Source organism: Microbispora sp. H10885 (assembly GCF_014161415.1).
Lineage (GTDB): Bacteria > Actinomycetota > Actinomycetes > Streptosporangiales > Streptosporangiaceae > Microbispora > Microbispora triticiradicis.
Genome location: NZ_JABBWY010000005.1, coordinates 1 through 56917, shown reverse-complemented (window position 1 = coordinate 56917; position 56917 = coordinate 1). Strand labels below are relative to the sequence as shown.

At 71.7% G+C, this 56917-nt stretch carries 52 protein-coding genes, 2 tRNA genes and 1 riboswitch (1 of these 55 cut by a window edge); of the genes, 27 read left to right on the top strand and 27 right to left on the bottom strand.

All coding sequences use genetic code 11. The features are described from left to right. The 6 genes from HHX37_RS14385 to HHX37_RS14360 all read left to right on the top strand — a co-directional run. A protein-coding gene (locus HHX37_RS14385) for a GTPase (protein ID WP_310740372.1) crosses the window boundary here: on the top strand, positions 1-857 show its 3' portion. Its footprint begins 1465 nt before the window's first position; 857 of the gene's 2322 nt are visible here — the last part of the coding sequence; the start codon falls outside the window, past its left edge; the stop codon is at positions 855-857. Positions 858-906: 49 nt separating this feature from the next. Then, positions 907-2538, top strand: a complete 1632-nt coding sequence (locus HHX37_RS14380) for a GTPase (protein ID WP_182885718.1) — start codon at positions 907-909, stop codon at positions 2536-2538. 125 nt (positions 2539-2663) lie between these two features. Continuing rightward, complete coding sequence (locus HHX37_RS14375; RefSeq protein ID WP_182885717.1) at positions 2664-3374, top strand: single-stranded DNA-binding protein; 711 nt, start codon at positions 2664-2666, stop codon at positions 3372-3374. Positions 3375-3650: 276 nt separating this feature from the next. Further along, positions 3651-4952: a GGDEF domain-containing protein gene (locus HHX37_RS14370; RefSeq protein WP_182885716.1), complete on the top strand. Its 1302-nt coding sequence runs from the start codon at positions 3651-3653 to the stop codon at positions 4950-4952. A 10-nt stretch (positions 4953-4962) separates the two neighbouring features. Next, the gene (gene ettA / locus HHX37_RS14365) at positions 4963-6627 is read left to right on the top strand and encodes an energy-dependent translational throttle protein EttA (protein WP_182881618.1); all 1665 of its coding nucleotides are present in this window, start codon (positions 4963-4965) and stop codon (positions 6625-6627) included. A gap of 112 nt (positions 6628-6739) precedes the next feature. Beyond that, on the top strand, positions 6740-7180 hold the full coding sequence (locus HHX37_RS14360; RefSeq protein WP_310738179.1) for a thioesterase family protein: 441 nt from the start codon (positions 6740-6742) through the stop codon (positions 7178-7180). A gap of 164 nt (positions 7181-7344) precedes the next feature. Here HHX37_RS14360 and HHX37_RS14355 read toward each other — a convergent pair whose 3' ends face one another. The 4 genes from HHX37_RS14355 to HHX37_RS14340 all read right to left on the bottom strand — a co-directional run bounded on the left by HHX37_RS14355 (position 7345) and on the right by HHX37_RS14340 (position 10882). After that, entirely contained in the window at positions 7345-8895 is a 1551-nt protein-coding gene (locus HHX37_RS14355) for a glycoside hydrolase family 13 protein (protein WP_182881619.1), read from the bottom strand. A 30-nt stretch (positions 8896-8925) separates the two neighbouring features. Further along, positions 8926-9309 carry a globin gene (locus HHX37_RS14350; RefSeq protein WP_310738180.1) on the bottom strand — a complete coding sequence of 128 codons (384 nt, stop codon included), beginning with the start codon at positions 9307-9309 and terminating at the stop codon, positions 8926-8928. 34 nt (positions 9310-9343) lie between these two features. Next, a complete protein-coding gene (locus HHX37_RS14345) occupies positions 9344-10360 on the bottom strand; it encodes a mechanosensitive ion channel family protein (protein WP_310740371.1) in 1017 nt (338 codons plus the stop codon). Between the two features lie 261 nt (positions 10361-10621). Then, on the bottom strand, positions 10622-10882 hold the full coding sequence (locus HHX37_RS14340; RefSeq protein ID WP_182885715.1) for a hypothetical protein: 261 nt from the start codon (positions 10880-10882) through the stop codon (positions 10622-10624). A 332-nt stretch (positions 10883-11214) separates the two neighbouring features. Here HHX37_RS14340 and HHX37_RS14335 point away from each other — a divergent pair, with 332 nt between their 5' ends. From HHX37_RS14335 to HHX37_RS14325, 3 genes are all read left to right on the top strand, one after another. Continuing rightward, positions 11215-12810: a helix-turn-helix transcriptional regulator gene (locus tag HHX37_RS14335; protein ID WP_182885714.1), complete on the top strand. Its 1596-nt coding sequence runs from the start codon at positions 11215-11217 to the stop codon at positions 12808-12810. A 9-nt stretch (positions 12811-12819) separates the two neighbouring features. Further along, a complete protein-coding gene (locus HHX37_RS14330; RefSeq protein WP_310740370.1) occupies positions 12820-13386 on the top strand; it encodes a GNAT family N-acetyltransferase in 567 nt (188 codons plus the stop codon). Positions 13387-13537: 151 nt separating this feature from the next. Further along, positions 13538-15541, top strand: coding sequence for a tetratricopeptide repeat protein (locus HHX37_RS14325; RefSeq protein ID WP_182885713.1), 2004 nt, complete (start codon positions 13538-13540; stop codon positions 15539-15541). 4 nt (positions 15542-15545) lie between these two features. Here the strand turns inward: HHX37_RS14325 and HHX37_RS14320 are convergent, their stop codons facing one another. Beyond that, entirely contained in the window at positions 15546-16007 is a 462-nt protein-coding gene (locus HHX37_RS14320) for an NUDIX hydrolase (RefSeq protein ID WP_310738183.1), read from the bottom strand. Positions 16008-16081: 74 nt separating this feature from the next. Here HHX37_RS14320 and purU point away from each other — a divergent pair, with 74 nt between their 5' ends. After that, positions 16082-16930, top strand: a complete 849-nt coding sequence (gene purU, locus HHX37_RS14315; protein WP_182885712.1) for a formyltetrahydrofolate deformylase — start codon at positions 16082-16084, stop codon at positions 16928-16930. Here purU and HHX37_RS14310 read toward each other — a convergent pair. Further along, a complete protein-coding gene (locus HHX37_RS14310; RefSeq protein ID WP_182885711.1) occupies positions 16927-18990 on the bottom strand; it encodes a prolyl oligopeptidase family serine peptidase in 2064 nt (687 codons plus the stop codon). The two genes, purU and HHX37_RS14310, sit on opposite strands and share 4 nt — an antisense overlap. Before the next feature lie 301 nt (positions 18991-19291). Between HHX37_RS14310 and HHX37_RS14305 the strand changes: the two genes are divergently transcribed. From HHX37_RS14305 to HHX37_RS14290, 4 genes are all read left to right on the top strand, one after another. Further along, positions 19292-19801, top strand: a complete 510-nt coding sequence (locus HHX37_RS14305; protein WP_111700845.1) for an HNH endonuclease — start codon at positions 19292-19294, stop codon at positions 19799-19801. Positions 19802-19808: 7 nt separating this feature from the next. Then, positions 19809-20627, top strand: coding sequence for a GNAT family N-acetyltransferase (locus tag HHX37_RS14300; protein WP_182885710.1), 819 nt, complete (start codon positions 19809-19811; stop codon positions 20625-20627). Between the two features lie 37 nt (positions 20628-20664). Beyond that, a complete protein-coding gene (locus tag HHX37_RS14295; protein ID WP_111700843.1) occupies positions 20665-20880 on the top strand; it encodes an FmdB family zinc ribbon protein in 216 nt (71 codons plus the stop codon). Positions 20881-21167: 287 nt separating this feature from the next. After that, positions 21168-22937, top strand: a complete 1770-nt coding sequence (locus tag HHX37_RS14290; protein WP_182885709.1) for an alpha/beta hydrolase domain-containing protein — start codon at positions 21168-21170, stop codon at positions 22935-22937. Positions 22938-23087: 150 nt separating this feature from the next. On the opposite strand, the gene HHX37_RS14285 is transcribed toward HHX37_RS14290, so the two are convergent. After that, positions 23088-23582 (bottom strand): helix-turn-helix transcriptional regulator, encoded by a 495-nt coding sequence (locus HHX37_RS14285; RefSeq protein ID WP_182873708.1) that lies wholly within the window; start codon positions 23580-23582, stop codon positions 23088-23090. A 163-nt stretch (positions 23583-23745) separates the two neighbouring features. Between HHX37_RS14285 and pip the strand changes: the two genes are divergently transcribed. Beyond that, entirely contained in the window at positions 23746-24705 is a 960-nt protein-coding gene (gene pip / locus HHX37_RS14280) for a prolyl aminopeptidase (RefSeq protein WP_182885708.1), read from the top strand. A gap of 38 nt (positions 24706-24743) precedes the next feature. Here the strand turns inward: pip and HHX37_RS14275 are convergent, their stop codons facing one another. Continuing rightward, positions 24744-24977, bottom strand: a complete 234-nt coding sequence (locus HHX37_RS14275) for a hypothetical protein (RefSeq protein WP_220502882.1) — start codon at positions 24975-24977, stop codon at positions 24744-24746. 9 nt (positions 24978-24986) lie between these two features. Between HHX37_RS14275 and HHX37_RS14270 the strand changes: the two genes are divergently transcribed. Next, positions 24987-25274 carry a hypothetical protein gene (locus HHX37_RS14270; RefSeq protein WP_182885707.1) on the top strand — a complete coding sequence of 96 codons (288 nt, stop codon included), beginning with the start codon at positions 24987-24989 and terminating at the stop codon, positions 25272-25274. Between the two features lie 81 nt (positions 25275-25355). Here HHX37_RS14270 and ilvD read toward each other — a convergent pair whose 3' ends face one another. Together ilvD and HHX37_RS14260 are read right to left on the bottom strand one after the other, a co-directional pair. Beyond that, positions 25356-27194, bottom strand: coding sequence for a dihydroxy-acid dehydratase (ilvD, locus tag HHX37_RS14265; protein WP_182881628.1), 1839 nt, complete (start codon positions 27192-27194; stop codon positions 25356-25358). 98 nt (positions 27195-27292) lie between these two features. After that, positions 27293-27994: a nuclease-related domain-containing protein gene (locus HHX37_RS14260; RefSeq protein ID WP_244302161.1), complete on the bottom strand. Its 702-nt coding sequence runs from the start codon at positions 27992-27994 to the stop codon at positions 27293-27295. A gap of 273 nt (positions 27995-28267) precedes the next feature. Between HHX37_RS14260 and HHX37_RS14255 the strand changes: the two genes are divergently transcribed. Further along, positions 28268-29695 (top strand): amidase, encoded by a 1428-nt coding sequence (locus tag HHX37_RS14255; RefSeq protein WP_182885706.1) that lies wholly within the window; start codon positions 28268-28270, stop codon positions 29693-29695. A 4-nt stretch (positions 29696-29699) separates the two neighbouring features. Here HHX37_RS14255 and HHX37_RS14250 read toward each other — a convergent pair whose 3' ends face one another. The 4 genes from HHX37_RS14250 to pepN all read right to left on the bottom strand — a co-directional run bounded on the left by HHX37_RS14250 (position 29700) and on the right by pepN (position 35525). Beyond that, positions 29700-30668 carry a hypothetical protein gene (locus HHX37_RS14250; RefSeq protein WP_182885705.1) on the bottom strand — a complete coding sequence of 323 codons (969 nt, stop codon included), beginning with the start codon at positions 30666-30668 and terminating at the stop codon, positions 29700-29702. 9 nt (positions 30669-30677) lie between these two features. Further along, on the bottom strand, positions 30678-32147 hold the full coding sequence (locus tag HHX37_RS14245; protein WP_182885704.1) for a DUF2207 family protein: 1470 nt from the start codon (positions 32145-32147) through the stop codon (positions 30678-30680). Positions 32148-32149: 2 nt separating this feature from the next. After that, the gene (locus tag HHX37_RS14240; RefSeq protein ID WP_182885966.1) at positions 32150-32692 is read right to left on the bottom strand and encodes a LemA family protein; all 543 of its coding nucleotides are present in this window, start codon (positions 32690-32692) and stop codon (positions 32150-32152) included. 268 nt (positions 32693-32960) lie between these two features. Then, positions 32961-35525 (bottom strand): aminopeptidase N, encoded by a 2565-nt coding sequence (gene pepN, locus HHX37_RS14235; RefSeq protein ID WP_182881631.1) that lies wholly within the window; start codon positions 35523-35525, stop codon positions 32961-32963. A gap of 203 nt (positions 35526-35728) precedes the next feature. Here pepN and HHX37_RS14230 point away from each other — a divergent pair, with 203 nt between their 5' ends. Then, a complete protein-coding gene (locus HHX37_RS14230) occupies positions 35729-37135 on the top strand; it encodes an aldehyde dehydrogenase family protein (RefSeq protein ID WP_182881632.1) in 1407 nt (468 codons plus the stop codon). Between the two features lie 12 nt (positions 37136-37147). Here HHX37_RS14230 and def read toward each other — a convergent pair whose 3' ends face one another. Beyond that, positions 37148-37636: a peptide deformylase gene (def, locus tag HHX37_RS14225; RefSeq protein WP_117409540.1), complete on the bottom strand. Its 489-nt coding sequence runs from the start codon at positions 37634-37636 to the stop codon at positions 37148-37150. A gap of 111 nt (positions 37637-37747) precedes the next feature. On the opposite strand from def, the gene HHX37_RS14220 reads away from it, so the two are divergent. Continuing rightward, complete coding sequence (locus HHX37_RS14220) at positions 37748-38218, top strand: ribose-5-phosphate isomerase (RefSeq protein ID WP_117409541.1); 471 nt, start codon at positions 37748-37750, stop codon at positions 38216-38218. A 95-nt stretch (positions 38219-38313) separates the two neighbouring features. Here the strand turns inward: HHX37_RS14220 and HHX37_RS14215 are convergent, their stop codons facing one another. Further along, a complete protein-coding gene (locus HHX37_RS14215; protein WP_165900879.1) occupies positions 38314-38478 on the bottom strand; it encodes a hypothetical protein in 165 nt (54 codons plus the stop codon). Between the two features lie 195 nt (positions 38479-38673). Here HHX37_RS14215 and HHX37_RS14210 point away from each other — a divergent pair, with 195 nt between their 5' ends. Continuing rightward, the gene (locus tag HHX37_RS14210) at positions 38674-39786 is read left to right on the top strand and encodes a PP2C family protein-serine/threonine phosphatase (RefSeq protein ID WP_182885703.1); all 1113 of its coding nucleotides are present in this window, start codon (positions 38674-38676) and stop codon (positions 39784-39786) included. 19 nt (positions 39787-39805) lie between these two features. On the opposite strand, the gene HHX37_RS14205 is transcribed toward HHX37_RS14210, so the two are convergent. Next, positions 39806-40411 carry a LuxR C-terminal-related transcriptional regulator gene (locus HHX37_RS14205; RefSeq protein ID WP_182873698.1) on the bottom strand — a complete coding sequence of 202 codons (606 nt, stop codon included), beginning with the start codon at positions 40409-40411 and terminating at the stop codon, positions 39806-39808. Positions 40412-40602: 191 nt separating this feature from the next. Between HHX37_RS14205 and HHX37_RS14200 the strand changes: the two genes are divergently transcribed. Beyond that, positions 40603-41907: a M50 family metallopeptidase gene (locus HHX37_RS14200; RefSeq protein WP_182881635.1), complete on the top strand. Its 1305-nt coding sequence runs from the start codon at positions 40603-40605 to the stop codon at positions 41905-41907. Between the two features lie 73 nt (positions 41908-41980). Here the strand turns inward: HHX37_RS14200 and HHX37_RS14195 are convergent, their stop codons facing one another. Then, entirely contained in the window at positions 41981-42490 is a 510-nt protein-coding gene (locus HHX37_RS14195; protein WP_117409724.1) for a DinB family protein, read from the bottom strand. A gap of 222 nt (positions 42491-42712) precedes the next feature. Between HHX37_RS14195 and HHX37_RS14190 the strand changes: the two genes are divergently transcribed. After that, a complete protein-coding gene (locus HHX37_RS14190) occupies positions 42713-43141 on the top strand; it encodes a hypothetical protein (RefSeq protein WP_182881636.1) in 429 nt (142 codons plus the stop codon). 56 nt (positions 43142-43197) lie between these two features. On the opposite strand, the gene HHX37_RS14185 is transcribed toward HHX37_RS14190, so the two are convergent. The 3 genes from HHX37_RS14185 to HHX37_RS14175 all read right to left on the bottom strand — a co-directional run bounded on the left by HHX37_RS14185 (position 43198) and on the right by HHX37_RS14175 (position 46268). After that, positions 43198-44109: a hypothetical protein gene (locus HHX37_RS14185; protein WP_310740369.1), complete on the bottom strand. Its 912-nt coding sequence runs from the start codon at positions 44107-44109 to the stop codon at positions 43198-43200. Positions 44110-44143: 34 nt separating this feature from the next. After that, positions 44144-44281, bottom strand: a riboswitch (cyclic di-AMP (ydaO/yuaA leader). Positions 44282-44354: 73 nt separating this feature from the next. Then, on the bottom strand, positions 44355-45413 hold the full coding sequence (gene galT, locus HHX37_RS14180) for a galactose-1-phosphate uridylyltransferase (RefSeq protein WP_138461979.1): 1059 nt from the start codon (positions 45411-45413) through the stop codon (positions 44355-44357). 48 nt (positions 45414-45461) lie between these two features. Continuing rightward, on the bottom strand, positions 45462-46268 hold the full coding sequence (locus tag HHX37_RS14175) for a DeoR/GlpR family DNA-binding transcription regulator (protein WP_117409720.1): 807 nt from the start codon (positions 46266-46268) through the stop codon (positions 45462-45464). Positions 46269-46406: 138 nt separating this feature from the next. Between HHX37_RS14175 and HHX37_RS38195 the strand changes: the two genes are divergently transcribed. Beyond that, a complete protein-coding gene (locus HHX37_RS38195) occupies positions 46407-46484 on the top strand; it encodes a 50S ribosomal protein bL37 (RefSeq protein WP_396697758.1) in 78 nt (25 codons plus the stop codon). Positions 46485-46502: 18 nt separating this feature from the next. Here HHX37_RS38195 and HHX37_RS14170 read toward each other — a convergent pair whose 3' ends face one another. From HHX37_RS14170 to HHX37_RS14155, 4 genes are all read right to left on the bottom strand, one after another. After that, positions 46503-47069 (bottom strand): TIGR03086 family metal-binding protein, encoded by a 567-nt coding sequence (locus tag HHX37_RS14170; protein ID WP_182881638.1) that lies wholly within the window; start codon positions 47067-47069, stop codon positions 46503-46505. An 87-nt stretch (positions 47070-47156) separates the two neighbouring features. Beyond that, the gene (locus tag HHX37_RS14165; protein ID WP_182881639.1) at positions 47157-48875 is read right to left on the bottom strand and encodes an ATP-binding SpoIIE family protein phosphatase; all 1719 of its coding nucleotides are present in this window, start codon (positions 48873-48875) and stop codon (positions 47157-47159) included. 194 nt (positions 48876-49069) lie between these two features. Then, positions 49070-50428: a TrpB-like pyridoxal phosphate-dependent enzyme gene (locus HHX37_RS14160; protein ID WP_182885702.1), complete on the bottom strand. Its 1359-nt coding sequence runs from the start codon at positions 50426-50428 to the stop codon at positions 49070-49072. Positions 50429-50492: 64 nt separating this feature from the next. After that, complete coding sequence (locus tag HHX37_RS14155; protein WP_182881641.1) at positions 50493-50990, bottom strand: DUF2087 domain-containing protein; 498 nt, start codon at positions 50988-50990, stop codon at positions 50493-50495. 50 nt (positions 50991-51040) lie between these two features. Here HHX37_RS14155 and HHX37_RS14150 point away from each other — a divergent pair, with 50 nt between their 5' ends. Beyond that, positions 51041-51433, top strand: a complete 393-nt coding sequence (locus tag HHX37_RS14150) for a VOC family protein (protein ID WP_182885701.1) — start codon at positions 51041-51043, stop codon at positions 51431-51433. 5 nt (positions 51434-51438) lie between these two features. On the opposite strand, the gene HHX37_RS14145 is transcribed toward HHX37_RS14150, so the two are convergent. After that, complete coding sequence (locus HHX37_RS14145) at positions 51439-51852, bottom strand: SRPBCC family protein (RefSeq protein WP_182881642.1); 414 nt, start codon at positions 51850-51852, stop codon at positions 51439-51441. Between the two features lie 71 nt (positions 51853-51923). Between HHX37_RS14145 and HHX37_RS14140 the strand changes: the two genes are divergently transcribed. Together HHX37_RS14140 and HHX37_RS14135 are read left to right on the top strand one after the other, a co-directional pair. After that, entirely contained in the window at positions 51924-54989 is a 3066-nt protein-coding gene (locus tag HHX37_RS14140) for an ATP-binding protein (RefSeq protein ID WP_182885700.1), read from the top strand. A gap of 149 nt (positions 54990-55138) precedes the next feature. Then, positions 55139-56302, top strand: coding sequence for an FAD-dependent monooxygenase (locus HHX37_RS14135; protein ID WP_182885699.1), 1164 nt, complete (start codon positions 55139-55141; stop codon positions 56300-56302). A gap of 52 nt (positions 56303-56354) precedes the next feature. On the opposite strand, the gene HHX37_RS14130 is transcribed toward HHX37_RS14135, so the two are convergent. Continuing rightward, positions 56355-56431 (bottom strand) — tRNA-Pro (locus tag HHX37_RS14130). Positions 56432-56521: 90 nt separating this feature from the next. On the opposite strand from HHX37_RS14130, the gene HHX37_RS14125 reads away from it, so the two are divergent. Next, a tRNA-Gly gene (locus HHX37_RS14125) sits at positions 56522-56592 on the top strand. Positions 56593-56917: the final 325 nt, after the last annotated feature.

The following is a 56917-nucleotide window of genomic DNA, read 5'->3' as shown; positions in this document are numbered from 1 at the left end:
AGGAGGCCGTACGGGCGACCCTGAACGGCGTGTTCAACAGCTTCCGCACCCGCCTGCCCGCGCTCGCCCGGCACCTGGAGACCCAGGTCGCGCTGCGCGCCGACCTGCGCTCGGACGTGGACGCGGCGTACATGGGGGCGCTCGCGGAGATCGACGAGGCGACCCGGGACGGCTCGCTGCTGCGGGGCGAGGTGCTCGCGCGGTGGCAGGACTTCGCCGGCTCCGGCGACCTCATGCGCACGCTGCACCTGCGCCGCGGCGCCAAGGGCCACCACCAGGGTCCCGAGCGGGTCCGCGGGCTGAAGGCGGCGATCCGCGCCGGCCTCGAATCCCTGGTCACCTCGGCCGTCGAGCGGGCCGCCGAGGAGGTCGTGACCCGGTGGCGGCAGCGCGCGGGCGCGGGCGACCGGCTCGCCGCCACTCCGGGGCTCGGCCGTCCGCCGGAGGACATCGCCCGCAGGACCGCGAGGACGGTCGCCGCCTGGCAGGAGCACGTCACCGAACTGATCCGCACCGAGGGCGTGACCAAGCGCTCGGTGGCCAAGCTGGTCTCGTTCGACGTGGAGTCGCTGTCGCTGATCTTCATGATCGGCCTGCTCGGCTACGGCGCCACGGATCCGCAGGCCGCCACCGGCGCCGGGGCGCTGCCCCAGCGGCTGCTGCGCGGCCTGCTCGGGGCCGAGTCGCTGCGCAGCATCAGCGCCAAGGCCCGCAGCGACCTGCGGGCCAGAATCGGCCTGCTCTTCGACGAGGAGACCCTCAGGTACGTCGACGCCCTCGACAGCGCGGGCATACCGGACGAGGCCGCGGCGACGCGGCTGTACCAGGCGACGTACAACCTCGAGGTCGCACGATGACGGAGCCCATCCGGCCCGGGACGCCCCGGGCACCGACGGTGAGGGATCGATGACGACTGTCAGCACCGCCGAAACGCAGCACGGGCTGGGGTCCAGGCTCGCCGCCCTGGCCAAGATCGTCGAGTTGGGTCAGGGACGGGTCGACCCCGCGCTGATCACGGAGGCGGCCCAGCTCCTGCTGCGCGCGGGCGACCGGCTCAAGCTGTCGTCCGCCCACACCGTCGTCGCGCTCGCCGGGGGCACCGGAAGCGGCAAGTCCTCCCTCTTCAACGCCATCTCCGGGCTGGAGCTCTCACCCACCGGGGCGCGCCGGCCGACCACCGCGCGCACGCACGCCTGCGTGTGGGGCATCGACGGGGCGAGCCCGCTGCTCGACTGGCTGCAGATCCAGTGGCGGCACAGGTTCGCCCGCGCCAGCGCCCTGGACCGGGGCGAGAGCCAGTTGCACGGGCTGATCCTGCTGGACCTGCCCGACCACGACTCGATCCGCGCGCTCACCGATCCCGAGGCCCATCGGCTCATCCAGCTGGCCGACCTCGTCGTGTGGGTGCTCGACCCGCAGAAGTACGCCGACGCCTCCGTCCATCGGCGTTACGTCGCCGAGCTGACCGGGCACGACGCGGTGACGGTGTTCGTGCTGAACCAGGCCGACCGGCTCACCTCCGAGGAGCGGGCCGAGTGCGCGGGCGATCTGGAGGACCTCCTCCGGCGTGAGGGGGTCGCCCACCCCCGGGTGGTGACCACCTCCGCCACCACCGGCGAGGGCGTCGACGGCCTGAAGGCCGTCCTGGCCGAGTCCGTCGCCGCCCGGCGAGCGGCCTACCAGCGGCTCGAAGCCGACCTCGACCGCCTGGTGGTGCGTCTGGTGAAGGACCTCCCCGAGATGCTGCGGGTCGAACCGGCGGTGGACGCCGCGCGGCGTGCCGCGCTCGTCGACGCCCTGTGCGACGCGATCGGCGTCTCCGCGCTCGGCGAGGCCATGGAGAACGTGTACGGCGTCCGCTCCATCTCCTGGGTCGGATGGCCGTACGCGCGCTGGGCCGCCCGCGTGCGGCCCGATCCGATCAAGAGCCTCCGCCTCGGGGCCGTGAAGGACGACATCCGCGGCCTGGTCGGCAGCTCGGTCACGGCGCAGCCCGCCGAGGTGGACAACGCCGTGACGGCGCTCTCCGACGGGCTCACCGCCGGCATGCCGGAACAGTGGCGGGACGGCGTGCGCCAGGCCGCCCGGTCCCGGTCCGGTGAGCTGCCCGGGGCGCTGTCCGCCGAACTGTCGGAGGTGGCCCCGCCGCTCGACCGGGTGCCCGGCTGGTGGTGGCTGCTGAAGATCTGGCAGTACCTCCTGGTGATCATGTTGGCCGCGGGCCTGGCCTGGGCCGGGGCGATCCTGGCGTACGGCGTGTTCAAAGCGGGCCGGCCGCCGGCCGAGGCCCTCGGCGACGTGGCCCTGCTGCCCTGGGTGGGGCTGATGGTGATCAGCGTCCTCGGGCTCGGCCTCTTCTCCGCCATGGCGAGCAGGAACTTCGTGGTCCTGGGCGCGGGCAGGGAACGCGACCGCCTGGAACGCGACATGAGGCGCCGCGTGGACCTCCTCGCGCAGGACATGGTCATCCAGCCGGTCGAACGCGAACTGAATCGCTACAACGAGTTCTTCGGCGCGATGGCGGCCACCCGCCGCTGACCCCACCGGGTTGTCCACAGGTGCCCGGCCGTCCACAGAACGCGTTTCCGGCCCGTGCGGGGACGGCCGCCCCGGCGAGGGTGGCATCCGAGCCCGGCGGGTGACCGGGCCGGAGAGGCACTTCCATGAGCGACATCTACGTCACGCTGAGCGGGAACGTCACCGACGACCCCAGGCAGTACCGGTTCCGCGACGGCTCTCACGTCACGTCGATGCGGATGGCCGTCAACCGGCGCGTGCTCGACCAGCAGACGAACACCTGGCAGACCAGGGACACCACCTACTACGTGGTCCGCTGCTACCGGGGACTGGCCGACAACGTCCAGCAGTCGATCCGCAAGGGCCATCCGGTCGTCGTGTACGGCAGGCTGCGCATCAAGCAGTTCGAGCGGGAGGGCGAGCAGCGGTTCTGGGCCGAGATCGAGGCGAGTTCCGTGGGACACGACCTCAAGTGGGGCATCACCACCTACGAGAAGCCGATCCGCGCCTACTCCGCCGGAGCGGTCAGCGACGACGACCGCCAGGCGATGGAGGACGCCACGAGGGAGTGGGAACTGACCGGACGCACCGCCGCCGGCGCCCGTCCCGCCGACGGCGGTGAGACCGACGAGGCCTTCGACGCCCTCGTCGGCGGCCGGAGCGCGACCGCGGCGGAGCGCCCCGCCCTCGGCGCCCCCGACGGGGAGCGCGGCGGCGCCACGGCGGACGCGGATCCTGTCGCCGAGCCCGATGCCGACCCGGATGCCGAGGGGGACGCGGGCGTGGTCACGGGCATGGAGCCCGGCGCACAGGAGAACGCGGACCACTCCCTACTCCCACGCGCTCTGGCGGCCTGAACCCGCCGGTCGCGGGCGTGGGCGGGGGGCACGGCGTGGAGGCACGGGGCGCTGGAGGGCAACGGGCTCCCACGCGCTCTGGCGGCCTGAAACCGCCGGTCGCGGGAGTGCAGCGTCGCCGGGCTCGGGCCCCGGGCAAATCGCCGCAGACACCCCCGCAGCCCATCGGATGCAGATGCCCCGCGTGAAGGGAGCGGTTCCCGTCGCGCGTCGCACACTCCGCAACTATTGTGTTACACATCGTGAGATGCTGATTTGGCGTCGTTGGGGGGCGGGATGACGGCAACCGGTCAGACCTCGGCGAGGACGCGCGGCACGATCTGCTCCCGGAGCCGCTGGCCGTTGCTGACCCAGCCGCCCGCCCTCGTGTCCTACGTCTGCGCGATCCTGGCGTTCTACACCGTCCTGGTCGCGGTGCTGGCCAGGGCGACCGTCTTCCACACCTGCGACCTCGCCATGTTCGGCGCGCTCACGCTGTGCGGCGCCGTCTGCATCGAGGCCACCCGCCGCCTCGGCATGCCCGCCGGCGTGTCCCGCGACCTGCTGTCGGCCTGGTGGCTCCCGGCGGCGTTCCTGCTGCCGCCGGTCTACGCCCTGCTGGCGCCCGTCCCGATGCAGATCCTGCTCCAGCTCAGGGTGCGGGCGACCGTGCTCTACCGGCGGGTGTTCAGCGCGGCGGCGATCGGGCTCGCGGCGGGCGCCGCGTCCACCGCCTTCCATCACTGGGTGGCCGGACCGGCGCGGCTGTCCTCGGGGCAGGGCGGGCCGATCGTGGTCGCCGCGGCCTGCGCGGTGCTGTTCACCGTGCTCAACACGGCGCTGATCGCGGTCGCGGCGCACGCGTCCGATCCCGAGGGCCGCTGGGGCGAGGTTCTCTGGGACCGCGAGCGCGTCCTTCTCGACGCGGTCGAGCTCTGCCTCGGTGTGCTCGTCGCCGTCGTCTGCGGGATCAACCTCACGCTGCTGCTGCTCGTGCTGCCGCCCGTCGTGCTGCTCCAGCGGAGCCTGATGCACGCGCAGCTCCAGGCTGCCGCCCGGACGGACGCGAAGACCGGCCTGCTGAACGCCGCCGCCTGGCAGCGGGAGGCGGACACCGAGATCGTCAGGGCGCAGCGGACCGGAAACCCCCTCGCGCTGGTGCTGGTCGACATCGACCACTTCAAGAAGGTCAACGACACGTACGGTCATCTGGTCGGCGACCAGGTGCTCGCCGAGGTGGCCGCCACCCTCCGCACGCAGTTGCGTGAGTACGACGTGGTGGGCCGGTTCGGCGGCGAGGAGTTCGTCGTGCTGCTCCCGGGCGCCGATGTGCACGAGGCGCGGCGGGTGGCCGAGCGGCTGCGCGTCCGGGTGGGCCGCATGGCGGTGCCCACCGAGCAGGCGGCGGTCACTGTCACGGTCTCCGCCGGGGTCGCGATCCTCAACATCCACGGCGAGGATCTGCTGGAGCTGCTCGCCGCGGCGGACCTCGCCCTCTACCGCGCCAAGGAACTCGGCAGGGACAGAATCTGCCTCCCCGCCGCCCCACTGGCCCCTCCTCCCCGCAGCGCGGACGGCGCTGCCGGTGCGATCCCCTAGGCTTGAAGGCATGCCGGAGTACATCTACACGTTGCAGCGCGTGCGCAAGGCGCACGGCGACAAAGTGGTCCTCGACGACGTCACGCTGTCGTTCCTGCCGGGGGCCAAGATCGGCGTCCTGGGCCCGAACGGCACGGGCAAGTCCACGCTGCTCAAGATGATGGCGGGGCTGGAGCAGCCGTCCAACGGCGAGGCCCGGCTGATGCCCGGCTTCACGGTCGGCATCCTCCAGCAGGAGCCGCCGCTCAACGACGCCAAGACGGTGCTCGGCAACGTCGAGGAGGGCGTGGCCGAGACCAAGGCGATGCTCGACCGGTTCAACGAGATCGCCGAGCAGATGGCCACCGACTACAGCGACGCGTTGCTGGAGGAGATGGGCCGCCTGCAGGACGCCCTCGACCACCGGAACGCGTGGGACCTCGACAGCCAGCTCGAACAGGCCATGGACGCGCTGCGCTGCCCGCCGCCCGACGCCGACGTCACCCAGCTCAGCGGTGGCGAGCGCCGCCGGGTCGCGCTGTGCAAGCTGCTGCTCGAACAACCCGACCTGCTGCTGCTCGACGAGCCCACCAACCACCTCGACGCCGAGAGCGTGCAGTGGCTGGAGCAGCACCTGGAGAAGTACCCCGGCACCGTCCTGGCCGTCACCCACGACCGCTACTTCCTCGACAACGTCGCGAACTGGATCCTGGAGCTGGACCGCGGCCGCTGCTTCCCCTACGAGGGCAACTACTCCACCTACCTGGAGGCCAAGGCCGCGCGTCTGAAGGTCGAGGGGCAGAAGGACGTCAAGCGCAAGAAGCGTCTGGAGGAGGAGCTGCAGTGGGTGCGGTCGAACGCCCGCGCCCGGCAGACCAAGAGCCGCGCCCGTCTCCAGCGCTACGAGGAGATGGCCGCCGAGGCCGACAAGTACCGCAAGCTCGACTTCGAGGAGATCCAGATCCCGCCGGGCCCGCGCCTCGGTACGACGGTCATCCGGTCCGAGAAGCTGAGCAAGGGCTTCGCCGACCGGCTGCTCATGGACGAGCTCTCCTTCGACCTGCCCCGCAACGGCATCGTCGGCATCATCGGCCCGAACGGCGTCGGCAAGACCACGCTTTTCCGGATGATCACCGGCGCCGAGACCCCCGACAGCGGCGCGATCACCATCGGTGAGACCGTCAAAATCTCCTACGTGGACCAGAGCAGGGCCGGCATCGACCCCGCCAAGAACGTCTGGCAGGTCGTCTCCGACGGGCTCGACCACATCAAGGTCGGCAACGTCGAGATGCCGTCCCGGGCGTACGTCGCGGCGTTCGGGTTCAAGGGTCCCGACCAGCAGAAGCTCGCGGGCATCCTGTCCGGCGGCGAGCGCAACCGGCTCAACCTCGCGCTCACGCTCAAGCAGGGCGGCAACGTGCTGCTGCTCGACGAGCCCACCAACGACCTCGACACCGAGACCCTCTCCAGCCTGGAGAACGCGCTGCTCGACTTCCCGGGCTGCGCCGTCATCACCTCGCACGACCGGTGGTTCCTCGACCGGATCGCGACCCACATCCTCGCGTGGGAAGAGGGCTCGAACTGGTTCTGGTTCGAGGGCAACTACGCCGACTACGAGAAGAACAAGATCGAGCGGCTGGGCGCGGAGGCGGCCCGCCCGCACCGCGTCACCTACCGCAAGCTCACCCGCGACTGATCAGGACTCTCGTCCCGTCCCCCGCCGTGCCCGGCGGGGGACCTCGCAGCCACCTTCGCGGACACCGCCCCGTCCGGGCGAACCTCGGTGGTCGCGGCACTAGGTTGGAGCGGTGACCGAGCCGATCCTCGCCGGCCCTGCCGAGCACGCCCACCGTTACGTCTTCGAGCGCAAGGTGCGCTTCGCCGACATCGACAGCTACGGCCACGTCAACAACGTCAGATTCTTCGACTACCTCGAAGACGCGCGGGTGTCCATGCTGTGGGAGCGCCCGCGTGACAGCGATGGAAACCGGCTCGACCTGGTGGTGGCCCGGCAGGAGATCGACTACCGGCGGCCGCTGAACTTCCGCCCCGACCCCGTGCGCGTCGAGGTGTGGGTGACCGAGATCTCCAGGTCGCGGTTCACCCTGGCGTACGAGATCCGTGACGACGCGACCCTCTACGCCGAGGCGCGCACGATCCTGGTCGCCTACGACTCCGCCGCGGGGTGGCCACGCAGGCTCGGCGAGGATGAGGTCGCCTTCCTCCGCCGGTTCTCCGCCCCCGCCTGAGCCCACCCTGGGTCGCCCACCCTGAGTCGCCCCGCCCGGCGGCCCTCCGACGACCACCGAGCCCCGCCTGCGACCGGCCGCGGAGGAACGGCGGCCGGTCGCACGTGGCGGGGGAGCGAGGGCGATCGGGGAGCGGGACGGCGGGGACGCGCGCCGCCCTCAGGTCAGGCGGTGAGCAACCAGGCCGCGGTGTCGCGCGGGAGGTCGGTGCCGTCGAGCGGGCTGCTGGTGATCAGCACCTGGTCGTGCGGCGGCAGCGGGACCGCGCCCTCGCCGCAGTTGACGACGCAGAGCAGCCGTCCCCGCTGGAAGAACAGCGTCTCCTCGGGCGAGTCCAGCCACGTGATCGCGTCCGGCAGCGTGCCGCGCAGTTCCCGCCGCGTCCGCAGCGCCTGCCGGTAGAACCACAGCGTCGACGCCGGGTCGGCGGCCTGCCGTTCGGCCGTGAGGCCGGCCCAGTCCGCGGGCTGCGGCAGCCACGACCCGCCCGGCCCGAAGCCGTACGGCGGCTCGGTGCCCGACCACGGCAGCGGCACCCGGCAGCCGTCCCGGCCCGGCACCTCGCCGTTCGAGCGCGCGAAGATCGGGTCCTGGCGCGACTCCGGCGGCAGGTCGGTCACCTCGGGGAGCCCGAGTTCCTCACCCTGGTACAGGTACGCGGAGCCGGGGAGGGCGAGCATGGCCAGCAGGGCCGCACGCCCCCGCGCGAGGCCGGCCCCGGGGTCGAGCGACCCCTGCCCGTACCGGGTGACGTGCCGTACGACGTCGTGGTTGGACAGCACCCAGGTCGGCGAGGCGACCGCGACGAGGGTGTCGTCGATGACCTTGCGGAACGCCGTGGCCGACCAGGGGGCCTCCAGCCAGGCGAAGTTGAAGCTCTGGTGCAGTTCGTCCGGCCGCACGTACAGCGCGAGGTCCTCGGCGGAGTCGGTCCAGACCTCGCCGACGGCGACGCGGGTGCCGGGATAGGAGTCGAGCACCCGGCGCCAGTCGCGGTAGACGTCGTGCACCTCCGGCCGGCTCCAGATGGGCGACTTGGCGGTGAACCCCGGATCGGTGTCGGGCAGTCCCTCCGCCTTGATGAGCCCCATCGCCACGTCGATGCGGAAGCCGTCCACGCCGCGGTCCAGCCAGAACCGCAGGATGTCGAGGAACTCCTCGCGCACCTCGGGGTTGCGCCAGTTGAAGTCGGGCTGCTCCGGCGCGAAGAGGTGGAGGTACCACTGCCCGTCGGGCACCTGTGTCCAGGCCGGGCCGCCGAAGGTGGACATCCAGTTGTTCGGCTCGCCGTGGCCGCCGCCGGTGCCCTCGGGGCCGCCCTCCCGGAACATGTACCGCTCGCGCTCCTGCGAGCCCCTGGGCGCCGCCAGCGCCTTCTGGAACCACGGGTGGGCCGAGGAGCTGTGGTTGGGCACGATGTCCACCATCAGCCGCAGGCCGTGCGCGTGCGCGTCGGCGACCAGGTCGTCGAAGTCGGCCAGCGTCCCGAACAACGCGTCGACGTCGCGGTAGTCGGCCACGTCGTAGCCGCCGTCGGCCATGGGGGAGGGGTAGAAGGGGGTCAGCCAGATCGCGTCGACGCCGAGTTCGGCGAGGTACGGCAGGCGGTCCCGGATTCCCGCCAGGTCGCCCGTACCGTCGCCGGAGGCGTCGGCGAAGCTGCGGACGTAGATCTCGTAGACAACGGCATCACGCCACCAGGGGGTTTTTTCCATGAGAGATGGGCTGCCCGCTGCTCGCGTTACTTATGCGTTGACCAGGCTGTGGGCGGCGTAGACGAGATAGTCCCACAACTGACTCTCCCGCTCCGGCGGCAGTTCCAGGGAGCGTACGGCGTCGCCCATGTGGCGCAGCCAGGCGTCCCGCTCGGCCTCGCCGATCACGAACGGCATGTGCCGCATCCGCAGCCGGGGATGGCCGCGCTGCTCGCTGTAGGTCTTCGGACCTCCCCAGTACTGGATGAGGAACAGGCGCAGCCGCTCCTCGGCCCCGGTGAGGTCCTCCTCGGGGTAGAGCGGACGCAGCAGGGGGTCCTCGGCCACACCCTCGTAGAACCGGTGCACGAGCCGCCGGAAGGCGTCCTCGCCGCCGACCACCTCGTAGAAGGACAGGGTCTGCTCGCTGGTCACGCTTTCAGCCTAAGCCAGTTACCGATCGGTAAGGTCAGGCGGCGAAGGCGATGCCCTTCTCGTCGAAGGCCTTCTTCACCCGCAGCCGCAGCTCACGGGCGATCTCCAGGTGCCGGGCCGGTACCGTCTTCACGCTGACCCGGAAGATGACGGACGTGCCGGACACCGACTCCAGCCCGAAGACCTGCGGTTCCTCGACGATCACCAGATCCCGGTACTCCGGGTCGTCCCACATGTCGTCGGCGAGCTTCTTGAGCAGGTCGCGCACCGTCGCGATGTCGGCCGCGTACGGGACGGGCACGTCCACCAGGGCCCTCGACCAGCCCTGCGACTCGTTGCCGACCCGGGTGATCGTGCCGTTGCGGACGTACCAGACCTTGCCGTCGGCGTCGCGCAGCCGGGTGATGCGGAGCGTCACGGCTTCGACGGTGCCGGTGGCCACGCCGGTGTCGATCACGTCGCCCACGCCGTACTGGTCCTCCAGGAGCATGAACATGCCGGCGATGAAGTCCTTGACCAGCTCCTGCGCGCCGAAGCCGAGCGCCACACCGATGATCCCGACGCTGGTGAGCAGTGGCGTGATCGGTATCCCGAGCTTCGCGAAGATCATCAGCGCCCCGGTGCCGAGGATCACGACGGACGCGAGGCTTCGCAGCACCGAGCCCATGGTCTCGGCGCGCGCCCTGCGGCGCTCGGTCATGATCGCCGCCGCGGCGTCCACGCTCGTCAGCACCGTCTTGCCGCGCAGCCGCTCCGGCAGGACGCCGACGCTCGCCCGCACGGTGAGCCGGGTGATCAGCCGGAGCGCCACGTTCCGGACGATCAGCGTACCGACGAGGATCAGGGCGATCATCAGGAACACGTCCACGACGCCCGCCACCAGCTGCACCCAGGCGGGGAAGTCCCGGTCCGGGAAGGCGCTGTTGAGCACCGTGCAGAAGACGCCCTCGCTCTTCTCGCACGCCGCCGACACCTTGGCCGCGATCACGTCCGGGTCGGGCAGGCTCGGGCTCGGCTCTGGGCTGGGTGTCGCGGGCGACAGCGGCAACACGAGGTGGATCCCCCCACGGATCAGATCGACGACAGCTTCTCGAACGTAGTCAATACTGCCGACAGATCCGGCCTCCGTCACATCGCCGGGGAGACGGGAACGCGTCCGGCGCCGCGAGGGCGGACGGCACGCTCCGGTGACGGCACGGCAGGGCGCGGGCGCGCACCCGGAAGCGCGTCCGGCGCCGTTCTCCAGGAGGGGATCCCCTCGATGACCGTCCGGTCCCGCCCGCTCGGCGGAACCGGACGGTGGTCGGTGCGGCTACTCGCTCACGGCGGCGAGCACGCGGGCGACCTTCGACGCCGCTCCGGCGGGGTCGTCCGCCCGGTGCATCCGCTCGCCCCAGGACCACCAGTAGTCCGCCGCCTGGCAGACGACGTTCTCCGTGAGGCTCGTCGCGGCGGGGTTGATGACCCGCACGTAGGCGCGGCCCGAAGGGGTGTGTACGACTCGCGCGAGCAGGCCCCGCGCGTCGAGTTCGGCCACCAGACGCTCCAGGCGCAGGAAATCCTCGTTCCCCACCGCCGGTCCTCCTTCATTTCCGTTCCCGGCTGATTGTGTACTTTGCGTTTTCGCTCGATCACTCTGGTGCGCCCAAGATGGCTCACTGACACGTTCGGGTCAACGCCGGGTCAAGATGACCGGTGGAGGAAAACCCCTGCCGGGTGAAAGAAAACCCTCACCGGGAGACGATCCTTAGTCAATCTCCTCAAGTTGGGGACTTGGCCTCGCAAAGGGTGTTCCATCATTATGGTGTGGGCGGAGTGCGACGGGCGAGTCACCCTCCGTGACTGATTCCGTGATCGGTCAAACACGCGGCTGCGAGTGCGGCCGGCCACGAGAGAGGGGCCGGGATGTCCGGCAGGCAACACAGGGAGACGGAGATCGCGCGCCAGGTCCGGGCGCGCGGCCTGGCCGCGGGGTACACCCTGGCCCAGATCGCCGCGCAGATCTACGAGGCCTGCGCGCAGCGCTTCGGCACCACGCGGATCAAGGCTCACCGCCTCTCGCACGGCGTCGCGCTGGCCGACGTCATCGAACAGGTACGCGCTCTCTTCGAGCGGGACGGCAAGCCGGTGCCCGGCATCGGCGAGACGCTACTGTCCGCGTACGAGTCGGGCATGAAGCGGCCCGGCCCGGAATACCTCCACTATCTGTGCTCGGTCTACCGCGTCGAACCCCTCGCTCTGGGCTACGACGGCCCGTGCATCTGCGGACACGGACACGAGGTCCTCGTGGACGCCGCGTTCGAAGACGCCAGACCACACATTTCACCCGCTCCGTGGGCAGGGCCGGCGTCGCCGGCCTCGCCGGACAACTGCACCCCTTCGTTGGACGGGGGCGAGGAGGACGAGAACGTGCTTAGGAGGACGCTGTTGAGGCTCCTTGCCGGCGGCACCGTGAGCGCGGCCGGCCTGAACGAGCTCAACGAGGAGGTGCTCGGCGCCGTGGAGAACCTCAGGCGGCGGATGGACGAGACCATGGTGAGGGCCACCGTCTCCCCGGCGATGCTCGACCAGTGGGAGCAGGCCACCTCGGGGTTCGGCCGGCAGTACATGAACACGCCGCCGGTGCGGCTGCTCTGCGACGTGATGCTGGAGTTCGCCGCCGTGCGCAAGGCGCTGAACCACCGCCAGCCCGTCGACGTGCAGGAGCGGCTGTGCCGGATGTCCGCCCAGCTCGCCGGACTGTCCGGAATGCTCATGATCGATCTGGGTGACCAGCGGCTGGCCCGCTCGTTCTTCCGGACCGGCCGGATGGCGGCCGACGAGACCGGCGACCGCGCCCTGCGCGCCTGGGTGACCGCCCGGGAGTCGCTGGTCCCGCTGTACTACGGCGACCCCCGTGAGGCGCTGACGCTCGCCAAGAAGAGCCGCGACCTGGCCGGTACGACTCCGTGTGCGGCGCGCACCATGGCGCCGGTGGTCGAGGCGAGGGCGCTGGCGAAGATCGCCGGCCTCGGCGGGTCGCGGCACGACGTGGTGGAGCAGGCCAAGCGGGCGCTGCACCGGGCCAGGACGGCCTTCGCGCAGATGAACGACAGCGACCGGGAGAACCCGGCCTTCGGCTACACCGAGCGGCAGCTCTACTTCTACCAGGGCGACGTCCTGGTGCGGCTGGGGCAGACCGTGGAGGCCGACGTGGTCCTGGAGAAGGCGCTCTCCCAGTATTCGGACGACGATCTGCTCGACCAGACCCTGATCCGGTTCGACCAGGCGCTGTGCCGGCTGATCGAAGGCGACGTCGAGGCCGCGCTCAAGCTGGGCCGCGCCGCGATCGAGATGGTCGACAAGGATCACCGGACCGACCTCCTGCTCAAGCCCGGATACGACCTGGAGAAGGCGGTACGGGCCAAGCACGGTGACTCGCCCGAGCTCAAGGAGTTCCGGGAGATGCTCGCGGAGAGCCGGGTGGGCATCCCCAAGGGCCTGATAAAGGACGTCGGGTGAGGAGGATGAGTGGCAGAAGACGCGCCGGCGGGTGACCTGGAGTGCGACGCCCTACGGGAAGGCGGTGAGAGCGAGGCCGCGCCTCTCCGGATCCGGCGGTACCGGTGGTCGGACCTCGACGCCGTGTGGTCCCTCCATCAGATCGGCCTCGCCCAGGTGGGTGTCGTGCCGGGTGACGGCGTCTACTACGACGACGACTTCCCCCGGATCACCGAGGTCTACCTGGCCGCCGGGGGCGATTTCCTCGTCGGAGAGGTGGCCGGGGCGGGGCTCGTCGCCATGGGGGGCCTGCGGCGTATCGACGACCACACGGCCGAGATGTGCCGGCTCCGGGTCCACCCCGACCACCAGCGGCGTGGTTACGGCGCGCGGATGACGGAGGAGCTCGAGGAGCGCGCCCGCCGCCTCGGCTACTCCCGGCTGCTCGGCGACACCACGCTGCGGCAGGTCGCCGCGCTGGAGCTCTACCGTAAATCCGGATGGCGGGAGTTACGGCGCGAAGCCCGAGGCGACAATGTAGTGATTTATATAGAGAAGCAGCTGGGCGGCGTTGTTTCCCAGCTTTTCCCGCGATAGATAATGCTTACATCCCTTGGCGGATAGCTGATCACTGCGAATACTTGTGCCTTGTCCACAAGAGTGGGGAAAGAGGCATGATGAAGAAGATCATTATCCGCAAACCGGGAACGACGAAGCTCAGCGGCACGTCGAGCGTCATTCACAAGGGGTGAGGCGCCGCCCGAACCACATCTGGGTCCGGGGAGACCTCACCCGGGACCGCGTGGCGGCGCTCCGCGCACTGGAGACGCCTCCCCCTCTGGAGCCCGTCGTCAACGGGCACCGCCGGCTACGCGGTCCGTACACGATCGGCGGTGCGCTCCTGCGCGCCATCGTTCCGGCCGCCTTGGAGCGTTCCCCGGACCTGGTGGCGGACCACGACATCGAGATCCGCGCGGTCGCGCCCAGCCTGCGCCCGCTGGTGCCGGCCCGCCGCCAGACCATCGAGGCCCGCCTTCCCGAGGACGAGCGGATCCTCGTCCCCGCGCCGCGTCGCACGCTCAGGATCGCCAACGGGATCGCGGAGTTCGTCCGCGACCATCTCGCGGAGCCGCGCACGCTGCTGGCGGACAACCTGCACGAAGCCGATCCGGCGGACCGGGAACTGCTGGGTGTCCTCGCCCGCCGGGTGCCCCGTCTCACCCTGGCGCTGGGCTCCGCCGAGCCCGCGTGGGAGGGCATGCGGCCGGTGGAGGCGCTGCCCCTGGACGGGCCGCCGGACGACTACCTGGCCTCGGACTGTACCTCCGACGACCCCCGCGCCTACCGGGCGTATCTGGCGCTGGCGCCGGAGGAGCGGGCGCGACGGCACGTCCTGCGGGCGGCCGAGCTCAGCGCCGGCGCCGAGTCGGCGGAGAGCGCCCTCGGCGCGGTGCCGTACCACCTGGAGCACGGCGGCGACCCGGACGCCGCCGCGCGGGCGCTGTGGGCGGCGGTGGACCACTGCGTCGCCGAGGGCTTCCTGCACGCGGTCGTGGAGCTGGGCTCGCGCGGGCTGCGGCTCTGCGAGCCGGGGTCCGGCCTGTGGTGGCGTTTCGCGCACCGCACCGCGACCGCCTTGGCCGGGCTCGGCCGGCGGGCGCAGGCGCAGGAGCTGTACGACCAGGCGCGGAGGGGCAGCGTCGATCCGGTCGTCCACGCCGCCGCGGCGTACGGCACGGCGATGCTGGACGCCCGGGACCGCGACCCGGAGCGACGCGACCTGACGAGGGCCAGGGCGTGGATCAACGAGGCGATCGCGATCTCGACGCTGCTGCCCGACCGGCGGGAGCGGGCGTTCAAGCTCGGCTTCGACCAGAACGGCCGGGCGCTCATCGAACTGCGCGAGGGGCGGCTCCGCGAGGCGCTCGGCCTGGTCGAGTCGGCCCTCGACCTGGCCGGGCGCGACCTCCCCCCGGACGCCCATCCCCAGCACCGGATGGTGCTGCACGCCAACCGCGCGCAGCTCCTCGCGCGCCTGGGCCGCCGGCGGGAGGCGCTGGCCGACTTCGACGTGGCCATCGGGATCGACCCGGTCTTCCCCGACCACTACCTGGACCGGGGAAACCTGCTGCTGGAGATGGGGCGGACCGAGGCGGCGCTGGCCGACTACGAGACCGCGATGCGGGTCAGCCCGCCGCTGCCCGAGGCGTACTACAACCGGGCGGAGCTGCGTCTCGCCGCCGGGGATCTGGAGGGCGCGCGGGCCGACCTCGGCCACGTGCTCGACCTCGACCCCGGCTGTCTCGACGCGTACGTCAACCGGGCCGGGATCCTGGAGATGCTCGGGGAGCACGAGGCCGCCAGGCGGGACGTGGAGGCGGGGCTGGCCCTGGACCCCGGCAACGCGCACCTGCACGGCGTGCTGGGGCAGCTCGAGACGGCGGCCGGACGGTACGCCGAGGCGCGGCTGGCGTTCGACGCGGCGCTGGCCACGGACGCCCGCCTGGCCTCGGCCTGGGCCAACCGGGCGACCCTGCGCTTCGAGACCGGCGACGCCCCGGGAGCGGTCGAGGACCTGACCCGGGCGATCGAGCTGGGGGAGGACGCCGCCCTCTACTTCAACCGCGCGACGGCCCTGGACGCGCTCGGCCGCCGCGGCGAGGCGCTGCTCGACCTCCGCCGCGCGCTGGCCCTCGCCCCCGGCGACCCCGACGTACGCACGGCGCTGGAGCGCCACGAGAAGGAGAGCTGACCGGTCAGAGCGCGACGGCGAGCAGGCGGTCGATGATCCCGGGCAGCTCCAGCGGATCGAGCGGCTCGGGCAGCGCGGAGAGGGCGGCGATCTCGTGCCAGGCCAGTCCCAGGAGGGCGCCGCTCTCCTCCTCGGTCAGCGCGGCCGAGGCCACCGGCGGCGCCGTGCCGAACCGGGCGAGGTAGAAGCGCTCGGTCTTCACGTAGTGCCTGCCGAGCCAGTGGAAGTCCCGGTGGACCGGCACCCACCGGTCCAGTACGGCGTCGCCGGGCAGGCCGGTCTCCTCCCACAGCTCCCGGCGGGCCGCCTGGAGCGGCGACTCGCCGGGCTCGATGCCGCCGCCCGGGGGCTCCCAGAACGTCCGGCCGGCGAGCGGGTCGTGCCAGCGCATCAGCAGCACCCGCGAGCGGTCGTCCACGCACACCACCCGCGCGGCCGGCCGGTCGTCCGTCATCGCCGTGTCCACGCGCCCGCACCCTCCGGGTGAGTGCCCCTACCCTGGAACCCGGTACCGACTTCCCTCTGAGGATCTGACTGAGCATGAGCGCTGATTACGTGCTGACCCTGTCCTGCCCGGACCGGCCCGGAGTGGTCGCGGCCGTGTCGGGGCTGCTGGCCCGCCGGGGCTGTAACATCATCGAGAGCCAGCAGTTCGGCGACCCCGTCGCGGAGCGGTTCTTCATGCGGGTGCAGTTCGCCGGCGAGCCCGTGATCGACGAGCTGCGGGCGGAGTTCGCCGCGCTCGCCCCCGAGTTCGCCATGGACTTCCAGCTCTTCGACCTCGCGGCGCGGACGCGGGCGCTGGTGCTGGTCAGCCGGTTCGACCACTGCCTCAACGACCTGCTCTACCGGGTGCGCTCGGGCCTGCTGCCGATCGAGATCGTGGGAGTCGCGTCGAACCATCCCGACCTGCGCCCGCTCACCCAGTCGTACGGGGTGGACTACCACCACCTGCCGGTCACGCCGGAGACCAAGCCGCGGCAGGAGGCGGAGATCCTCACCCTCGTCGACCACTACCAGGCCGACGTGGTCGTGCTGGCGCGTTACATGCAGGTGCTCTCCGAGGAGATGTGCGCCAAGCTGGCCGGCCGGATGATCAACATCCACCACTCGTTCCTCCCGTCGTTCAAGGGTGCCAAGCCGTACCACCAGGCGTACTCGCGCGGGGTGAAGCTGATCGGCGCCACGGCGCACTACGTGACGCCCGTCCTGGACGAGGGACCGATCATCGAGCAGGAGGTCGCGCGGGTGAACCACACCCACTCCCCGGAGGACCTCGCCGCGATCGGCCGCGACCTCGAATGCCAGGCGCTGGCCCGGGCCGTCCGCTGGCACGCCGAGCACCGCGTGCTGCTGGACGGCCACAAGACCGTCATCTTCCCGCGTTAGGACACCTTCAGGCCGGTGTGCCGGGCCAGGAACGCGAGCTGGTCGGCCACGAGCTCGACCGACCTGCTCACCGCCCTGGCGCCGTGCCCGACCTCGGTCTCGTTGCGCAGCAGGATCGGCCGGTCGCCCGCCTGGGCGTGCTGCAGGGCCGCGGCCGTCTTCCACGCGTGCAGGGGGTGGACCCGGGTGTCGGAGCCGAACACCGCGAACAGCGTGGCCGGGTACGACACCCCCTCCCGCACGTGGTGGTACGGCGAGTAGCTCCACAGCCAGGCGAACTCCTCCGGCACGTCGGCCGAGCCGTACTCGACGTTCCAGGTCGCCCCGAGGCCGAACTTCTCGTAGCGGATCATGTCGAGCAGGGGGGCCGAGCAGACGACGGCCGCGTACAGGTCGGGGCGCTGGGTGAGCGCCGCGCCGACGAGCAGGCCGCCGTTGGAGCCGCCGGAGATGGCGAGCCGGTCCTTGCTGGTCACGCCGGTGGCGATGAGGTGCTCGGCCGCGGCGTGCAGGTCGTCGAAGACGTTCTGCTTCTTGCCCAGCATCCCGTCCCGGTGCCACTGCTCGCCCTCCTCGCCGCCGCCGCGCAGCTGGGCGACGGCGTACACGCCGCCCGCCTCGACCCAGGCGAGGGTGGTGGCCGAGAAGCCGGGGTTCATCGGCACGCCGAAGCCGCCGTAGCCGTACAGGATCGTGGGACGGGGCCCGGAGCCGGGCCGCGAGGTGACCAGCATGCGCACCTCGGTGCCGTCCTTGGACCGGTAGACGACCTGTTCGGTCGTCGCCTCGGGCACCTCCACCGAGCCCGGGGGCGCCTCCCAGAGCGTCGTCTCGCCGGTGAGCGCGTCGTACCGGAAGACCGCGGTGGGGGTGATGTCGTCGGTGTAGCTGAACCAGGCCTCGTGGCCGCCCTCGGGACGTTCCAGGATCCCGCCGACGGACCCCAGGCCCGGCAGCGGGACGTCACCGATCCGCTCGCCGGTCTCCAGGGCGTGGAGGGAGATCTCGCCGATCGCGTGCCGCGTCCACCCGACGAGCAGGACGGGCTCCGGCATGCCGTCGAGGATGGCGAAGTCGGACAGCACCGCCTCGGGGTCCTCGGGGATGAGGTCGCGCCAGTGCTCCGGGCCCGGCGTCTCGGGGGAGGTGACGCAGACGCGCCCGCGCGAGGCGCCGAGGTCGGTGAAGACGTAGAGCCGGCCGTCGCGGCCGAAGTGGACCCCGGTCTGGGCGTCGACGTCCTGCTGGACGACGACCAGTTCCGGCGCCTCCGGCGAGGAGGCGGCGAGGTCGGCCACCCACAGGTCGTTGCGCGGCGCGGTGCCGCGCGAGGCGGAGATCGACAGCCGGCGGCCGTCGAGGGAGACCGACACCCCGTAGTAGTTGGTCTTCTCCAGGCCCTCGCCGAAGATCATCACATCGTCGTCGGGGGACGTGCCGACGCGGTGCAGGTAGATGCGCCGGTGGAACTGCTCCTCACCGGCCGGGACCTCCGACGGCGCGAGCCTGCGCACGTAGTAGTACGCCTCGCCGCCGGGAATCCAGGCGACGGGGGAGTAGCGGCAGCGGTCGATCGGCCCCTCGACCCGCTCTCCTGTCGCCACGTCGACGACGTACAGGCGCGACTCCTCGTCGCCGCCCACGGAGATCTGGTACGCGAGCCGGTCGCCCTCCTTGTCCGGCTGGTAGGAGTCGAGGGTGGTCAGCCCCGAGGGGTCGAGGACCGTGGGGTCGAGCAGGACGCGCTCGCCGGCCTCGTCCGCGACGTACAGGACCGGGTGCTCCTGCTCCGGTGAGCGGCGGGTGAAGAAGCGGCGCTCGCCGCGCCAGGACGGCGTGCCGACCGATCCCGACCGCAGCAGCTCGGCCACCCGGCCGCGGAAGTGGTCGCGTCCCTCCAGCTCGGCGGAGCGGAACAGGGTCTCCTGCGCGTCCAGCCACTCCTTGACCTCCGGGTCGTCCGGATCCTCCAGCCAGCGGTAGGGATCGGGAACCGGCGTTCCGTGGAGGTCGTCGACGATGTCGTCACGGCGGGCGGACGGGTACTGCGGTCGGCTCATGCTGGCACTTTAAATCAGGTGAGGGACTGGGGCGGTACATCGGCCGTACCCGGCCAAGACTGGAGTAAAGGGATGATCGGCTGGGCATAGAAGCAGCAGGCGTTCCCGCCGTTCACTTCATGGACCCCGGTTATGGGGTGGCGGAGGGGCCGTCGAGAAGGCCACACTTTGGTGAAGGGCGGTGCCGTGGTGACGATCCGCTGGGCCGTCCGGCGGAGGTCCCTGTGACGGAAGCATCCGGGTCCCAACCAGCGGGGCCACAACCCAGGCGCACAGCCGAGGCTGCTGCGGAGGTCGGCTGATGCGCCAAGTCCTGCTTTTGAACGCCACGTACGAGCCGCTGACCACACTCTCCCTGCACCGGGCGGTCATCCTGGTGCTGAGAGAGAAGGCGGACGTCATCCACCGGGACGGCCGGGGAGCGGTGCTCCGCTCGGCCACCCGGACGCTCGACGTCCCCTCGGTGATCCGGCTGCGGCGCTACGTCCGCATCCCGTACCGGACGCGTATCCCGCTCACCCGGGCCGCGCTGATGCGCCGGGACAACTTCCGCTGCGCCTACTGCGGCCAGCGGGCCGAGACGATCGACCACGTGATCCCGCGCTCCAAGGGAGGCCCCCACACCTGGGAGAACTGCGTCGCCTCGTGCATGCCGTGCAACCACCGCAAGGCCGACCGGCTGCTGGAGGAGCTGGGGTGGGCGCTGCGCGTGGCCCCGGCGGTGCCGCACGGCGCGCACTGGCGGCTCATCGGCGCGCAACTCGACGGAGACCCGCAGTGGGCGCCCTACCTGGTGGAGACGGCGGCGTAACCGCGCCATGACGTGGACGATCACCTCCGGGGTGGAGGAGTACGCCGCGGCGGCCGAGCCCTGGCTGTTGCGCGATCCCGTCCGCAACACGGTCATGCTGACCGTGCTGCGCGGGATCCGCGCCGGCCAGTTCGCCGAGGACCTCCTCATGGGCTGGCTGACCGACGAGGAGGGCGCGGTCGCCGGCGCCTTCTGTCACACGCCGCCTCGGCCGCTGCTGCTCGGGGACGTGCCGCCCGGCGAGCTCCCCGCGCTGGCGGCCGCGCTCATCGAGCGGGACCGGGAGATCGCGGGCGTGACGGGTCCGGTCGTCGCCGCGGAGACCTTCGCCGGGGCGTGGTGGCGCCCGGCGACCGGCCGTACGTCCCAGCGCCTCTACCGGCTCGGCGCCCTGCGCCCCCCTTCCGCGAAGGGGAAGGCCAGGATCGCCGGACAGGACGACCTGCCCCTCGCCGTGCGTTTCTTCCGGGAGTTCCAGGAGGAGGCGCACGTCGATCGCGGCGCCGATCCCACGCCGGTCGTCGCCGTCCGCCTCAACCGGGACGAACTGCTGTGGTGGGAGGACGACGACAGGCCGGTGTCGATCGCCGGGGTCTCCGCCCCGATCGCCGGCATGTCCCGGATCGGGCCCGTCTACACCCCGTCCGGCCTGCGCGGCCGCGGGTACGGCAGCGCCGTCACCCACGCGGCCACCAGGAAGGCCCTCGACGAGGGGGCCACCGAGGTGCTGCTGTTCACCGACCTGGGCAACCCGACGTCGAACTCCATCTACCAGCGGCTCGGCTACCGGCCCGTCGCGGACTACGTCACCGTCCACTTCGAGTGAGGCGCCCGCCTCCTCGGATCGGCCGTACTCTGGACGCATGCCTCGCTATGACTACCGTTGCCGCGCGTGCGGATCGACGTTCGAGCTCAACCGCCCCATGGCCGAGGCCGGCGACCCGGCGGTCTGCCCCTCCGGCCACGACGACACCGTGAAGCTGCTGTCCACCATCGCCGTCACCGGCAAGGCGTCCGGGGCTCCCGCGGCGCGCCCCGCGGGCGGCGGCTGCTGTGGTGGAGGGTGCTGCGGGGGATGATCCCCGAGCCGGACCCGCTTCGGATCGGGTCCCGGCGGTACGGACGGCCCGCGGGCGTGTGGAAGACACGCCCGCGGGCCGTCCGCGTTCCACGGCTGAGCGGTGAGCGGGCTCTGCCGTGAACTCCGCTTTGTCCATGCCGAGTCGAACTTTTGACTCTCAAACATAAAGTTGGTGTTAAGTAAGACTATCTTTCGACTTTCGTGGAAGTTAGTCTCTCTGCCTCAGAGACACCCCCGGCGCGGGCGCTCCGCCCGCGCAGCCTCTCTCTCAGCGAGGTGACGTTCTTGCCTGCTCTCCTTCCTCCTCTTCGGAACGTCCGCAGAAGCCTGATCGCGCTGGGCCTGGCCGGCGCGCTGACCATCCCCCTCTGCGCTCCGGCGAGCGCGACAGGTCCCGGCGGGACGCCCGGCGGACCACCTGGCGGACCACTCGCGGGCGGCCCCGCCGCGCCCCGCCCGTCCACGGCGACCGGCGAGAGCGTCGCGAACCCGGTGCTCACGGGGCCGATCGCGAACACCTCCCCGGTCGGTAGTCCCCAGCACGGGTATCCGTTCCTCGCCACCGACGTCGACCTCAGGTCGGCGGGCTACGTCGAGCAGGAGTTCTTCGTCTCCGGCACGGCGACGAGCTACGCGACACGCGGTACCGGCACCGCGACCGTGGTCAGCACCGGCAACCCGTACCGCACCCGCATCGTCGTGCGCCGCCCGGCCGACGCCCGCGCGTTCAACGGCGTCGTGATCGCCGAGTGGTACAACGTCAGCAACCAGTGGGACCAGGAGGTCGACTGGTTCCAGTCCCACGAGCACCTGATCCGGGAGGGGTACGCCTGGGTCGGCGTCTCCGTGCAGCGCGCCGGAGTGCACTCCGCGACCGGGCTCAAGGCGTGGAGCCCGGACCGTTACGGAACGCTGGACGTGACCGCGGGCGGGACGGTCGGCGACGACAGCCTGTCCTACGACATCTTCAGCCAGGCCGTTAAGGCGGTCCGCAGCCCCGCCGGCAAGAAGGGCCCGCTCGGCGAGCTTCCCCGGCCGCGATACGTGATCGCGACCGGCCACTCGCAGTCGGCCGGCCGTCTGGCGAACTACTACAACGCCGTACAGCCGCTCGCGAACGTCCTCGACGCGGTCGTGCTGCACGGAGGCGGGGGCGTGCTGCGCACCGACCTGCCGACGCCGGTGTTCCGCGTCAACTCCGAGGGCGACGTGAGCGGCGGCATCCTGCCGGCGGCCGCCCGCGCCCAGGCCGACTCGGCGATCCTGCGCAGCTGGGAGGTGGCCGGGGCGTCGCACGGCGACTGGAAGCTCATCCGGGACTACGGCCCGCTGCGCAAGCGGGACATCGGCAGCTATCCCGGTGGTTACCCGGGCGAGCCGCAGACGTGCGCGCTGCCCTCGCTGTCCCGCATCCCCCAGCACATGGTGCAGAACGCCGTGTACGACCACACCCTCGCCTGGATCGCCTACGGCGTGCAGCCTCCGGCGGCACCCAAGATCCAGATGACGGACACGGCTCCGCCGGCGATCGCACGGGACTCCCTCGGCCTCGCGCTCGGCGGCATCCGCCTCGCACAGCAGGAGGCGCCGCTGCGGATCAACACCGGCACCAACACCGGCCCGGGCTTCTGCTTCCTCGACGGCAGCTCCCTGCCGCTGACCGGCGCGCAACTCGCGCAGCTCTACCCGGCCACGCGGTCGTACGCCGACAAGGTGGTGGCGACCACGCTCACCGATGTCGCAGCCGGCTACATCTCGCGGTCGTTCACCCGCGATCCCGCCTGGTACTCCGAGATCCGCGACCTCGTCGGCGAGTACGTCGCCTCCGGCGCCATCACCGAGGCGGTCGGGGCGAGCCTGGAGGACCGTCTCCGGCACGCCGAGCGGGCCGGCCTCGCGGGCGACGAGCCCCCCGCGATCGCGCACCTGCGGCAGCTCGCCGATCGGGCGGGCAAGCAGATCAAGGACGCCGCGGCGCGGGACGGCGTGCTGCGGGTGACCCAGGCGCTCGCCGACCTCCTCACCGAGGCCCGGAAGCTGGACCAGCGGCACTAGGTCGCAGGCTCCTGCCGCAGCGGCCCGGAGACATGAAACCGGGGCACGGTGCAAGACGAGTAGCCGGACGGGTCCGCAGGCGTGCCGCCCACGCCTGCGGACCCGCCCGCTACGGCATCGGTCCGCTACCGCATCGGGGGAATGAGCGGGTCAGGCGGCCGTCGGGCGCCTCACCCGCGGCCGGCGTTGGAACGGCAGGTAACGCTGCGGCAGGTGCGCGCGGGCCGGCAGGTCGGTCGGCTCGACCGCCAGGATCCGGTCGAAGCGGAACGCCCTGATCGACCGCCTGAGGCGGCACCAGCCGACCAGGTACCAGAACTCGCCGTGGACCATGCAGGTCACCGGCTCGACGTCGCGGACCGACAGCCGGCCGCCGGCGTCGTGGTACTGGATGCGGATCACCAGGCGTGCGGTGATCGCGTTGGCCACCGCCCGCACCCGGCGGGCGACGTCGGTGGGGAGCGGGGTCGTCAGTGTGGTGAGGGTCGTGGCGATGACGTCGTCGTCCAGTTCGAGGTGCTGGAACGCGTGGCGCAGGCCGCGCCGGGCGGTGACCGACTGGGGGCCGGCTCCGAGGTGAGCGAGGGAAAGGGCGAGGGCGGCGAGTTCCTCGGCGGTCAGCGTGTGCCGAATGACGTTGGCCATGCTTCGACAATAATCATCAGGACTGACATTTTCCCGAACGGGTGCTCGGAACAGCGGACAGGTTCACGTGACCGCGCGGCCACCTTCTCCTGACCCTGTCGCATGCCGCCACGACCGCCTTGATCGCTTTCCGGTCCGGGCCGCCGACTGTAGTTTCTCCGTCGTGCATCCTCCGATCGAGCCCTACGACCACGGGCACCTGGACACCGGCGACGGTCACCTCGTCTACTGGGAGGTCTGCGGGAACCCCGAGGGCAAGCCCGCGCTCGTCGTCCACGGCGGGCCCGGCTCGGGCTGCACGCCCCGCCAGCGGCGGGCCTTCGACCCCGGGCGCTACCGGATCGTTCTCTTCGACCAGCGCAACTGCGGCCGGAGCCTGCCCCATGCGAGCGATCCGGCGACCGACCTCACGACGAACACCACCCACCACCTCGTCGCCGACATGGAGCGGCTGCGCGAGCACCTCGGCGTCGACCGGTGGCTGCTCTACGGCGGGTCATGGGGTTCCACGCTCATCCTCGCCTACGCCGAGGCCCATCCGGAGCGGGTGTCGGAGATCGTCCTCGCCGGTGTCACCATGACCCGCCGCTCCGAGATCGACTGGTTGTACCGGGGCGTCCGCCGCTTCCTCCCCGAGCAGTGGCAGCGCTTCCGGTGCGGCGTCCCCGAGGACCGGCGCGACGGCGACCTGCTCGCCGCCTACGCGCGGCTGTTGTCCGATCCCGACCCGGACGTACGGGTCAGGGCGGCGCACGCCTGGACGGCGTGGGAGGACGCGGTGATCGCGCACGAGGTCAACGGCGCGCCGAACGCCTACAGCGACCGGCCTTCCCCCGCTCTGCAGGCGTTCGCCAGGATCTGCGCGCACTACTTCTCGAACGCCGCCTGGCTGGAGGAGGGTGTCCTGCTCCGCGACGCGCACCGGCTGGCGGGCATCCCCGGAGTGCTCGTCCACGGCCGCCTCGACCTCGGCGGTCCGCTGGAGACCGCCTGGCAACTCGCCCGGGCCTGGCCGGACGCGCGTCTCGTCGTGGTGGACGACTCGGGCCACACCGGCAGCGACGCGATGCGCCGGGAGATCGGGGCGGCGCTGGACTGGTTCGGAGCCGCGCCGCCCGGCTGACGACCGGCGCCGGGCCCGGTGTCGGTGCGGCAACGGGGTCAGGTCGCGGGTCCCAGCGGCGTCTCCGCCGCGCGGGCCGCCGTGCCGGCGTCCGGCGCCGGGGCGGGCTCCTTGAGCTCCACGAACAGGGAGTGGGTCGTGGTGTCGCCGATGTTCTCGCCGGAGTGCTCCTGCGCGTCGAGCCACCGCACCTGGCCGGCCTCCAGGGCGAGATCCACCTGACGGCCGCCGGCGGTGAGCCTGCGCCTGAACGAGGTGAGGGTGATCATCACGCTGTCCGGATGACGGTGCGGTGCGGTCCTGTCGCCGGGCCGGTCCCGATACTGCAGGACGCGGACCCGCTACGCAGCACCCACCCGTGGCTCGACGTCCGCGGGCTGGCCGTGGCGATCCGGTCCGCGACGGGGATCGAGTCGCTGATCTGGCTCACCGACATCGCCGGGTTCACCCGCGAGCAGGCGGTGCTGACCATGCGTCAGTCGGCCTGGGCGCTGCTCGCGGCGGCGCTGCCCGGACACCCGGGTGAGCCGCTGACGGCGAAGGGCGCGGCGGGGGAACCGGACGCCTGAGACGAAGGAGAGCCGTCTCCGGTACGCAGAGGCCCGCGCGACCCCGCCGTACGGCACGCGGGCCCGGTGGCGGTGTCGCGGTCAGCGCGACAACTGGGTCAGGTCGCGGGACGCGCCGGTCGAGGCGGAGGTGGTGAGCGCCGCGTACGCCTGCAGCGCGGCCGAGACCGTCCGCTGCCGGTCGCGCGGCCGGTAGCCGCCGAGGTCGGCCAGCAGCCGCTCGCGGCGGGCGGCCAGCACGTCCTCGGCCACCTTGAGCTCGATCGAGCGGCCCGGGATGTCGATCTCGATGACGTCGCCGTCCTCGACCAGGGCCATCGTGCCGCCCTCGGCCGCCTCGGGCGAGGCGTGGCCGATGGACAGGCCGGACGTGCCGCCGGAGAAGCGGCCGTCGGTGACCAGGGCACACGCCTTGCCCAGGCCGCGGCCCTTGAGGAAGCTCGTCGGGTAGAGCATCTCCTGCATCCCGGGGCCGCCCTTGGGGCCCTCGTAGCGGATGACGACCACGTCACCGGGCTTCACCCGGTTGCCGAGGATGCCCTCGACGGCGTCCTCCTGCGACTCGAACACGACGGCGGGGCCGGAGAAGCGCCAGATCGACTCGTCGACTCCGGCCGTCTTGACGACGCAGCCGTCCTGGGCGAGGTTCCCGTACAGCACGGCGAGCCCGCCGTCCCGGGTGTAGGCGTGGTCGAGGTCGCGGATGCAGCCCTCGGCGCGGTCGAGGTCGAGGGAGTCCCAGCGGGCGTCCTGGGAGTAGGCCTTGACCGTCCGCACGTTGCCGGGCGCCGCGTGCCACAGCTCCATGGCCTCCTCGGTGACCTCCGGAGACTTCGGGTCCCACTTGGCGATGTACTCGGCCATGGAGGAGGAGGACACGGTCGGCAGGTCGCGGTGGATCAGGCCGGCCCGGTCCAGCTCCCCGAGGATGCCGGGGATGCCGCCCGCCCGGTGCACGTCCTCGACGTGGTACTTGGCCGTCGCGGGGGCGACCTTGCACAGGCACGGCACCCGCAGCGACAGCTCGTTGATCTCCTTGAGCCCGAAGTCGACGCCCGCCTCACGCGCGGCGGCCAGGATGTGGAGGATCGTGTTGGTCGATCCGCCCATGGCGACGTCGAGCGCCATCGCGTTCTCGAACGCCTCGCGGGTGGCGATGCTGCGGGGGAGGACCGACTCGTCGTCCTCCTCGTAGTAGCGCCGGGCGAGGTCGACGATCCCCCGGCCGGCGTTCTCGAACAGGGTCTTGCGGGCCGTGTGGGTCGCCAGCGTGGTGCCGTTGCCGGGCAGGGCCAGGCCGATCGCCTCGGCGAGGCAGTTCATCGAGTTGGCGGTGAACATGCCGCTGCAGGACCCGCAGGTCGGGCAGGCGTTCTCCTCCATCTCCAGCAGGTCGGCGTCCGACACGCTCGTGTCGGCGGAGGCGATCATCGGGTCGATCAGGTCGAGCTTGCGGCCCGGGACCTTCCCGGCCTCCATCGGGCCGCCGGACACGAAGATCGTGGGGATGTTGAGCCGGAAGGCGGCGAGCAGCATCCCGGGAGTGATCTTGTCGCAGTTGGAGACGCAGACCAGCGCGTCGGCGCAGTGGGCGTTGACCATGTACTCCACCGCGTCGGCGATGAGCTCGCGGGACGGCAGCGAGTAGAGCATGCCGCCGTGGCCCATCGCGATGCCGTCGTCCACGGCGATCGTGTTGAACTCGCGCGGGATCGCGCCCGCCTCGCGGACCGCGCCCGCCACGACCTCGGCGACCTCGCGCAGGTGCACGTGGCCGGGCACGAACTGGGTGAAGCTGTTGGCGACGGCGACGATCGGCTTGCCGAGGTCGCTGCCCGCTACGCCCGTGGCCCTGAGCAGCGCGCGGGCGCCGGCCATGTTCCTGCCGTGGGTGACAGTGCGGGACCTGAGAGCGGGCATCGAGGGACCCCCATCCGGAGACGTCTGAGTCTTCAAATGGTACGGCCAGTGCCCGGCTGCCGAGACCCGGTGTCCACCTCCCGGGACGGCGCGCCGTCCTACTCGGGGTAACGCGCGGGCAGCACGCGCTCGGCGGCGCGGTAGATCGCGTCGATCTCGGCGGTGGTGAGCGACCTCTCCCGCTTGGTGATCCACTTGCGGACCAGGCCGCCGGAGAAGACGTCGACGTCCCGGATGTTGAGGATGCGCCAGGGAATCGCCGGCCCGTAGATGGCCAGGGACGGCACCACGGTGATCTCCCGGCCGAGCGCCTTGCTGATCAGGTCGCTGGCCTGGGCCGCCTCCCACCGGGCCTCGTCGAGGCGGGGCTTGCGGTTGAAGGGGCCGTGGAAGAGCTTGCGGTGCGTCTGGACCCGTACGGGCAGCCGCTTGTCCCACTTCTCCGAGTCCACCGCGTACACGCCGGTAGGCCCGACGACAAGATGGTCGATCTGCGCCTCGCTGCCGGGGATGGCCCGGGCGTGCAGCGTCAGGTAGCCGTTCCGCTCCAGCTTCTTGAGCTGGGCCTCGGTGCGGCGCTCCGCCGCCGAGGCCCGCCGCCAGGCGGGAACCGTGGACATGGTGCGCGCGCGGTAGACGGCGTCGGCCGCCCACGCGAGGATGGCCGCGGTGAGCCCGATCCGCCAGCCGCCCAGCAGAACGCCGAACACCACCCCCGCGGCGGCCGCGATCAGGGCGCGCCGGCGCAGGTGCCGGTATCTCGGGTCCTGCAGCAGGCCGCGGAGCGACGCCCGCTCCACCGGAGCGTACTCGGGGGGCGCAGCCGCCTCGGGCGGCGCCGAAGGGCGTTCCGCCTGCTCCGACGATTGGTCACCGACCCAGATGGGTGACGTATCGTGACCGTCTTCTGGCCTTAGACCGGTATCCACATCACTCACGGTAGTTGAGCCGTCTACAGCTTGCCTAGTGTTGAATGGTTCATACTTTTGTTGCCTGCATGAGCTGATTTGAAGCTCAGAAGGCCGGGTATCTTCTCTAGATATCCCCGGCCGGGCGGCCTACGGTTCGGAAGCGTGGCGCACATTCACGACCTTACCGCCCTTGAGCAGGCGGCAGCCGTACGAACGGGTGAACTCTCCCCCGTCGAGATCGTCGAGCACTACCTGGAGCGGATCGAACGGCTCGACCCCGGGGTGGGGGCGTTCGTCACGGTGACCGCCCAACGGGCCCTCGACCAGGCCCGCGACCAGGAGGCCCGGATCGCCGCGGGGGACGTCGGCGACCACCCGCCGCTGCTGGGCGTGCCCGTTCCGATCAAGGACCTCAACTTCGTCAAGGACGTGCCGCTCTACTTCGGTTCGGCCACCTACGAGGGGTTCGTCTCTCCGGTGGACGACAGCGTGGTCGAGCGGCTGCGGGAGGCCGGGACGGTCATGCTGGGCAAGACCAGCACCCCGGAGTTCGGCCTGCCCTGCTACACCGAGACCTACGTGAGCGAGCCCGCCCGCACCCCGTGGGACACCGGGCGCTCCGCGGGCGGGTCGAGCGGAGGCGCCGCGGCCGCCGTCGCGGCCGGTCTGGCGCCCGTCGCCCACGGCAGTGACGGCGCGGGATCGATCCGCATCCCCGCCTCCGTCTGCGGCCTGTACGGCATCAAGCCCAGCCGGGGCCGGATCTCCTTCGCCCCGATCGTCCCCGACCTGGCAGGGCTGTCCACCAACGGGCCGCTGGCCCGGAACGTCACCGACGCCGCGGCGCTGCTCGACGCGATGACCCACCACAACCCCGGCGACCTCTACCACGCGCCGCCGCCCGCGCTGGGGTCGTTCTCGGCCTACGTGGGGCGCGACCCGGGCCGGCTGCGGATCGCCAGGTTCGCCGAGCCCGCCGTGCCGGGCGCGGAGGTCCACCCCGACGTGCTCGCCGCCTACGAGAGCGCCTCGGCGGCGCTGGAGGCGCTCGGCCACGAGGTGGAGGAGATCGCGCCGCCGTTCGGCCCGGACATCGTGCCCGAGTTCGTCAAGCTGTGGTTCAGCTTCTCGTGCATCCACCCCGTCTCGAAGGAGCTCGAACCGAAGCTGCGCCCGCTCACCGCCTGGCTGCGCGAGCGGGGCCACGCGCTCTCGGCGCCCGAGTTCCTGCACGCGCAGTCGGCGCTCCAGCTCGCCACCCGCTTCGCGATGCTCGTCACCGACACCTACGACGCGGTGCTGTCGCCGACCGTGACCCAGCCGCCCGCGCCGGTGGGCTGGTTCGAGGACGTCGACTCCCCGGAGGAGACGTTCGAGCGGATGAAGCGGTTCGCGCCGTTCGCCGCCATCTACAACGTGAGCGGCCAGCCCGCGGTCAACCTGCCGCTCCACTGGACGCCCGACGGCCTGCCCATCGGCGTCATGCTGGCCGGCAGGTACGGCGACGAGGGCACCCTCATCTCGCTGTCGTCGCAGGTGGAGGCGTCCGTCGGCGGTTTCTGGGGCGACCGCAGGCCGGCCATGTGGTGACGACCTAACGCAGCAGCTCCACCACGTGCGCGGAGACGTCGGCGAGCAGCGTGGCGGGGCGCACCGGCACCGCCGCCACGGCGGAGATCAGGGCGGGCAGCCCCGGCAGCGGGAAGCCGTCGTCCGCGGTGACCGCGTGCGCCGCGTCGTGCTTGGCCAGCGCGGCGCGGCTGCGGTCCCACGCCTCCAGCGTCTCCTCGGGCGACGGCACGCCGAACCCGTGGCCGACCGGGGCGGCGTGGCGCAGCCGTACGAGCGGGGTGTCGGCGAAGGCCAGCGCGACGCGGCAGCGCGCCGCCAGGTCGCCGGCGTCCGGCACCCAGTCGAGGGCCCGGCAGGGGGTGCGGCACCGGCCCGCGCAGGTGCCGAGGGCCCCGGCCACCTGGCTGTGCTGCCGGTCGAAGTAGGCCCGCCAGCCCGTGGGCGGCTCCACCGCCACCCGCAGCGTCCGCTCGGCCGCCGACCGCTCGGCCCTGGTGTGGTCGCACTCGCGGTCGGCCATGGCCCCGAACCTGCTGCCGGGGGCGCGCAGGCCCTCCGGCCAGCGGGCGGGGTCGCCCGCGTGCCCGAGCGCGGGCTCGAAGGCCAGCAGCGGGAGATACTCGCCGCAGATGTGCACGGCCGCGATCATCGAGCTCAGCTCGCGCCGCCGCCAGCGGGCCTCGATCACCTCCAGGAGCAGCGCGTACGCCGGGCGCAGCGAGTCGAGCGCGCCCCGCGGCTGCTCCCTCGGCGTCTGCGGCATGTGGCAGGCGCGGGCACGGCGGCGCAGGTCGGCGGGCACGGTCTGGGCGTCGATCTCGGCCGCGAAGTCCTCGGCGTCGAGCGTGAGCAGCCGCTGGCCGAACTCGCAGACCGACGCCACCCGGGCCGCCCGCTCGTTCTCCCCGAGCACGGCCGGCGCGAGCGCGCCGACGTCGCCGAACGAGTACCTCCGGGCCAGGGCGATCAACAGGTCTCGGGCTGAGTGCACCCGACGACCCTACTCATTACGCCGGTGGCGGTATGGGCGGGTTTGATCAGTGGAGCGGAGGGGCGCGGGATCGGGCAGGACCGGCACCTCGCCCAGGTTCTCCGGCGCGTCCACCAGGTGCTCGCCGGTGTCGTCGTAGGAGGCGGCGTTCCGGAGGCGCGAGCCCTCGATCACCTCGATCCGCCTGATCCAGCCGGTCCTGCGACCCGCCGCGGCCCGCACCCGGTCGCCCTCGCGCAGGGGCTCCCACATGTCCCCGCCCAGGCACATCGCCCTGACCTCGCGGGCACCCCCTTCGTCGATCGCGCACCAGTAGGTCCATCTGGCGTTGTCGCCGCCCTTGCCGCCGTCCCGGAAGCGCCGCAGCCGTACGATCTGGCCCTCCACGGTGACCGGGCCGGTCAGGTCGGAGAGCGCGAACAGGATCGGCGGCCCGGCCACCGCCAGGCCCACGAGGAGAGCGGCGGGCACGACGAGTCCGCGCGGCCACACGTCGAAGGCGGAGGCGGCCACCAGGAGCATCCAGGCGAAGAAGCCCGCGAACCAGCCGGCCGCGAGGCCCCGCACGACGACAGAGCCCGGCGACCGGCCCCACAGCAGGCGGGACGGATAGCGGACGTGGACGACGTGCCACATGCCGCCGTAGTCGGACCACGCGCGGCTGTCGTCGGCGGGGGTGCTGACCGGCAGGCTCGTGACGGCCCGCGGCGCCAGGCCGAGCGCGGCGGCGTACGCGAGGTGGCGGCCCCAGATCGTGACGGAGGCGGCGGGCTGCTCGGCGAACCGCCCGGTCGTCCCCAGATGCGCGCGGACGCCGAGCCAGTGGGCGGCGGCCCTGGCCCCCTCGGCCGTGCCGCGCTCGCCGTTGAGTCGCCCCATGAGCGCCAGGAGACCGGCGAAGGAGACGACCGCCGCGCCGATCCCGGCCTCGTGGTCCTTGTCGGAGATGTTCGCCGCGATGCCGATCGCCGCCGCCGGCAGCGCCGCCGCGACGGTGAGGAGCGCCGCGTGCGCCCTGCTCCAGCGCGCCCGGGACAGGCCCTGCTCCCGGGCCTCGGCGATCACCTTCCGGCGGAAGCTCTTCCACCACCGGCCGAGGTCGCGCGAGCCCTCGGCCAGCGCGCCCGTGGCCACCACCCCGTCGACGGCCAGCGCGCGGACGTGGTCGTAGACGAGCCGCTCGTACGGGCGCAGGCCGCCCGGTTCGCCCCGCAACCGGACGAGCGACAGCTCCGGCCCGATCTCCTCGACGCCGACGACGCCCCTCGCGGCGAGGTCCAGCAGGGTCGCCGAGGCCGCCTCGTCGCACAGTCGCCAGCCGCCGGTGATCAGGTCGACCACCGCGGGGGAGTGGGGGGCGAGATTCGCGGTGGCCGGTCCCGCCTCGACGTCCGGGTTCCTCGTCGCCGCGGCGAGCGCGAGCAGGAGCAGCAGCCACAGGCCGGTCACCGCCGCGGCGGCCGTCCAGGCGGCGGCCATGGTCAGAACCCGACCTGTACGGGCCCGCGCTCCTCGCCGGGAGCCCGGAAGTACTCACGGGGCGTGAAGCCGGTCATCCCCGCCACGATGTTGGCGGGGACCGTCTGGATCGTGTTGTTGTAGGTCAGCACGGCGTCGTTGTAGTACTGCCGCGAGTAGGCGATCCGGTTCTCGGTGGTGGCGAGCTCCTGCTGCAGTTCCGCGAAGTTGCCGCTCGCCTTGAGGGCGGGGTGGGCCTCCGCCACGGCGAACAGGCTCTTCAGCGCGCCGGACAGCATGTCCTCGGCCGCCGCCTGCTCCGTGGGACCCTGGGCGCCGATCGCCCGGGAGCGGGCCGTGACCACGGCCTCCAGCGTGGCCCGCTCGTGGGCGGCGTAGCCCTTGACGGTCTCCACGAGGTTGGGGATGAGGTCGTGGCGGCGCTTGAGCTGCACGTCGATCTGCGCCCAGGCGTTGTCGACGGCGCCCCGGCCACGCACGAGGCGGTTGTAGAGGGAGACGAGCGTGGCGACGAGGACGGCCACGACGGCGAGGGTGACGATCATGGGGATCACGGGGGCCTCCTGCACGGACGACGATCCGTGGCCGCTCACCCGGTGAACGCCCGCCGCCGGCCGCACGCGTGCCGGTGGGGGCACGCATCACGGCCGGAGAGGCGGGGCGCGGCGGAGGGGGCCCGCCGCGCCCGTGCCGGGTGAACGGCCCGGCCCCCTCATGTCACCCCGGTGGTCTTGCACGAGGCTTGCGCCCCGCTTTCACCCGGCACATCCGCCGGGCGACCGGATCAGGAAGGCGGGCGGGCGTGCCGCCCGGTCACGCGGAGGCGTCGCGGGCCTGGGCCCGCAGCGCCCGGCTGACGCCGTCGGCGCCCTCCAGGAGCAGGCGCCGCAGCGCGTGCGGCGGCTGCTGGGCGCTGATGAGGTCCTGCGTCCTCGCCACGGTCTCCGGGCGGATCAGCAGGGCCGGGTAGCACCCGACCGCGAAGCTCTGCGCCATGTCGGAGGTCCACTCGCTCCAGATCCGCCCGACCTCCTCGAAGTACCGGTCGCCGTACGGCTCCAGCAGCTCGGGGTGGTGCGGGTCGACGAAGCCGAGGATCGTGGAGCGCAGCAGGGCGCCGCTCAGCTCGCCCCCCACGATGGCCGCCCAGGACCGGGCCTTGGCCTCCGCGTCCGGGATCGCCGCCCGGGCGTTGGCGGCCGAGCGCTCGCCGGTCGCGGTGGCGTCGCGGACCAGCTCGGCGTCGATGTCGGCGGCGCCGAGGACCCCGCGGGACACCAGCCCGTGGATGAGCGTCCAGCGCAGGTCGGTGTCGACGGCCAGGCCCTCGGGCACCTCCGTGCCGTCCAGCACGCCCTTGAGGAACGCCAGGTCCTCCTCGGAGGTCGCGGTGGCGGCCAGGGCGTTGACGTAGGCGAGCTGGTGGTCCGAGCCCGGCTCCGCCGAGGTGACGAGACGGCGCAGCGCGGCGGAGAGCTCGCCCATGCCGGTCGCCCGCCACGCCGGGTCGGCGTACTGCTGCACGGCCTGGCGGGCCTGGCGCAGCACCGTCTGCACCACGGTGATGTCGCGCACCGAGTCGATGCCGGACACGACCAGCCGGACGTAGTCGCGGGTGGCCATCTCGGCGTCCCGGGTCATGTCCCAGGCGGCCGACCAGCACAGCGCGCGCGGCAGCGACTCGGTGAACGCGGTGATCCCGCCGTTCACGAGCGTCTGCAGCGACCGCTCGTCGAGCCGGATCTTCGCGTACGTGAGGTCGTCGTCGTTGATCAGCACGAGGTCGGGCCGCGTCTCGCCGACCAGCTCGGGCACGGCGGTGCGCGCCCCGACGATGTCGAGCTCGACCCGCCTGGTCCTGGCGAGCACGCCGTCCCGCAGGGAGTACAGGCCGATGGCGACGCGGTGCGAGCGCAGCGTCGGGTGCTCCGGCGTGGCCTCCTGCAGGACCTCGAAGCCGAGGAACCGGCCCTCGTCGTCGGTGGTGAACGACGGCCGCAGGGTGTTGACGCCGGAGGTCTCCAGCCACTCCTTCGACCAGGACGACAGGTCGCGGCCCGAGGTGCGCTCCAGCGCCGACAGCAGGTCCTGCAGGGTGGTGTTCTTCCAGGCGTGCTCGTTGAAGTAGTCGCGCACGCCGGCGAGGAAGTTGTCCAGCCCGACGTAGGCGACGAGCTGCTTGAGCACCGAGGCGCCCTTGGCGTACGTGATGCCGTCGAAGTTGACCTCGACGGCCTGCATGTCCGGGATGTCGGCCGCGATGGGGTGGGTGGAGGGGAGCTGGTCCTGCCGGTAGGCCCAGGACTTCTCCACGTTGGCGAACGTCGTCCACGCGCCCTGGCCCCAGCGGGTGGCCTCGGCCTGGCACAGCACCGACATGTAGGTGGCGAACGACTCGTTCAGCCACAGGTCGTCCCACCACCGCATGGTGACGAGGTCGCCGAACCACATGTGGGCCATCTCGTGCAGGATCGTCTCGGCCCGGCGCTCGATGATCGCGTCGGTGACCCGCGAGCGGAAGACGTAGTCCTCCAGGAACGTCACCGCGCCGGCGTTCTCCATCGCGCCCGCGTTGAACTCCGGCACGAAGAGCTGGTCGTACTTGCCGAACGGGTAGCGCAGGCCGAAGACGCGGTGGAAGAAGTCGAAGCCCTGCTTGGTGACCTCGAAGATGTTCTCCGGGTCGAGGTGCTCGGCCAGCGAGCGCCGCACATAGATGCCGAGCGGGATGCCGTCGTGCTCGTCCCGCACCACCGCGTACGGCCCGGCGATGAGGGCCGTGATGTACGTCGACATGGGAGGCGTCGGCGGGAAGTGCCAGCGCTTGGCGGCCTGCAGCGTGCCGTGCCGCCCGCGGTGCTCCTCCAGGTCCTCGGCGGAGTCGGGGGCGCCGTTCGACACGACCTCCCACTCGGCGGGCGCGAGGACGGTGAGCTCGAAGGTCGCCTTGAGATCGGGCTGGTCGAAGCAGGCGTACATGCGGTGCGCGTCCGCCGTCTCGAACTGGCTGTGCAGGTAGATCTGCTGGTCGACCGGGTCGACGAAGCGGTGCAGCCCCTCGCCCGTCCGCATGTACGAGCAGTCGGCGTCGATGCGCAGTTCGTTGCGTTCGGCCAGGTCCGGCAGCGGGAATCGGCCCTTGTCCGCGTCGTAGGTCCGAACGTCGAGATCCCGGCCGTTCAGCACCACCTTCCGCACATGGGCCCCGTGCAGGTCGATGAACGTGCCCGCCCCCGGCCGGTCGGAGGTGAAATGGACCGTCGTGATGCTCTCGTACCGCTCCTCGCCCTCCGTCAGGTCGAGTTCGACCTGGTAGGACTGGACCGTGAGCAGCCGAGCACGCTCCCGAGCCTCGTCACGTGTCAGATTCCCTGCCACACCCACTCCTCATCGCATGATCAATCCCCCGGTTCCCCGTCGCCCCTTCGCGTACAGGGATGGATGAATCCTGCCACGTCACGGTCACAGGACGGATTCGACATCGCCCCTACCTTGAGAAGGAAGTTGTCCGACGGCCCTCTTGACAGGGGCCTTCCGGCCGGGGCTCGCGTTCTGACAGTCAAGGCGCGAGTATGAGGAGCATGCGTCAGATCTACGTCGACGGCGGCTGGACGCCGTCCTCCTCGCGCGAGGCCGTCGAGGTCGTCAACCCGGCGACCGAGGAGATCGTGGACCGGGTGCCCGCGGGGTCGGCCGCCGACGTGGAGACCGCGGTCGCCGCCGCCCGTGCCGCCTTCCCGTCCTGGGCGGCGGCGGAGCCCGCCGAGCGCGCCGCGCTCCTCGGGACGGCGGCCGGGCTGCTCAGGGACCGCGCCCGGGAGATCGCCGCGACGATCGCCACCGACATGGGCGCGCCGCTGCCGCTCGCGCTGAAGGTGCAGACGCTGATGCCCGCCGAGGTGCTGGCCTCCTACGCCGACCTCGCCAAGCGGTACGACTTCGACGGCGGGCGGGTGGGCAACTCGTTGATCGTCCGCGAGCCGGTCGGGGTGGTCGGCGCGATCACACCGTGGAACTACCCGCTCCACCAGGTCGTCTGCAAGGTGGCTCCGGCCCTGGCGGCCGGCTGCACGGTGGTGCTCAAGCCGAGCGAGGTCGCGCCGCTCGCGGCGTACGCGTTCGCGGACATCCTGCACGAGGTGGGCCTGCCGCCCGGCGTGTTCAACATGGTCAGCGGGCACGGCCCGGTGGTCGGAGAGGCCCTCGCCGCCCACCCCGGCGTGGACATGGTCTCCTTCACCGGCTCGACCAGGGCCGGGCGCAGGGTCGCCGCCCTCGCGGCCGGGACGGTCAAGCGGGTGGCCCTGGAGCTGGGCGGCAAGTCGGCGAACATCGTCCTCCCCGGCGCCGACCTGGAGAAGGCGGTGAAGAACGGGGTCGCCGGGGCCTACCTGAACTCGGGCCAGACCTGCTCGGCGCTGACCCGGATGCTCGTCCACTGGGACCAGTACGACGAGGCGGTCCGGCTGGCCGTGGAGGCGGCGGCGAAATACGTCCCGGGCGACCCGTTCGCCGAGGGCACCCGCCTCGGCCCGCTGGTGTCCGCCGCGCAGCGCGACCGGGTGGTCGGATACCTCAACCGGGGCCAGGAGGAGGGGGCCCGCCTCGTGCTCGGCGGGACCGGCAACCCCATGGGCCGCGGCTACTACGTCGAGCCCGCGGTCTTCGCCGGGGTGTCGCCCGGCATGGCCGTCGAGCAGGAGGAGATCTTCGGCCCGGTGCTGTCGATCATCCCCTTCGGCACGGAGGACGAGGCCGTCGAGATCGCCAACGGCACGCCGTACGGACTGTCGGGGGCGGTCTGGGCGGCCACCGAGGAGGAGGGGCTCGCGGTCGCCCGCCGCCTGCGCACGGGCCAGGTGGCGGTCAACGGGGGCCGGTTCAACCCCATGGCGCCCTTCGGCGGCTACAAGCAGTCGGGCGTCGGGCGCGAGATGGGGGAGTTCGGCCTGGAGGAGTTCCTGGAGACCAAGGCGATCCAGCTGTAAGGGGCGGCGGTCTCAGGGCGCCTGGAGGAGGATCTTGCGGCGCTCGTCCTTGCCCAGCCGGTCGACGTACAGCGTGCCCTCAAGGTGGTCGAACTCGTGCTGGAAGCACCGGGCGAGCATGCCCCGGGCCTTCACGGCCACGGGCCGGCCGAGCTTGTCGACCCCGCGCAGCGTGACTCCGGCGGCGCGGACGGTGGGGGCGTACAGCGGCTTGCCGGTCTCCTTGCCCGGCACTGACAGGCAGCCCTCCTCCTCGACGACCTCCCCGGGGTCGTCGATCGTCAGCTCCGGGTTGACCACGTGGCCCTTGCGGTTGCTGATGTCGTAGACGAACAGCCGCCGGCCCACCCCGATCTGCGGCCCGGCCAGTCCCACGCCGTCGGCCTGGTACATCACCGCGAACATCTCGTCGATCAGGCGGCGCAGCTCCCTGTCGAAGTCCGTCACGGGCTCCGCGGGGGTACGCAGGACGGGGTCGCCGACGTAGCGGATCTCGCGCATGACACTCCTGCTCCGGCATGAGGTGGTGTAAGAGCCACTGGCGGTGTTCGTCTATTACCTTAGTGGAGGCCGGGGTGACCTCCGCCAGAACTCGTCTGGGAAACTTGTCCCGTGCGTGTCTACATCGGTGCCGACCATGCCGGCTACGAGCTCAAGAACCACCTGGTCTCCTGGCTTAAGGAGCAGGGCCACGACGTGGAGGACTGCGGCCCCCACGTCTACGACGCGGAGGACGACTACCCGCCGTTCGTGCTGCGCGCCGCGCAGGGCGTGGTCGCCGCCGAGGGCAGCCTCGGGGTGGTGATCGGCGGTTCGGGGAACGGCGAGCAGATCGCCGCCAACAAGGTGCGCGGGGTGCGCGCCGCCCTCGCCTGGAACGAGGACACGGCCCGGCTCGCCCGCGAGCACAACGACGCCAACGTCATCAGCATCGGCGCGCGGATGCACACGCCGGAGGAGGCCGCCCGGTTCGTCGAGGTCTTCCTCGGCACGGCGTTCTCGGGCGCGGAGCGGCACGCCCGGCGGATCCGCCAGCTCGCCGAGTACGAGACGACCGGCGAACTGCCGCCGCTGCCCGCCTGATCCGCCCGGCCGGAAGCACCGGCGCCGGAGACCGCCCGTCCGGGACACCGGGCGGGCGGCTGGTGAGCGGGCCGGTCAGCGGCCCAGGGGCGGCGTCAGCGGCCGTCCCGGTCACGGCCCCGGCGGGACTCCCGCCGGGGCGTCGTCTCGTCGCGCAGCGGCCGCCGTTCGGCGGTCTCCTGCTGCTCGGGGGTCGGCCGGGACACGTCGCGGGCCCGCATGGCCGTGATCGCGGTGATCTGCAAACTCTGCAGCGCCATACCGCGAGCGTACGCCCCGGGCCGTGAGCGTGCGATCGAACCGGCCGGACATCCGCTCAGGACATCCGCAGCGGGCGGCCGGCGGGTGGCCCGTGATCTTCGGCGGGGGTAGGCTGGAAAGATCACGGGACACGACCCCGGCGTCGGTCAAGCGGGTGCCGCCACCTGGGATGTCCGGATACAGTCGAGGCCATCATGACTTCCCGTCCGGCGCCGCTGATCTCTCCACGGCTGCGCGCCATCCTGGCGCGCGTGCCGCTTCTGGTGCCGTCGGTCCGTTTTGTCAAAAAGGTGTGGTCGAAGGACCGGTACCTCCTGATCGCCCTCGTCGCGGTCACCGTGGTCATCGGCGTGCTCGATGCGGAGGTCTCGGCGTACTGGTTCTCGCCGTCGTTGCTGATCCTCGTGACGCTGATCGGCGGCCTCCAGCTCCGCCTGCGCAGCCTGGCCATCCTGCTGTGCGCGGTCGCGGCGTCCCTCGCCTACATGGGAGCGACCAGGGGAGTGCTCGCCGTCGGGCCGGGCCTGCTGATCACGATGGGCTTCACCGCCGCGCTCGCGTGGACGATGGCGCGGACGCGGGGCAAGCTCGGCGTGCAGGGCCTGCGCGGCGACGCAATGCTGCTGGAGCTGCGCGACCGGCTCAAGCGGCAGAGCGAGCTGCCGCCGCTGCCCAAGGACTGGGGCGGCAAGGTCGTGCTCAAACAGGCCGGAGGGTCGTCCTTCGGCGGCGACTTCGTCGTCTCCATGCGCGAGGGCGACCGGGTCCAGCTCGCCGTCGTCGACGTGTCGGGCAAGGGCGTCGACGCCGGCACCCGCGCGCTCATGCTCTCCGGCACGTTCGGCGGGCTGCTCGGCTCGGTGGACGACTTCCTGGCCTCCTGCAACTCCTATCTCCACCGGCAAATCGGCGACGAGGGGTTCGTCACGGCCGTCCACCTGACGCTCGACCTGTCGACGGGGGAGTACACGATCACCTCCGCCGGGCACCCGCCGGTGGTCCGGTTCGACTCCGGGTCGGGCACCTGGCGGGTGTCCACGGCCAAGGGGGTCGTGCTCGGCGTCGTGCCCGACCTGGCCTGCGAGACCGACAGCGGCGTGCTGCGCAAGGGCGACGCGCTCATGCTGTTCACCGACGGGCTGATCGAGCAGCCCGGCCGGGACATCGACGCCGGGCTCGACCGGCTGCTGGGGGAGGCCGAGCGGCTGCTGCCCTCGGGCTTCCGGGACAAGGCGCGGCAGCTCGTGCAGGCCATGTCGTCCGGTCACAACGACGACTGCGCGCTCGTCCTCATCTGGCGTCCCTGAGGCCCGCCGGGAAAGGTCCCTACAACCAGCCGTAGTCGGTGGCGATGCGGACGGCGTCCACCCGGCTGCGCGCCCCGGTCTTCACCAGGACGCGCGACAGGTGGTTGCGTATCGTGCCGACGGACAGGCCCAGCTCGGCGGCGATCTCCTTCGAGCGCGCGCCCCCGGCCGCGAGGCGCAGCACCTCGTGCTCCCGGGGCGTGAGGGGGCACTCGGCGGCCTCCAGGGCCGCGACCGCGAGCTCGGAGTCGACGATCCGGCGTCCGGCGATGATCCGCCGTATCCCGTCGGCGAGCTGCTCGGGGCACACCTCGATGCTCAGGTAGCCGAGGGCCCCGGCCGCGAAGGCCCGCTTGAGGTGGCCGGGGTTCGGCTGGGCCGACAGCAGCATCACCCGGCATCTGGGCACCTTCTCGACGAGCCGCGCGGCCAGGCTCGGCCCGTCCGCCCCCGGCAGGTCCGCGTCGATGACGGCGGCGTCCGGCAGTACGTCGAGGGCGGCCGGCACGATGTCCTCGGCCGAACCGACGTCCGCGACCACCGTGAGGTCGCTCTCCCCTTCGAGAGACGCGACCAGGCCTCGCCGTACCAACGGAAGGTGTTCGGCCACCAGGATCCGGATCAAGACGCTCCCCTCTGGACGGTCTCTCAAAGGGTGATCGACCCATTGCGTACTGTCAACGGAGTGTCCAGGTTCGGCCACGTATGGGCAACGCGCCGGTTCGCCGGAGCAGGTCTCTCCCTTGTTCCGGTGGGCTACTCTCGGAGGGTGCGACGACTGCCACGGCATCTTCTCCGACTCGGAGGTACGCGCTGATGAGCTGGCTCATCGTGGCCGGATTCGTGATCGTCTTCGTTGGTCTGCTGCTCTCCATCGCGCTGCACGAGATCGGGCACCTCGTCCCGGCCAAGCTGTTCGGCGTCCGCGTGACGCAGTACATGGTCGGCTTCGGGCCGACGCTGTGGTCGCGGCGGCGCGGCGAGACCGAGTACGGCGTGAAGTGGATCCCGCTGGGCGGCTACATCCGCATGGTCGGCATGCTCCCGCCGCGTCCCTCCGACGACCCCGGCAAGCTGCGCAGCGTCTCGACGGGCCCCTGGCAGGGCCTCATCGAGAACGCCAGGGCGGTCGCCTCGGAGGAGATCCGGCCGGGCGACGAGAACCGCGTCTTCTTCCGCAAGCCCTGGTGGCAGAAGGTCATCATCATGACCGGCGGGCCCGCGATGAACTTCGTGCTGGCGTTCGTGCTCTTCGCGGTCGTGATGATGGGCTTCGGCGTGCGGACGACGAAGCCGGTCGTCTCCTCGGTGTCCAAGTGCGCTATCCCGGCGGCCGAGGCCGCGCACCGGGACTGCGCGTCCGGCGACCCGCTGACGCCCGCGGCGAAGGCGGGGCTGCGGCCCGGGGACCGGATCGTCGCCGTGGGCGGCACTCCGGTCGCCAGCTGGGAGGCGGCCACCCGGCAGATCCGGTCGCACGGCGCCGGCGCGACGACGCTCGGCATCGAGCGCGACGGCCGGACCACGACGGTGGACGTCGACCTGATCGCGCAGGACATGCCCTCGCAGACCGACCCCGACAAGGTGGACAGGAACGTCGGCTTCCTCGGCGTCAGCCCGACGATCGTCGTGGAGAAGCAGGGCCCCGGCTACGTCGTCGGGCAGATGTGGGACCTGACCAAGCGGACCGCCGCGGCCATGGTCAACATCCCCAAGAAGATGGTCGGCGTGTGGAACGCGGCGTTCTCGGGGGAGAAGCGCGACCCGAACGGGCCGATCGGGATCGTCGGCGCCGGCCGCATCGGCGGTGAGATCGCCGCGTCGGACATCCCCATCGACAGCAAGATCGAGGTGTTCATCAGCCTGCTGGCCGGGCTGAACCTCGCGGTCGGCATGTTCAACCTCGTCCCCCTGTTGCCGCTGGACGGCGGCCACATCGCCGGCGGCCTGTGGGAGGGAGTCAAGCGGGCCTTCGCCCGGGTGCGCCGGCGGCCCATGCCGGGCTACGTGGACGTCGCCAAGGCGCTCCCGCTGACGTACGTCATGGCGGCCCTGCTCGTCGTCATGGGCGGCCTTCTCATCTACGCCGACCTGGTGAACCCCGTCCGCATCTCGGGCTGAACGGGGCTGAACCGGGCTGAACGGGCCGGGCCGGGCCGGGCGGGCCCGGCCCGGCGGGTGAGGGACCGGGTCCCTACTCGCCCGTCGCCCCGTCGATGCGCTCGCGCAGCAGGTCGGCGTGGCCGTTGTGCCGCGCGTACTCCTCGATCATGTGGACCATGATCCAGCGCAGTGAGTGGTGGACGCCCTGCCGGGCCGCCTTCGTCGTCGCGTCCAGATCGGCGCAGGCCGCCTCCGCCGCCCGCGCGTGCTCGATCTCCGCGCGCCAGGTGGCGAAGGCCTCCTCGGCGGACGCCGTGTCCACGTTGTCGAACTCGCCGTCCGGATCGTCGTCGGTGTAGTAGATGCCTTCGAGGTCCTCACCGGCGAGCCGCCGCCGGAACCAGCTCCGCTCGACGTCGGCCATGTGCCGCACGATGCCGAGCAGCGACAGGGACGACGGCGGGACGGAGCGCAGCCGTAGCTGTTCCTCGGCGAGGCCCTCGCACTTCACGGCCAGCGTCTGGCGGTGGAAGTCGAGGAAGGCGCGCAGCATCTCGCGCTCGCCCGCGGCGAGCGGAGGATCGGTACGTGTGTCGGTCATCCGGACATCCTCCCCCTGGCCCCCGGGGTGCGACCACTTCATTTCCGCCCCGCCGGACGGCCCGCCTTCCAGGCGCAGGAGAGGGGGCGCGCTCTCGCGACCCGCTTGACTCGGGCGTGGACGAACCTTTGCCCGTACTTGTCCAAACAGCATGATCGAGTCAGAATCAGTTCAGCCTTCAACCATTTTGGTTGGAGGGTCGCTGCACGGATGAGGAGAGGCATGAAGCGCACGATCTCCGTTCTCGCCGTCGCCACCGGCGTCCTCGGCGCCACGCTCACCGGCGTCGGTCCCGCGTCCGCCTCCGCGGTCGACTGCTCCACGGGCGGGTACACCTACGCCCGGACCAGCTACGTCCCCACCAACGTCCAGCGGCCGTCGGTGGACGGCCGTAACTACAACATCGCCGGTCCGTCGGCGTACACGCACGAGGTCTGCCTCGACATCCCGGACACCGAGACGTTCACGATCGAGGTACAGATCCACTCCTCCGACGGGTCCACGACCGTGTTCGTGGACGACCGGCCCGGCGACAAGGTCTTCCGCTTCTCGCCCGGCACCAACAGCTGGTGGCAGGTCTACGGCACGATGACCGGGCCCGGCAGCACCTACATCTACTACACCTGGAACGAGAAGCAGATCCCCGCCTGACGCGGAACGGGCCGGCCGCCTCGCTCGGCGAGGCCGCCGGCCCTCGAAGCTCCTGCTCAGTACATCGAGATGTGGACATGGTCGTAGTGGTTGGCGGTGACGCCGCCCCGGTCGGACATGGGGCGCCAGCCCGGGTGGCCGAGGTTGTAGATGCGCTGCTGCCAGATGACGTACATCACGCCGAGCTTCGGGCCGTTCTTGATGGCCCAGGCGGCCAGGCTGTCGCCGAGCGCCTTCATCTGGGCCGAGGGCATGGCGCCGCCCGAGCTCATCATGAAGTCGCAGGCGCGGCCGAGGGGGTGCTCACCGCTGTTCTCGGCCCGGTAGCAGCCGACCGGGAAGCTCAGATCGAAGTGCTCCTCCACCTCCGAGCGCATGAGCCGCATCCGGGGCGTGATGTTGTCCGCGCCCGCCGGCAGTTCGGGCGCCCACGACCCGCTGCCCCTCCGGCCCGGAGCGATCGGGACCAGGCGGTCGATCTTGTCCTTGATGTCGTCGATGAGCTTCTCGGCCTCCCGGCGCCGACCGGCGACCTCCGCGGCCTGCGACTTCAGCGACGCGGTGAGCGCCCTCGCCGCCTCGGCGGCCTTCTGCCGTTCGGTGCGGACCTCGTCGACCCGCGCGAGCCTCGCGGCCTGTTCCTCCTTGAGCTGGTACGCCACCGCGGAGACGGTCAGGTTGGGCAGGACCCGCACGCTGTCGGTCTGGTACCGCAACCCGACGAACTCCCGAACCTCGTCGAGGGTCGCCGTGTAGTCGGTTTCCGCCCTGGTCACGCGGGCGCGCGCCGCCGCCTCGTCGTCCCGCGCCCTGGCGAGCGCGACCCGCTTGGCGTTGTAGTCGGCGATGAGCCGGTCGACCTTCTTCTGCAGGCCGGCGAGCTGCTTCTTGAGCTGCCTCTCCGTCGGCTTGGGGGCGGCGGCGCCCCCGGCGGCCGTGCCGAGAACGAGGGCCGCGGCGGTCAACACACCGGCGGCCAGGGGGAACGCGCGGGGCAGAGCCCACTCCTCTCCATCTGCCGACCGGGTTAGCTGACGGGTGCGGGCTGGAGGAGCCCGGGCAGCGACGTGCCTTTACCCCAGAGGCGTGAATGGGTCCCCGGCTCCCGGGCGAGGCGCCCGGGATTAGGCGGCACCGGCTGTGACCGGTGGTGCCAGGGATACTAGTGGTAAAGAAATGGTGACTGCCACCCCAAGTCGCAACCGTACGGAGATCAGTCCGTTACCACCTCGCGCAGCATGCGGGCGGCCTCCTCCGGCAGCACGTCGTTGACGAAGGCGCCCATCGCCGACTCCGATCCGGCGAGGTACTTCAGCTTGTCCGCCGCCCGCCGGATCGTGAAGAGCTGGAGGTGCAGGTAGGCCAGATCCCGGCGGTAGGTGACCGGAGCCTGGTGCCAGGCCGCGACGTACGGCATGACGACGCCGAACAGCCCGTCCAGGCGGCGCAGCACGTCGATGTACAGCGGCGCGAAGGCGGCCCGCTCCTCCGCCGACAGCGCCGGAATGTCCGGCACCCGGCGGTGCGGGTAGAGGTGCACCTCGAAGGGGTACCGGGCGGCGGCCGGGACAAAGGCCGTCCAGTGCTCGTTGGCGGCCACGACGCGGGGCCCCTTCCGCTCGGCCGCCAGGACGTCCGCGAACAGGTTGCCGCCGCGGTGCCGGGCGGCGGTCTCCAGCATCTGCCGGGTACGCGGCGTGACGTACGGATAGGCGTAGATCTGCCCATGCGGATGCGGCAGCGTGATGCCGATCTCGGCGCCGCGGTTCTCGAAGCAGAAGACCTGCTCCACGCCGGGCAGCGCGGACAGTTCGGCCGTGCGGTCGGCCCACGCCTCGACGACCAGCGCGGCCTGCTCGTCGCCGAGGGAGCTGAAGGAGGCGTCGTGGTCGGAGGTGAAGCAGACGACCTCGCAGCGCCCGGTCCCCGGCCGCACCTCGCTCAGCCCGCCCACCTGCTCGTACGCGCCGGTGTTGAAGCTGAACGACGGGAAGCGGTTCTCGAACACCGCCACCTCGTACGGCGAGGGGATCTCCGAGCCGGGATGCCCGGGGCAGAGCGGGCACTCCTGGGCGGACGGCAGGTGGGTGCGGGTCTGGCGGTGCCGGGCGACGGCCACCCACTCGTCCATGAGCGGGTCGTGACGCAACTCGGACGCGAGGGGGCGCGCGGGCAGATCCCGGGGGTCGGCCACGTCGTGGTCGGCGTCGTCGCGGCGGTCGAAATAGATCAGCTCCCGGCCGTCGGCCAGATGAGCGATGGTGCGCTTCACGGTGCGATCTCCAGCTTCACAGGGCTCTTCTCCGGCGTCGCGGCGGCGTCACACGGAGGCGGTCTTCAGGGGCGCCTCGCCGGACGGATCCGCGAGGAGGAGCTCGCCGGCGTGCTCCGACAGCACGGCGCGGGCGTCCTCGGGCAGGCCCGTGTCGCTCACGACCACGTCGGCCTCGCCGAGGGCCGCGATCGTGCTGATGCCGACGGTCCCCCACTTGGTGTGGTCGGCCAGGACGACGAGCCGCTGGGCGGCGGCGATCAGGGCGCGGTCGGTCTCCGCCTCCAGCAGGTTGGGGGTGGTGAAACCGGCCCGGACGCTCATGCCGTGCACGCCGAGCATGAGGATGTCGACGTTCAGGGAGCGGACGGCCGCGACCGCGACCGGGCCGACCAGCGCGTCGGACGGCGTCCGCACGCCTCCCACGAGCACCACGGTCTGGTCGGGCCGCCCCGCCCGGTGGAAGACGTCGGCCACCTGGACGGAGTTGGTGATCACGGTCAGCTCGGGCACGTCCACCAGGTGGTGGGCCAGCGTCCAGGTCGTCGTGCCGGCCGAGAGCGCGACGGAGCTTCCCGGCCGTACGAGCGGGGCCGCGCAGCGGGCGACGGCCTCCTTCTCGGCCTGCTGCCGCATCGACTTGGCCGCGAAGCCCGGCTCCTCGGTGGAGCCGGCGCCGGTGGCGGTGGCCCCGCCGTGCACCTTGACGATCAGGCCGCGCTCCGCCAGGACCTCCAGGTCGCGGCGGATCGTCATGTCCGACACCCCGAGCTCACGCACGAGTTGCGCGACCCGGACCCCGCCGGACCTGCGGACTCTCTCCAGGATCGCCTGCTGCCGTTGCTGGGCCAGCATCCGCCACTCCTTTAAACAGATTCCAACAGATTATGCACACATACGTACAGGAGCGCTGAGCCGGGGTGCGGGTACTTGCCGCCGCCCGTCCGCGGGGGGACAGTGGGCGAAACCCGTACTCCAGGGAAGGCGGCCGCGATGGGCAGACGCGCACGCAAGTCGAAGGCCCGCAGGAAGAAGAAGGCCAACCACGGCAAGCGTCCTACGGGGCGATAGCCCGGTTCCGGGGCCGTCTCAGGGGGTTCTGCCCCACGCCGCGAGCAGCTTGGTCTGCTGGTCGGCGCCGGCCGGGACGTCGCGCTCGTCCCCGATCACGCCCGCCTCGCGGTAGCCGTCCCACGCCTTGGCGAACCATTCGGCGCAGGACGCGACGAGGTCGGGGTCGAGCCGTTCCGGACCGCCGACGGCCCGCGCGAGGTCCCAGGTGTGGATCAGCGCGTCCGCGAACAGCTCGGTGATGTACTCCTCGCCCGGCACGTCGCCGAAGGACAGATGAGCCACGCTCGTGAGGGCGCCCTCGGCGTACACCGCCTGGACGGCGCCCTGCGCGGACGCCTCGAACGCCTTCACCGGGTCGTCGCCGAGCACGTCGCCCTCGAACGCGTCGCCCACCTCGGCGGCCGTGCGGCCCGACAGCAGTTCGGGAGCCCACAGGTTCTCGGTCACCAGGTGGTTCACCAGCCCCCGGACGTCCCAGTCGACGCACGGCGTCGGCAGGTCCCACTGTCCGGGGCGGACGAGATGGAGGCGGTCGCCGAAACCGTCGAGCGCCCTGCGGTACGCGTCCCGGATGTCGATCATGTCCCCTCCTCGCCACGAGCTCCCCGATTCGACCGTAACTCCTCCCGGCGATCAGTCATGCCCGCCCGCCCGCGAGGAGGCGGCCGGTCACGGAAGATGCTGCTCGACCCAGACGATCTTGCCGTACGGGGTGGGCCGGGTGCCCCAGCGATAGGCGAAGCGCTTGATCAGCTGGAGGCCGCGGCCGGTGTCCTCGTCGGGGGTGGCCGTACGCGGGGCGGGGCTGGAGGGGGAGCCGTCGGCGACCTCGACCACCAGTGTGCGGCAGCGCAGCAGCCGCAGCTCGATCGGCGGCCAGCCGTGCTTGAGCGCATTGGTGACCAGTTCGCTGACGATGAGCTGGGTGCTGTCCACCAGGCTGCTCAGTCCCCAGGCGGCGAGGGTGACCCGGACGAACCGGCGGGCCTGGGAGACGAACTTCGGGTCGGCGGGCAGGGGGCAGGTCGCCACCTCGTCCGGGTCGAGCTCACGCACACGGGCCACCAGCAGGGCGATGTCGTCGCGCTCGTGGCTCGCCCGCTGGCTGCTGATGATGTCGTCGCACATGTCGTCGAGGTCCTCGACGGGCCCGGCCAGCAAGCGGCGCAACCCCATGATCCCGGCGTCCAGGTCCCGCTCGCGGCTCTCCACCAGGCCGTCGGTGTAGAAGGCGAGCACGCTCCCGGCCGGCAGGACCAGCTCGCGCATCTCCAGCGGGTCGCTGCCGATGCCGAGGGGAAGGCCCGACGGCAGCTCGACGATCTCGGTCGACCGGTCGGGATGCAGCAGGATCGGCGGCACGTGCCCGGCGCGGGCGAGCGCGCAGCCGCGCGTCACCGGGTCGTAGACGGCGTAGATGCACGTGGCGATCTGGGTCGGATCGAGGTCCTGGCTCATCAGGTTGAGCCGGAACAGCACCTCGTCGGGCGGCAGGTCCAGGCTCGCCAGCGTGCGCGCCGCCGTGCGGAGCTGGCCCATCGTCGCCGCGGCCCTGGTCCCGTGGCCCATGACGTCGCCCACCACCAGGGCCGTACGGCACCCGGGAAGGGCGATCACGTCGTACCAGTCTCCGCCGACTCCCATCAGGTCGCTCGCCGGAAGGTAGCGCGAGGCGATGTCCATCCCGAGCGGCTGCGGCAGTTCGGCGGGCAGCAGGCTGCTCTGCAGGGTCAGCGCGGTCCGGCGCTCGGTGGTGTAGAGGCGGGCGTTGTCGACGCACACGGCGGTGCGGGTGGCGAGGTCCTCGGCCACCGCGACGTCCTGCTCCTCGAACGGGGGCGCGCCCGCCCGCCTGGTGAAGACCACGCACCCGAGCACCCGTCCCCGGGCCCTTAGGGGCACGGTGAGGAACGAGGCGTCGGTCAGCAGGGCGGCGATCGCGTCCTCGCGGCCGAAGGCCGCGCCGATGAGCCGGGCGCTCTCCTTGTCCATGGCCGGATACATCAGCGGCTTGCCGCTCGCCATGCACTGCGCCTGCGGCAGGCTCGCCGGGTAGACCGCCACCTCGCCGACGGGGAAGGCGTTCACGCAGGCGTCCGCGTCCGCGCCGGCCACGCCCATCGCCGTCCGGCGGACGAGGGTCGTCCCGTCCACCGGGCGGGACGACAGCTCGCCGTCGTTGAGGAGGCGGTCCTGGAGCATCACGGCCGCGGTGTCGGCGAACCTCGGGACGGCCACGTCCACGAGTTCCCGGCTCGTCTCCTCGAGGTCGAGGGTGCTGCCGATGCGGCGGCTCGCCTCGTTCAGGAACGCCAGCCGTTCGTGCGCGGACGCGGCGCCGCTGCGCCGCCACTGTCCCCGGTCCGCCGGGGCGGGGTCCTTGATCACGCAGTTCCGGTTCAAAACGAATACTCCGGCGAGAGCGGATGGTGTCCCAGAATCGTATGGAGCTGATACCGCGCATTTCAGCCGTTTGGCATGAGTGCTTTGGCCGGCACGACGGCGCGATGGCGCAGCCGTACCCTGCGGTCAACGGACGAAACGGATATCAGTCAACATGCGTCACATCAGACAGTTTGCCATCAAACGGAAGGCAGGTGTGCGAGAGCCGCGTCGATCCGCTCCTGCGGGAGCGTGAAGTCCTCCAGGCGGCCGGCGAGGTGACGCTCGTACGCGGGCAGGTCGAAATGGCCGTGCCCGCACAGGGACGTCACGATGACCTTCTCCTCGCCCGACTCGGCGCACCGCAGCGCCTCCGCGATGGTCGCGGCCACCGCGTGGGCGGGTTCGGGAGCCGGCAGGATCCCCTCGACCCCGGCGAAGCGGACGCCCGCGTCGAAGCACTCGGTCTGCGTCACCGCCACGGCCTCCACGAGGCCCAGTTCGTACACGTGCGACAGCAGCGGCGACATGCCGTGGTAGCGCAGCCCGCCGGCGTGGATGGGGTCCGGCACGAACGTGTGGCCCAGCGTGTGCATCTTCATCAGCGGCGTGAACCCCGCCGTGTCGCCGAAGTCGTAGGCGTACGTGCCCCGCGTCAGCGACGGGCAGGCGGCGGGCTCCACCGCGCGCAGCACCGGGTCCATCCGCCCCGCGAGCTTCTCCCGCAGGAACGGGAAGGCCAGGCCGGCGAAGTTGGAGCCGCCGCCGGTGCAGCCGATGACCAGGTCGGGGGTCTCGCCGAGGACGGCCAGTTGCTCCAGCGCCTCCTCGCCGATCACGGTCTGGTGCATCAGGACGTGGTTGAGCACCGAGCCCAGGGCGTACCGCGTGTCGTCGTGCTGCCCGGCGACCTCGACGGCCTCGCTGATCGCGATGCCCAGCGACCCCGTGCAGTGCGGGTCCTCCGCCAGGATCCTGGCTCCCGCGGCGGTCACCGCCGACGGGCTGGCGTGCAGCGTCGCGCCGTGGACGCGCATCAGCGTACGGCGGTAGGGCTTCTGGTCGTACGACGCCCTGACCATCCAGATCTCGCACGCCAGGCCGAACTGGCCGCAGGCGAACGCCAGGGCCGAGCCCCACTGGCCCGCGCCGGTCTCCGTGGTCAGCCTCCGCACGCCCTCCCGCGCGTTGTAGTAGGCCTGCGGGACCGCGGTGTTCGGCTTGTGCGACCCGGACGGGCTGCCGCCCTCGTACTTGTAGTAGATCCGGGCGGGCGTGCCGAGCCGGCGCTCCAGGCGGCGGGCGCGGATGAGGGGAGTGGGCCGCCACAGGCGGTACACGTCGAGCACCTCATCCGGAACGGGGACGTACCGCTCCCCGGAGACCTCCTGCCCGATCAGCTCCGCCGGGAAGAGCGGCGCGAGGTCGTCGGGGCCGACCGGCCGGAGCGTGGCCGGGTGGAGCACCGGGGGAGGAGGCGCGGGGAGGTCGGGGACGAGGTTGTACCAGTTCCGGGGGATCCGGGACTCGTCGAGAAGGACCCTGGTCGGCTCACCCATGTCTCCCAGTGTCCGCGCGGCGGGCCGGTCGGGAAAGGGCACCCGCCGATGTGGCCGGACCTGGTCAGACGGTGCCGCCCGAGCGCCAGTAGACGCCGTCCTCCCGGGTGAGGAACCCCTCGTCCACCAGATATCGGCGCAGCGCGGCGTGGTCGTCGTGGAACGCCCGCAGCGCCACGTCGACCTCCTTCTCCGGGTACCGCGTGCCCACCTCGAAGACCTGGGAGACGTAGTCCAGCACCATCAGCCGCTTGGCCCGCTTCGTCGGTATGGAGAGGAGCCGCCCGTCGACCAGGAACGCGTCCAGCGGGCCCGCCGGTTCGGCGGGCACCGCGCGGAGCAGGTCGCGGAAGGCCTCCGGCCGCGCCCGCCACCCGTCCCCGTCCCGTACGGCGAGACCGCCCCGCTCCAACCGGCCGAGCGCCCGCCCGACCTCGTCCGGGCCGAGCCCGGTGAGCTTGCCGAGAGGCTCCCCGGGATGGAGGACGAGACAGGAGAGAACCCGCAGCGTGTCCTCCTGGCCGAGCAGCCCGAGCACGCGGGGAATGCGCTTGTCGATCACCCGTCCACGGTATGTGACCGATGAGTACCTTCGGAAACATGGAGGGCGCCGTGCCCGCTCGACTGGATCACACGATCGTGCACAGCACCGATCGCTTCGCCTCCGCCCGCTTCCTCACCGGCCTGCTCGGCGAGCCGGGGCCCGGCACGTTCGGGCCGTTCGCCACGGTCAGAGTCGCCAACGGCGTGACGATCGACTTCGCCGACTCGATCGTCGGCCGGGACCGGATCGTCCTCCAGCACCTGGCCTTCCTCGTCTCGGAGGACGAGTTCGACGAGATCTTCACCCGGATCGGCGAGCGGGGCCTGCCGTACTGGGGCGCACCGAACCACCAGGAGCCGCAGCGGATCAACCACCGGCACCACGGCCGCGGGGTGTACGTGGACGACCCCGACGGCCACGCCATCGAGTTCCTCACCCACCCGTACGTCGAGGAGGAATGAACGGGTCAGCCGTGCGCGGCGGCCTCGATCGCCTGCTTCATCTCCGCCGCGCCGCGTTCCATGCGGATCCGGATGTCGGCCGCCCGCGCGTGCGGCAGGACATCGGTGATCCAGATCAGCCGGCCCGCCCCGTCGCCCTCGGACCGGACCTCGAACGTGGCGTGGTGGAACTCCACCGGCGGCCGCGCGCCCTCGACGACGCAGTAGGCGAGGCGGCGGGCGTCGTCGTCGATCCCGACGACCAGTTCACGGACCACGTGCCCGTCGGGGAAGGTCAGGAACCGCTGGTCGCCCTCGATCCGGGTGCCGGTGACGCGGCCCGGCAGCAGGCGCTCGTGCACGGCGCCGACGTCGCGCAGGACGTCCCAGATGTGCTCCGGGGGTGCGTCGATCACGATCTCATGACGAACGGAGGCCATGCGGCGGGGGTCCTTCCAGGCGACTGGTCGAGACCAACCTAGAGCACCGCACGTGGGCCAGAATCGGTCTCGTGCAGTTCGGCATCCTGGGGCCGCTGGAGGCCCGCACGGCCGAGGGGGAATCGATCTCCGTCGGCGGATTGCGGCCGCGCGCGCTTCTCGCGTTGCTCCTGCTCGACGCCGGTCGGCTGGTCGGTGTGGACCGGTTGATCGACGGTCAGTACGGTGACGATCCGCCGGCCGGGGCGGCCAACGCGATCCAGGCCCACGTGTCCCGGCTCCGGCGCAGCCTGCCCGGCGACCTGATCGAGTTCCACGGCGCCGGATATCGGCTCGCCGTGGACCCCGACGACGTCGACGTCCACCGCTTCGAGCGGCTTGCCCGTGCCGGGCGACGGCTCCTGGCCGCGGGTCAGCACGAGCGCGCCGCGAGGTCGCTCAGGGACGCGCTGGCGCTGTGGCGAGGTCCTGCGCTGGCGGACGTGGCCGACGCGCCTTTCGCGCCGGCGCAGGTGGCCCGCCTGGACGAGCTGCGGCTGACAGCGCAGGAAGACCTCGTCGAGGCCGAGCTCGCCCTTCCGGAGGGCACGTCGGCAGCCGGGCTCCGGCAGCTGGTCGTGGCGTACCCGTTGCGTGAGCGGTTGCGCGGCCAGCTCATGCGGGCGCTGCACGCATCCGGGCAGCAGGCGGCGGCGCTGGCCGTGTTCGAGGAGGTCAGGCGGCTGCTCTCTGACGAGCTCGGCGCCGACCCCTCGCCTGAGCTGGCGGCGCTCCACCTGGCGATCCTCCGCGGCGAGGAGCCGCGCGAGCGGGCGACGGGCGGCCGGCTCCCCGCGCATCTCACCAGCTTCGTCGGCCGCGCGGAGGAGCTGGACCGGCTCCACTCGCTCCGGAACTCCCGGTTGGTCACCCTGACCGGTCCCGGTGGCACGGGCAAGACCAGGCTGGCGATCGAGGCGGCCCGTCGCCGTGGACAGGAGGCCTGCTTCGTCGACCTCTCCCCGCTCGACGACGGGGCCCAGGTCCCGCAAGCCGTGCTGGGCTCGCTCGGCCTGCGCGAGGCGGGGCTGCGGGCACCGGACCTCGGCCGAAGCGACGCCGTGGAGCGGCTTACGGCCGCCCTCGCGGAGCGCGAGCTGCTGCTCGTCCTCGACAACTGCGAACACGTGGTCGCTCCGGCCGCCGTCCTCGTCCGCCGGCTGCTCGAGGCGTGTCCGAGGCTTGCCGTCCTGGCCACCAGCCGTGAGCCGCTCGGGCTCACCGGTGAGACGCTTGTCCCGCTGGCGCCGCTGGCCGTGCCGTCGCCGGGCACGGACCTCGATGAGGCCCTCACCTACCCGGCTGTGAGCCTGTTCGCGGATCGGGCCGCCGAAGTACGGCCGGGCTTCACCATGGGGCCCGAGGTCATCGAGATCTGCGCGACCCTGGAGGGGCTGCCGCTGGCCATCGAGCTGGCTGCGGCGAGGGTGCGGTCGTTCTCGGTGGCGGAGATCTCCGCACGCCTCAAGGAGCACGGCAGGTTCACGCTGCTGTCGCGTGGTGACCGCACCGCGGTGACACGCCACCAGACGCTGCACGCGGTGGTGGATTGGAGCTGGAGCCTGCTCAGCCCTGATGAGCGAGTGATGGCCAGGCGCTTCTCCGTCTTCTCAGGCGGCGCGTCGCTTGAGGCGGTGGAACAGGTCTGCGGTGCCGGTGAGGTGCTGGCCGACCTGGTGGACAAGTCCCTCGTCGAGGCCAGCGGCGGACGCTACCGGATGTTCGACACCATCCGCCTGTTCTGCGCGAAACGGCTGGCGGAAGCCGGGGAGGAGAAGCGGCTGCGCGACGCGCACGCCGCCTGCTTTCTCGATTTGGCCCAGCGCGCCGACCCGTGGTTGCGACGGGCCGAGCAACTCGACTGGTTGGGCCGCCTCTCCGCGGAGCACAGCAACATCGAGGCCGCGTTGCGCCATGCCGTACAGGAGAGTCCGGAGACGGCGCTGCGGCTGATCGCCGCCCTTTCGGCGTACTGGTGGCTGAGCGGGCGGCGCGGTCAGGCGGCCTCGTCCGCTCTCAGCCTGCTCGGCCGGCTGGGGACCGAGGTGCCCGCGGGGCTGGAGGAGGAGTACCTCCTCTGCGTGCTCCACGCCGTGCCTGACGTGCTTCCCGCGCAATGGGAGCGGGCCGAGGAGATCATGCGATCGCTGGACCGGGAACTGCGGCACCCGTTCGCGGCGGTCATGTGGGGAATGGCCGCAGGGCCGCCTGAACCGGACTCGCCCAGGAGGCGGCAGTTCGGCTCCGAACCGTGGAGCCGGGCCGTGGTGTCGCTGGGGCAGGGCGTCGTGAACCTGCTCGACGGCAGGGTGGCCGACGCCGACCGGGATCTGGAGGCGACGCTGGCGAGCTTCCGTTCGGTCGGTGAGCGCTGGGGCATGGCGCAGGCGCATGAGTGGCTGGCGTTGATCTCCAGTTGGAGGGGGGAGTGGGCGCGGGCGAGGCAGTTGTGGGAGCAGGCCCTGGACCTGTACGAGCAGCTCGGCGCGTTCGACGAGATGGTGGACGTGCTGTGCCGTAGGGCGGGTGGGCTGGTGCGAGAGGGCGACTTCCACACGGCCGCCGCCGACCTGCGGCGCGCCGCTGAGCTGGAGCGTAGGACGGGCAGGTCGCACCGACCGGCCCTGATCGGGCTGGGCTGGGGCGAGTTGGCCCGCCTCCGAGGCGATCACGCCGAAGCCCGCGCCCGCTACACGGAGGTGCTGGAAGCCGTCGATCTCCGCTCCTACGCCGGCGGGAGCATCAGGCTGCTGGCGCTCACCGGGCTCGGCCTGCTCGCCCAGGCCGAAGGCGACCTCACGGCGGCCAGGCTCCACCACGCCGAGGTGCTGGCGTGTGCGCGGGCGTCGCCGGCGACGGATCTCGCCTACGTCGCCGAGGCACAGGCCGGGCTGGCCCTCCTCCATGGGGCGCCGGACCAGGCGGCCTTCCTGCTGGGTGCGGGGCTGGCGCTACGCGGTGTGGTCGTCGCCGGCGATCGTGACCGCGAGCGGATCGCCGCACGCGTCACCGAGGTCATCGGCGCCGAGGCGTTCGCGTCGGCGTTCGCCAGGGGGGTCGCGCTGGACCGGGAACAGGTGTTGGCGGCTCTCTCCTGACCGGGTGGGAAGCCGGGAAGGCGACGGCAGACCACCCGTTGACGAGGCAAGGCGCCGGCAGCGTCCGGGGCGAGTCCCGCTGACAGCTCCGTTCCGACTGTCAGTCGGCTGTCTGCGGGCCGTCAGCGCTCCCGGCGAAGCTCGGGGACGTGGAAGACACCGACATCCTGATCTCCGGCGCCGGCGTCGCCGGCCCCGCTCTGGCCTACTGGCTCAACCACTACGGATTCAACGTGACCGTGGTCGAGAAGGCCCCCGCCTTGCGTCCGGGCGGCCAGGCCGTCGACTTCAAGGGCGAGACGCACCTGACCGTACTGGAGCGGATGGGCATTTTGGAGGACGTACGGCGGCTGCAGACCGGCGGGGCCGACCAGGAGATCGTCGACGCGAACGGCCGCAGGCTGGTGGTGATGCCCGGCGAGTTCACCGGGGGCGATCTGGAGATCCGGCGGGGTGACCTGTCCCGACTGCTGTACGAAAGGACGGTCGCCGCCGGCTGCGAGTACGTCTTCGGCGACTCCATCACCTCGCTCACCGAAACGGCGGGCGGTGTGCACGTGACCTTCGAGCGCGGCGCGCCCCGCGTCTTCGGCCTGGTCGTGGGCGCGGACGGAATCCACTCCAACGTCCGCCGTCTGGCGTTCGGGCCTGAATCCGACTATGTCCGATTCCTCGACTATTACTACGCCCTCGTCGATATACGGGGGAATTTCGGGACGACGGCGAAGATGTACAACGAGCCCGGCCGGCTGGTCTCTACCGGGGGTCCCAAGTCTGCCGCGCTCTTCATCTTCGCCTCGCAACGGCTCGACTACGACCGCTACGACGTCGAGCAGATGAAGCGGATCCTGCTGGACGCCTATGCCGGGATGGGCTGGCGGACGCCCGAGATCCTCGGAGCGGTCCGGGAGGCGGACGACGTCTATGTCGACTCGATCAGCCAGGTCCGGATCGACCACTACTCCAAGGGCCGCGTGGTTCTGTTGGGGGACGCCGCGTACGGCAACACGCTGGGCGGCTTCGGCACCGGGCTCGCCATGGTCGGCGCGTACGTACTGGCCGGTGAGCTGGCCGAGGCGGGCGGGAACCACCGGGTCGCCTTCCGGCGCTACGAAGAGGGGTTCCGCGAGTACGCGAAGATCGCCAAGTCCGGCAACGCGGGTCCCTTTCTCGCTCCGCGCACCTGGCGCGGGATCCGGATGCGCAACTGGATCTTCAGGGCCGGCTTGCTATTCAAGATCATGATGAGGATGGCCGACAGGTTCGCCACCGATATCAGGCTCAAGGACTACTCGTCCTCGGTGCGTCGCTGACCCACTCCTGAGACCACTGAAGGCCACCCCGATCCTGGGGTGGCCTTCTCGATGGTCGGGGCGACAGGATTTGAACCTGCGACTTCTTGCTCCCAAAGCAAGCGCGCTACCAAGCTGCGCCACGCCCCGTCCCGCCGGTTGCGCGAGCGCTCCGAGACTCCGGTACGCTTACGCCCTGACGACCGGATGAAGTCTAGACCAGATGGACACCGGGCGCGCGCGGACGTAGCTCAATGGTAGAGCCCCAGTCTTCCAAACTGGCTACGCGGGTTCGATTCCCGTCGTCCGCTCTCACCACGAAAGGCCAGGTCACCCCGCCCGGGGAGCCTGGCCTTCGTGATCTCACGATGCTGTTTTCGATCTTCCGTGCCACACGTGCCATTTCATGCTTCGATCTTGGTTTCGGCCGCCGTCTTCAACGCCTGCCCGAGCGCTTTGGCCATCGCCTGATCACGGTCCTGCGTGGCGTGCAGGTAGATCAGCGCGGCCCTAGAAGGCCACTGAAGATCTTGTCTCGATGACCGCCGGTGCTTGTGGTCGGCCCGTGGTTCACGCAGGTGAGTTTGGAACCAGTGTCCAGACGTTGCCGGTCCGGGTGAGTCCGAGGTTGATCAG

What these genes read in the sequence shown, in the direction of transcription:
- HHX37_RS14210 (WP_182885703.1), top strand. Translation starts at nt 38,674, where the DNA reads ATGACTTCCCGTCCGGCGCCGCTGATCTCTCCACGGCTGCGCGCCATC.
- ettA (WP_182881618.1), top strand. Translation starts at nt 4,963, where the DNA reads ATGCCGGAGTACATCTACACGTTGCAGCGCGTGCGCAAGGCGCACGGC.
- HHX37_RS14370 (WP_182885716.1), top strand. Translation starts at nt 3,651, where the DNA reads ATGACGGCAACCGGTCAGACCTCGGCGAGGACGCGCGGCACGATCTGC.
- HHX37_RS14270 (WP_182885707.1), top strand. Translation starts at nt 24,987, where the DNA reads ATGACGGTGCGGTGCGGTCCTGTCGCCGGGCCGGTCCCGATACTGCAG.
- HHX37_RS14230 (WP_182881632.1), top strand. Translation starts at nt 35,729, where the DNA reads ATGCGTCAGATCTACGTCGACGGCGGCTGGACGCCGTCCTCCTCGCGC.
- HHX37_RS14170 (WP_182881638.1), bottom strand. Translation starts at nt 47,069, where the DNA reads ATGATCGACATCCGGGACGCGTACCGCAGGGCGCTCGACGGTTTCGGC.
- HHX37_RS14190 (WP_182881636.1), top strand. Translation starts at nt 42,713, where the DNA reads ATGAAGCGCACGATCTCCGTTCTCGCCGTCGCCACCGGCGTCCTCGGC.
- HHX37_RS14300 (WP_182885710.1), top strand. Translation starts at nt 19,809, where the DNA reads ATGACGTGGACGATCACCTCCGGGGTGGAGGAGTACGCCGCGGCGGCC.
- HHX37_RS14310 (WP_182885711.1), bottom strand. Translation starts at nt 18,990, where the DNA reads ATGAGCCGACCGCAGTACCCGTCCGCCCGCCGTGACGACATCGTCGAC.
- HHX37_RS14145 (WP_182881642.1), bottom strand. Translation starts at nt 51,852, where the DNA reads ATGGCCTCCGTTCGTCATGAGATCGTGATCGACGCACCCCCGGAGCAC.
- ilvD (WP_182881628.1), bottom strand. Translation starts at nt 27,194, where the DNA reads ATGCCCGCTCTCAGGTCCCGCACTGTCACCCACGGCAGGAACATGGCC.
- HHX37_RS14240 (WP_182885966.1), bottom strand. Translation starts at nt 32,692, where the DNA reads ATGATCGTCACCCTCGCCGTCGTGGCCGTCCTCGTCGCCACGCTCGTC.
- HHX37_RS14295 (WP_111700843.1), top strand. Translation starts at nt 20,665, where the DNA reads ATGCCTCGCTATGACTACCGTTGCCGCGCGTGCGGATCGACGTTCGAG.
- HHX37_RS14380 (WP_182885718.1), top strand. Translation starts at nt 907, where the DNA reads ATGACGACTGTCAGCACCGCCGAAACGCAGCACGGGCTGGGGTCCAGG.
- HHX37_RS14355 (WP_182881619.1), bottom strand. Translation starts at nt 8,895, where the DNA reads ATGGAAAAAACCCCCTGGTGGCGTGATGCCGTTGTCTACGAGATCTAC.
- HHX37_RS14215 (WP_165900879.1), bottom strand. Translation starts at nt 38,478, where the DNA reads ATGGCGCTGCAGAGTTTGCAGATCACCGCGATCACGGCCATGCGGGCC.
- def (WP_117409540.1), bottom strand. Translation starts at nt 37,636, where the DNA reads ATGCGCGAGATCCGCTACGTCGGCGACCCCGTCCTGCGTACCCCCGCG.
- HHX37_RS14375 (WP_182885717.1), top strand. Translation starts at nt 2,664, where the DNA reads ATGAGCGACATCTACGTCACGCTGAGCGGGAACGTCACCGACGACCCC.
- HHX37_RS14305 (WP_111700845.1), top strand. Translation starts at nt 19,292, where the DNA reads ATGCGCCAAGTCCTGCTTTTGAACGCCACGTACGAGCCGCTGACCACA.
- HHX37_RS14335 (WP_182885714.1), top strand. Translation starts at nt 11,215, where the DNA reads ATGTCCGGCAGGCAACACAGGGAGACGGAGATCGCGCGCCAGGTCCGG.
- HHX37_RS14285 (WP_182873708.1), bottom strand. Translation starts at nt 23,582, where the DNA reads ATGGCCAACGTCATTCGGCACACGCTGACCGCCGAGGAACTCGCCGCC.
- HHX37_RS14175 (WP_117409720.1), bottom strand. Translation starts at nt 46,268, where the DNA reads ATGCTGGCCCAGCAACGGCAGCAGGCGATCCTGGAGAGAGTCCGCAGG.
- purU (WP_182885712.1), top strand. Translation starts at nt 16,082, where the DNA reads ATGAGCGCTGATTACGTGCTGACCCTGTCCTGCCCGGACCGGCCCGGA.
- HHX37_RS14245 (WP_182885704.1), bottom strand. Translation starts at nt 32,147, where the DNA reads ATGGCCGCCGCCTGGACGGCCGCCGCGGCGGTGACCGGCCTGTGGCTG.
- HHX37_RS14200 (WP_182881635.1), top strand. Translation starts at nt 40,603, where the DNA reads ATGAGCTGGCTCATCGTGGCCGGATTCGTGATCGTCTTCGTTGGTCTG.
- HHX37_RS38195 (WP_396697758.1), top strand. Translation starts at nt 46,407, where the DNA reads ATGGGCAGACGCGCACGCAAGTCGAAGGCCCGCAGGAAGAAGAAGGCC.
- HHX37_RS14195 (WP_117409724.1), bottom strand. Translation starts at nt 42,490, where the DNA reads ATGACCGACACACGTACCGATCCTCCGCTCGCCGCGGGCGAGCGCGAG.
- HHX37_RS14160 (WP_182885702.1), bottom strand. Translation starts at nt 50,428, where the DNA reads ATGGGTGAGCCGACCAGGGTCCTTCTCGACGAGTCCCGGATCCCCCGG.